The sequence below is a fragment of the Burkholderia sp. RF7-non_BP4 genome (assembly GCF_001521935.1).
In the GTDB taxonomy this organism is placed as follows: domain Bacteria; phylum Pseudomonadota; class Gammaproteobacteria; order Burkholderiales; family Burkholderiaceae; genus Burkholderia; species Burkholderia diffusa.
The window spans coordinates 1-55,840 of sequence record NZ_LOTA01000057.1 but is presented as its reverse complement, the minus strand read 5'-3'; the positions used below and the strand labels follow the sequence as shown (position 1 = coordinate 55,840).

Annotated in this window: 54 protein-coding genes and 1 pseudogene (1 of these 55 cut by a window edge); 23 read left to right on the top strand and 32 right to left on the bottom strand. The window is 66.7% G+C overall.

The features are described 5' to 3' along the window. Both tssM and WS49_RS20745 read right to left on the bottom strand, forming a co-directional pair. On the bottom strand, positions 1–15 hold the 5' portion of the coding sequence (gene tssM, locus WS49_RS20750) for a type VI secretion system membrane subunit TssM (protein ID WP_059532782.1). The gene continues 3,945 nt to the left of window position 1, outside the view; only the first 15 of its 3,960 coding nucleotides appear in the window; the start codon lies at positions 13–15; its stop codon lies off the left edge, out of view. Between the two features lie 301 nt (positions 16–316). Further along, complete coding sequence (locus tag WS49_RS20745) at positions 317–1,162, bottom strand: M15 family metallopeptidase (RefSeq protein ID WP_059532780.1); 846 nt, start codon at positions 1,160–1,162, stop codon at positions 317–319. Positions 1,163–1,283: 121 nt separating this feature from the next. Between WS49_RS20745 and WS49_RS20740 the strand changes: the two genes are divergently transcribed. Beyond that, positions 1,284–2,249, top strand: coding sequence for a hypothetical protein (locus WS49_RS20740; RefSeq protein ID WP_059532777.1), 966 nt, complete (start codon positions 1,284–1,286; stop codon positions 2,247–2,249). Positions 2,250–2,463: 214 nt separating this feature from the next. Next, positions 2,464–3,492: a transporter gene (locus WS49_RS20735; RefSeq protein ID WP_059532842.1), complete on the top strand. Its 1,029-nt coding sequence runs from the start codon at positions 2,464–2,466 to the stop codon at positions 3,490–3,492. A gap of 109 nt (positions 3,493–3,601) precedes the next feature. Here the strand turns inward: WS49_RS20735 and WS49_RS20730 are convergent, their stop codons facing one another. After that, positions 3,602–5,770: a M1 family metallopeptidase gene (locus WS49_RS20730; protein WP_059532774.1), complete on the bottom strand. Its 2,169-nt coding sequence runs from the start codon at positions 5,768–5,770 to the stop codon at positions 3,602–3,604. A 644-nt stretch (positions 5,771–6,414) separates the two neighbouring features. Here WS49_RS20730 and WS49_RS20725 point away from each other — a divergent pair. The 3 genes and pseudogenes from WS49_RS20725 to WS49_RS20715 all read left to right on the top strand — a co-directional run bounded on the left by WS49_RS20725 (position 6,415) and on the right by WS49_RS20715 (position 9,148). After that, positions 6,415–6,909, top strand: coding sequence for an LEA type 2 family protein (locus tag WS49_RS20725; protein ID WP_059532770.1), 495 nt, complete (start codon positions 6,415–6,417; stop codon positions 6,907–6,909). A gap of 125 nt (positions 6,910–7,034) precedes the next feature. Beyond that, positions 7,035–8,168: pseudogene (locus tag WS49_RS20720) on the top strand (methyltransferase). Between the two features lie 89 nt (positions 8,169–8,257). Continuing rightward, positions 8,258–9,148 (top strand): class I SAM-dependent methyltransferase, encoded by an 891-nt coding sequence (locus tag WS49_RS20715; RefSeq protein WP_059532767.1) that lies wholly within the window; start codon positions 8,258–8,260, stop codon positions 9,146–9,148. A 55-nt stretch (positions 9,149–9,203) separates the two neighbouring features. Here WS49_RS20715 and WS49_RS20710 read toward each other — a convergent pair whose 3' ends face one another. Then, entirely contained in the window at positions 9,204–9,776 is a 573-nt protein-coding gene (locus WS49_RS20710) for a DUF1415 domain-containing protein (RefSeq protein WP_059532764.1), read from the bottom strand. 81 nt (positions 9,777–9,857) lie between these two features. Continuing rightward, positions 9,858–10,481, bottom strand: coding sequence for a TetR/AcrR family transcriptional regulator (locus tag WS49_RS20705; protein WP_059532763.1), 624 nt, complete (start codon positions 10,479–10,481; stop codon positions 9,858–9,860). A gap of 216 nt (positions 10,482–10,697) precedes the next feature. Between WS49_RS20705 and WS49_RS20700 the strand changes: the two genes are divergently transcribed. The 3 genes from WS49_RS20700 to WS49_RS20690 all read left to right on the top strand — a co-directional run bounded on the left by WS49_RS20700 (position 10,698) and on the right by WS49_RS20690 (position 14,252). Beyond that, positions 10,698–11,981 carry an MFS transporter gene (locus WS49_RS20700; RefSeq protein WP_059532761.1) on the top strand — a complete coding sequence of 428 codons (1,284 nt, stop codon included), beginning with the start codon at positions 10,698–10,700 and terminating at the stop codon, positions 11,979–11,981. A 158-nt stretch (positions 11,982–12,139) separates the two neighbouring features. After that, a complete protein-coding gene (locus WS49_RS20695; RefSeq protein ID WP_059532759.1) occupies positions 12,140–12,745 on the top strand; it encodes a nitroreductase family protein in 606 nt (201 codons plus the stop codon). Positions 12,746–13,001: 256 nt separating this feature from the next. After that, the gene (locus WS49_RS20690; RefSeq protein WP_059532757.1) at positions 13,002–14,252 is read left to right on the top strand and encodes an Hsp70 family protein; all 1,251 of its coding nucleotides are present in this window, start codon (positions 13,002–13,004) and stop codon (positions 14,250–14,252) included. Positions 14,253–14,354: 102 nt separating this feature from the next. On the opposite strand, the gene WS49_RS20685 is transcribed toward WS49_RS20690, so the two are convergent. Next, a complete protein-coding gene (locus WS49_RS20685; protein ID WP_006477070.1) occupies positions 14,355–14,558 on the bottom strand; it encodes a cold-shock protein in 204 nt (67 codons plus the stop codon). A gap of 420 nt (positions 14,559–14,978) precedes the next feature. Between WS49_RS20685 and WS49_RS20680 the strand changes: the two genes are divergently transcribed. Further along, entirely contained in the window at positions 14,979–16,577 is a 1,599-nt protein-coding gene (locus WS49_RS20680) for an APC family permease (RefSeq protein WP_059532754.1), read from the top strand. 108 nt (positions 16,578–16,685) lie between these two features. On the opposite strand, the gene WS49_RS20675 is transcribed toward WS49_RS20680, so the two are convergent. The 7 genes from WS49_RS20675 to WS49_RS20645 form a co-directional block, all read right to left on the bottom strand. Beyond that, the gene (locus tag WS49_RS20675; protein WP_059532752.1) at positions 16,686–17,477 is read right to left on the bottom strand and encodes a DODA-type extradiol aromatic ring-opening family dioxygenase; all 792 of its coding nucleotides are present in this window, start codon (positions 17,475–17,477) and stop codon (positions 16,686–16,688) included. Positions 17,478–17,697: 220 nt separating this feature from the next. Beyond that, positions 17,698–18,294: a UbiX family flavin prenyltransferase gene (locus WS49_RS20670; protein WP_059532749.1), complete on the bottom strand. Its 597-nt coding sequence runs from the start codon at positions 18,292–18,294 to the stop codon at positions 17,698–17,700. 13 nt (positions 18,295–18,307) lie between these two features. Beyond that, complete coding sequence (grxD, locus tag WS49_RS20665; protein ID WP_011883132.1) at positions 18,308–18,619, bottom strand: Grx4 family monothiol glutaredoxin; 312 nt, start codon at positions 18,617–18,619, stop codon at positions 18,308–18,310. A gap of 67 nt (positions 18,620–18,686) precedes the next feature. After that, positions 18,687–19,529, bottom strand: a complete 843-nt coding sequence (gene prmC, locus WS49_RS20660; protein WP_059532746.1) for a peptide chain release factor N(5)-glutamine methyltransferase — start codon at positions 19,527–19,529, stop codon at positions 18,687–18,689. Between the two features lie 7 nt (positions 19,530–19,536). Next, the gene (gene prfA / locus WS49_RS20655) at positions 19,537–20,619 is read right to left on the bottom strand and encodes a peptide chain release factor 1 (protein ID WP_059532743.1); all 1,083 of its coding nucleotides are present in this window, start codon (positions 20,617–20,619) and stop codon (positions 19,537–19,539) included. Between the two features lie 81 nt (positions 20,620–20,700). After that, positions 20,701–21,999, bottom strand: a complete 1,299-nt coding sequence (hemA, locus tag WS49_RS20650; protein ID WP_059465273.1) for a glutamyl-tRNA reductase — start codon at positions 21,997–21,999, stop codon at positions 20,701–20,703. A 26-nt stretch (positions 22,000–22,025) separates the two neighbouring features. Then, positions 22,026–22,787: a response regulator transcription factor gene (locus WS49_RS20645; protein ID WP_059465274.1), complete on the bottom strand. Its 762-nt coding sequence runs from the start codon at positions 22,785–22,787 to the stop codon at positions 22,026–22,028. A gap of 170 nt (positions 22,788–22,957) precedes the next feature. Here WS49_RS20645 and WS49_RS20640 point away from each other — a divergent pair, with 170 nt between their 5' ends. The 4 genes from WS49_RS20640 (at position 22,958) to WS49_RS20625 (ending at position 26,279) form a co-directional block, all read left to right on the top strand. Then, entirely contained in the window at positions 22,958–23,212 is a 255-nt protein-coding gene (locus tag WS49_RS20640; protein ID WP_059532740.1) for a hypothetical protein, read from the top strand. A gap of 18 nt (positions 23,213–23,230) precedes the next feature. After that, a complete protein-coding gene (locus WS49_RS20635; protein ID WP_059532737.1) occupies positions 23,231–25,045 on the top strand; it encodes an aminopeptidase P family protein in 1,815 nt (604 codons plus the stop codon). Positions 25,046–25,107: 62 nt separating this feature from the next. Then, positions 25,108–25,659 (top strand): cysteine hydrolase family protein, encoded by a 552-nt coding sequence (locus WS49_RS20630; protein ID WP_059532735.1) that lies wholly within the window; start codon positions 25,108–25,110, stop codon positions 25,657–25,659. Next, a complete protein-coding gene (locus tag WS49_RS20625) occupies positions 25,656–26,279 on the top strand; it encodes an HAD family hydrolase (protein WP_059532732.1) in 624 nt (207 codons plus the stop codon). The genes WS49_RS20630 and WS49_RS20625 overlap by 4 nt, the downstream gene beginning before the upstream one ends. A gap of 137 nt (positions 26,280–26,416) precedes the next feature. Here WS49_RS20625 and ettA read toward each other — a convergent pair whose 3' ends face one another. From ettA to gcvA, 3 genes are all read right to left on the bottom strand, one after another. Further along, a complete protein-coding gene (gene ettA / locus WS49_RS20620; RefSeq protein WP_059532730.1) occupies positions 26,417–28,084 on the bottom strand; it encodes an energy-dependent translational throttle protein EttA in 1,668 nt (555 codons plus the stop codon). Positions 28,085–28,273: 189 nt separating this feature from the next. Beyond that, entirely contained in the window at positions 28,274–28,582 is a 309-nt protein-coding gene (locus tag WS49_RS20615; protein WP_059532727.1) for a DUF3761 domain-containing protein, read from the bottom strand. Positions 28,583–28,671: 89 nt separating this feature from the next. After that, complete coding sequence (gcvA, locus tag WS49_RS20610; RefSeq protein WP_059532725.1) at positions 28,672–29,589, bottom strand: transcriptional regulator GcvA; 918 nt, start codon at positions 29,587–29,589, stop codon at positions 28,672–28,674. 193 nt (positions 29,590–29,782) lie between these two features. On the opposite strand from gcvA, the gene WS49_RS20605 reads away from it, so the two are divergent. The 3 genes from WS49_RS20605 (at position 29,783) to gabP (ending at position 33,354) form a co-directional block, all read left to right on the top strand. Further along, positions 29,783–31,045, top strand: coding sequence for an MFS transporter (locus tag WS49_RS20605; protein WP_059532722.1), 1,263 nt, complete (start codon positions 29,783–29,785; stop codon positions 31,043–31,045). Between the two features lie 104 nt (positions 31,046–31,149). Continuing rightward, positions 31,150–31,494, top strand: coding sequence for an MmcQ/YjbR family DNA-binding protein (locus WS49_RS20600; protein WP_059532839.1), 345 nt, complete (start codon positions 31,150–31,152; stop codon positions 31,492–31,494). A gap of 468 nt (positions 31,495–31,962) precedes the next feature. After that, positions 31,963–33,354 (top strand): GABA permease, encoded by a 1,392-nt coding sequence (gene gabP / locus WS49_RS20595; RefSeq protein WP_059532719.1) that lies wholly within the window; start codon positions 31,963–31,965, stop codon positions 33,352–33,354. A gap of 166 nt (positions 33,355–33,520) precedes the next feature. Here the strand turns inward: gabP and ychF are convergent, their stop codons facing one another. After that, complete coding sequence (gene ychF / locus WS49_RS20590) at positions 33,521–34,615, bottom strand: redox-regulated ATPase YchF (RefSeq protein WP_059532716.1); 1,095 nt, start codon at positions 34,613–34,615, stop codon at positions 33,521–33,523. A 247-nt stretch (positions 34,616–34,862) separates the two neighbouring features. Here ychF and WS49_RS20585 point away from each other — a divergent pair, with 247 nt between their 5' ends. From WS49_RS20585 to WS49_RS20570, 4 genes are all read left to right on the top strand, one after another. Beyond that, positions 34,863–36,041: a UbiH/UbiF family hydroxylase gene (locus WS49_RS20585; protein WP_059532713.1), complete on the top strand. Its 1,179-nt coding sequence runs from the start codon at positions 34,863–34,865 to the stop codon at positions 36,039–36,041. A 90-nt stretch (positions 36,042–36,131) separates the two neighbouring features. Continuing rightward, on the top strand, positions 36,132–36,860 hold the full coding sequence (locus tag WS49_RS20580; protein WP_059532711.1) for a DsbC family protein: 729 nt from the start codon (positions 36,132–36,134) through the stop codon (positions 36,858–36,860). A 115-nt stretch (positions 36,861–36,975) separates the two neighbouring features. Next, positions 36,976–38,775 carry a M61 family metallopeptidase gene (locus WS49_RS20575; RefSeq protein WP_059532709.1) on the top strand — a complete coding sequence of 600 codons (1,800 nt, stop codon included), beginning with the start codon at positions 36,976–36,978 and terminating at the stop codon, positions 38,773–38,775. Between the two features lie 147 nt (positions 38,776–38,922). Beyond that, the gene (locus tag WS49_RS20570; RefSeq protein WP_059532707.1) at positions 38,923–39,519 is read left to right on the top strand and encodes an FMN-dependent NADH-azoreductase; all 597 of its coding nucleotides are present in this window, start codon (positions 38,923–38,925) and stop codon (positions 39,517–39,519) included. Between the two features lie 117 nt (positions 39,520–39,636). Here WS49_RS20570 and WS49_RS20565 read toward each other — a convergent pair whose 3' ends face one another. The 8 genes from WS49_RS20565 to rpe all read right to left on the bottom strand — a co-directional run bounded on the left by WS49_RS20565 (position 39,637) and on the right by rpe (position 46,953). Continuing rightward, on the bottom strand, positions 39,637–40,542 hold the full coding sequence (locus WS49_RS20565) for a uracil-DNA glycosylase (RefSeq protein WP_059532705.1): 906 nt from the start codon (positions 40,540–40,542) through the stop codon (positions 39,637–39,639). Positions 40,543–40,555: 13 nt separating this feature from the next. Beyond that, on the bottom strand, positions 40,556–41,182 hold the full coding sequence (locus WS49_RS20560; protein WP_059532704.1) for a CYTH domain-containing protein: 627 nt from the start codon (positions 41,180–41,182) through the stop codon (positions 40,556–40,558). After that, entirely contained in the window at positions 41,182–41,967 is a 786-nt protein-coding gene (trpC, locus tag WS49_RS20555; protein ID WP_059532701.1) for an indole-3-glycerol phosphate synthase TrpC, read from the bottom strand. Before trpC ends, WS49_RS20560 begins: the two co-directional genes overlap by 1 nt. A 29-nt stretch (positions 41,968–41,996) precedes the next feature. Beyond that, entirely contained in the window at positions 41,997–43,028 is a 1,032-nt protein-coding gene (gene trpD / locus WS49_RS20550; protein WP_059532698.1) for an anthranilate phosphoribosyltransferase, read from the bottom strand. Positions 43,029–43,041: 13 nt separating this feature from the next. Then, positions 43,042–43,641 carry an aminodeoxychorismate/anthranilate synthase component II gene (locus WS49_RS20545; RefSeq protein WP_059532695.1) on the bottom strand — a complete coding sequence of 200 codons (600 nt, stop codon included), beginning with the start codon at positions 43,639–43,641 and terminating at the stop codon, positions 43,042–43,044. A gap of 13 nt (positions 43,642–43,654) precedes the next feature. Continuing rightward, positions 43,655–45,148, bottom strand: a complete 1,494-nt coding sequence (gene trpE / locus WS49_RS20540; RefSeq protein ID WP_059532692.1) for an anthranilate synthase component I — start codon at positions 45,146–45,148, stop codon at positions 43,655–43,657. A 358-nt stretch (positions 45,149–45,506) separates the two neighbouring features. Then, positions 45,507–46,262 carry a phosphoglycolate phosphatase gene (locus WS49_RS20535; protein ID WP_059532689.1) on the bottom strand — a complete coding sequence of 252 codons (756 nt, stop codon included), beginning with the start codon at positions 46,260–46,262 and terminating at the stop codon, positions 45,507–45,509. Between the two features lie 4 nt (positions 46,263–46,266). Then, positions 46,267–46,953: a ribulose-phosphate 3-epimerase gene (gene rpe, locus WS49_RS20530; RefSeq protein ID WP_006482066.1), complete on the bottom strand. Its 687-nt coding sequence runs from the start codon at positions 46,951–46,953 to the stop codon at positions 46,267–46,269. Positions 46,954–47,130: 177 nt separating this feature from the next. On the opposite strand from rpe, the gene apaG reads away from it, so the two are divergent. After that, positions 47,131–47,505 carry a Co2+/Mg2+ efflux protein ApaG gene (gene apaG, locus WS49_RS20525; protein ID WP_057924835.1) on the top strand — a complete coding sequence of 125 codons (375 nt, stop codon included), beginning with the start codon at positions 47,131–47,133 and terminating at the stop codon, positions 47,503–47,505. A gap of 14 nt (positions 47,506–47,519) precedes the next feature. Here apaG and WS49_RS36145 read toward each other — a convergent pair whose 3' ends face one another. Continuing rightward, positions 47,520–47,663 carry a hypothetical protein gene (locus tag WS49_RS36145; protein ID WP_006758475.1) on the bottom strand — a complete coding sequence of 48 codons (144 nt, stop codon included), beginning with the start codon at positions 47,661–47,663 and terminating at the stop codon, positions 47,520–47,522. Positions 47,664–47,691: 28 nt separating this feature from the next. Between WS49_RS36145 and mltA the strand changes: the two genes are divergently transcribed. Further along, entirely contained in the window at positions 47,692–48,816 is a 1,125-nt protein-coding gene (gene mltA / locus WS49_RS20520; protein ID WP_244135304.1) for a murein transglycosylase A, read from the top strand. A 138-nt stretch (positions 48,817–48,954) separates the two neighbouring features. On the opposite strand, the gene paaK is transcribed toward mltA, so the two are convergent. The 5 genes from paaK to paaN all read right to left on the bottom strand — a co-directional run bounded on the left by paaK (position 48,955) and on the right by paaN (position 54,579). Further along, positions 48,955–50,253 (bottom strand): phenylacetate--CoA ligase PaaK, encoded by a 1,299-nt coding sequence (paaK, locus tag WS49_RS20515; protein ID WP_059532686.1) that lies wholly within the window; start codon positions 50,251–50,253, stop codon positions 48,955–48,957. Positions 50,254–50,291: 38 nt separating this feature from the next. After that, entirely contained in the window at positions 50,292–50,744 is a 453-nt protein-coding gene (paaI, locus tag WS49_RS20510; RefSeq protein ID WP_059532683.1) for a hydroxyphenylacetyl-CoA thioesterase PaaI, read from the bottom strand. A gap of 1 nt (position 50,745) precedes the next feature. Then, complete coding sequence (paaG, locus tag WS49_RS20505) at positions 50,746–51,537, bottom strand: 2-(1,2-epoxy-1,2-dihydrophenyl)acetyl-CoA isomerase PaaG (protein WP_059532681.1); 792 nt, start codon at positions 51,535–51,537, stop codon at positions 50,746–50,748. A 45-nt stretch (positions 51,538–51,582) separates the two neighbouring features. Next, entirely contained in the window at positions 51,583–52,785 is a 1,203-nt protein-coding gene (pcaF, locus tag WS49_RS20500) for a 3-oxoadipyl-CoA thiolase (RefSeq protein ID WP_059532679.1), read from the bottom strand. A gap of 87 nt (positions 52,786–52,872) precedes the next feature. Beyond that, positions 52,873–54,579 (bottom strand): phenylacetic acid degradation protein PaaN, encoded by a 1,707-nt coding sequence (gene paaN / locus WS49_RS20495; protein ID WP_059532677.1) that lies wholly within the window; start codon positions 54,577–54,579, stop codon positions 52,873–52,875. A gap of 129 nt (positions 54,580–54,708) precedes the next feature. On the opposite strand from paaN, the gene WS49_RS20490 reads away from it, so the two are divergent. Then, on the top strand, positions 54,709–55,485 hold the full coding sequence (locus WS49_RS20490) for an enoyl-CoA hydratase (protein ID WP_059532675.1): 777 nt from the start codon (positions 54,709–54,711) through the stop codon (positions 55,483–55,485). A gap of 159 nt (positions 55,486–55,644) precedes the next feature. On the opposite strand, the gene WS49_RS35870 is transcribed toward WS49_RS20490, so the two are convergent. Beyond that, on the bottom strand, positions 55,645–55,840 hold a 196-nt coding region (locus WS49_RS35870; protein ID WP_059532672.1), incomplete at its 5' end, for a hypothetical protein.

Here is a 55,840-nt window from a genome sequence, read left to right as displayed (position 1 = left end):
GAGGATGCGTTGCATAGGACGTTCAGGTTCCGGTGCGATTCGGTGAGGCGACGCAGGCGCGCCGAGCGGCAAGCGTGGCGCCGCGGTGTGTCGCCATGCTGTCAAACGGGATGAAAGGGGCTGGCATCAATGCGCCCGCGGCATCGGAGAAGGCGCGCGCAATAATGAAAGGACGCTGTGAGAATTAAAACGGAAGCGGCGATCGGAAAAAATCGTGCAACGGAATGCCCGATCGATTGCGCCGCTCAAATCGTTTCCTGCCGGATGATTAAAAAGCCCCATGCCGCCCTCATTATTTCTTGTCCGGCAGCCCTGACTAGCTGCCGCGTCCCAGTTTAAAACCGGGTTTATGGTATTCCACGTGCCCGAGATCCATCATTTTCCATCGGCCCCCCCAGGTCAGGCCGACCTGCTCGGCAACCTGTCCGTACAACTGGTAGCCGCGCATCGCCCAGGGATCTTTCTCGGAAATGACCAGCTTGCCGTCGCGCAGAAACGCGTTGTCGGCCGCGAGCCCGAATTGGTGATAACTCTGGAAGGCCGCCGCATTGGTCACGTTGGTGCCCATCTGCGCGAGCCGATTCTGTCGTTCCGGGCTCCGATAACCTTCCAGCAGCGCCATCTCGTAACCATATTGTTCGTGCATGATCTTGTAGACCAGCAACAAACGCGTACGGAAATCGGGATCCAGCAGGTTCCAGTCGCGGCTTGCATCCTTCAGTGCCGGCCGCACCTGTTCGACTTCCTTCGTGGCAAAGACTTCCGGCGGCAACGGCGGGGGCGGCACGAGTTGTTCGCCCTGCAGCAGCGCGGCGATCTTTTCGTCGGGCACGCGCGCCGTGTCGTCGTACTGAAACAATTGCCGACCGCGTAACGCAATGGCCACCAATGGCGGCGTCGCAAGAATACCTGCCGATACCATAATCATCAAGCGCCGCCGAATCAGTAAATTTTGCACATCGCTTAATGCGCCGCGCGTAACGGTTGCCGATTTAACAATTTGACTTCGCGTGCGTGCGGCGCGAGCGTTCGCACGGCGTGTCAGGCGGCCGTGAAACTGGGCGACGGATTCGAAAACCGCCGTGCGGATACCCGGTAAAAGCAACAGTGCCGCGACCGCGACGGCAAGGGCGAAATAGGCGACGAGTGCGACGGCAATCAACGAAATCCCCGGAAATTGGAATTGATTGTGTTTTGCAATGCTTGCTCTTAGAATCAGGCTGCTTTGAGAGGCCGGGCTATATTATCGCGGTGAATTAAACCAGGATTCAATGAGACGCTGAATGAGTGCGCCGGAAAATTCAAATTCGAAAACCCCGCCGAGCCTGCTGTCCGATACCAAACCGGCAGGCGAGGGCGGACCGCAGCAGTCGCGCATTCTCGCGAATCTGGAAGGACGTGTCACGCCGCCGGCCGAAGCGCCGCGCCGCTCGCTGAAAGGGCCGATCGCGGCCGTCGTCGCGCTCGTGGTCGCCGTCGGCGGCTGGGGGGCATGGCGCTGGCAGCAGCAATCCGGCGAGCAGGCCGTCGTGGCCGCCGCGCCCGCACAGGCAGCGGCAAAGGCCGAGGCGGCCAGCGGCGCCGCCGTGCAGGTCGCGCAGAATGCCGCGTCGGCCGCTCCCGCCGCGCAACCGGCCACGATCGTCAATGACGATGCGGCGTCCCAGACCGTTGCGTCCGCATCGGGCGCATCGGGCGCGGACAACAGCCGCTTGTCGCGCGCGCTCGCGAACGGCGCCGACGACGCCTCGGGCGCGGCCACGGCAGGCGCCGTCGCCGCGACGGCCGCCGCCGCCGCTGCGACGACGAAATCGGCGAAGGCCGAAGCCGCGCAGAGCGGCAAGGTCGCCGCACGCGGCAAGGCCGATGGGAAGGCAGACACGAAGGCGGAGGCCCGCAAGCACCACAAGGAACAGCAGGCGGAGCTCGCGCAGGCGAAGAAGCGTCATGACGCGACGACCCGTACCGCGAGCGCGAAGGCCGCCGGGAAGGACGACCCGGATGCGGACCTGCTCGCCGCGCTCGTCGCACGCACGAAGCCGGCCGACAAGAAGGTCGCCGCGCAGAAGGGGCAGGCCGTGCCGACCAAGACGGCCGCCACGACGGGCGGTTCGCTCGCGGCGCGCGTGAAGGAGTGCTCGGAGCGCGGCTTCTTCGAGGATCAGCTGTGCCGCTGGCGCGTCTGCGACGGCCACTGGGGCAAGGATCCGGCCTGCCCGACCGCCGCGCAGTCGGAGACGCGGCAGTAACCACGCGTCACGCCGGCCTGCTCACCCGCACATGCGCCGCCCAATGGGCGGCGCGTTGTTTTTGGGGCCGCCGGACACCCGACACCGGACGTCCGTATGCGACGCCGTCACGAAAATGTCGCATGCGTCGGGCATACGTTTCCTTTCAATTTCCCGGCGTGGCGCCGCAATGCGCGATGCGCGGCGCGATGCGCGCCGCACCACCTTCGACACGATGGACCTGATCGTACAGACTTACGGCGCCGATACGTCCGGCATGGTGTGCGGATTCCGCTTCGTCCCGGGCGGCTCGGGTGCGATGCTCGACGCCGACGCGGCCGCTGGATGGCTGCGCACGTGCCGCGAGCGCGATGCGGCCGCCTCGGACGATTTCGTCTGGCTGCACTTCAATCTCGCGCACGGCGCAAGCGAGCGCTGGATGCGCACGCACCTCGGATTGCCCGACAGCTTCTTCGCATTCCTTCACGAAGGATCGCGCTCGACGCGCATCGAGCAGGAGGACGGCGCGCTGCGCGCGATCGTCAACGACGTGATGTTCAACCTCGAGCTGACGCCGTCGGAAATCGCGACGCTGTTCGTCCACGTCGAGCGGCGCATCATGGTCACCGCGCGGCTCAAGCCGCTGCGCTCGGTCGACACGCTGCGCGCCTGCGTGCGCGACGGCGAGCGGTTCCGCTCGCCGGCCGAACTGCTCGTGCACCTGCTGCGCGACCAGGCCGACCTGCTGATCCAGATCATGCGGCGCACGAGCATCGACGTCGACCGCATCGAGGATCGCTTCCTGTCGCAACGGCTCACGTCGAATCGCGTCGAACTCGGCGCGATGCGCCGGACGCTCACGCGGCTGCAGCGCATGCTCGCGCCGGAGCCGGGGTCGATCTTCCGGCTGCTCGCGAAGCCGCCCGCGTGGCTGCATGCCGAAGACGTGCAGGAGCTGCGCGAGTCGACCGAGGAGTTCTCGCTGGTGCTCGCCGATCTGTCGGGGCTCAACGAGCGGATCAAGCTGTTGCAGGAAGAGATCGGTTCGCGGCTCGACGAGCAGAACAACCGGACGCTGTTCACGCTGACGCTGGTGACCGTGATCGCGCTGCCGATCAACATCGTCGCGGGCTTCTTCGGGATGAACGTCGGCGGCGTGCCGTTCTCGGAGAACAAGCACGGGTTCTGGCTGATGGTGCTGCTGGTCGCGGGCTTTACCGCGCTCGCCGCGTGGTGGGCGTTTCGCCGGCGCGACGATCGCTAGCGGCGGTCACGAAAAAAACAGGCCCCGTATCCGGGGCCTGCCAAAGGACGTGAAAGATCGAACGCCGGCCGGCGCCGCGAACGGCGCGGCACCGGTCGGCCGGACGACGTTACTGAACCAGCGTCTTGCGCGGCTTGAACATGCCCTGGTAGCGCAGCGACGGACGTTCCTTCACCGTCGGCGCGATGCCGCCGAAGCTCGGCGTCTGGCGCAGCTTCATCGCGGCCGGCGAGGCGACCGAGCCGATCGACGTCGAACGCGAAGCCGGCGCGAGGTTGTTCGCGACCAGCAGCGCGGCCTCGCTCTTCAGGTTCGCGAGCAGCACCGGATCGGTCGAGCCGTTGACCTGCGTGAGCAGGCCGCTCCACGCGGCGTCGCTGTAGTTTACGACGTAGTAGTCGAGACCGCTCGGATCCGCGACCACGCCCGTGCAGCCGTCGATCCGCGTTTGCGTCTGCGTATCCTTCAGCGCGAGCGTCGTGTGTTTCGCGAGACCCTGGCCGTACGCGAGCGTGATCGGTACCGTCCACTGCAGGCCCGGATACGCGTTCTTGTTCGGGAACGGCTGCTGTTTCAGCGTGACGATCGTCTGGTTCTTCGTCATGTCGCACTGCGTATCGAGCGAGATCAGCGGCACGCCCGTCTGGCGCACGTAGCTGTCGCCGATCGGGCCGACCGGCTGGCCGCTCGCCTTCGACAGCGCATCCCACAGGCGCTTCGGCGTGCCGTTGCCGAACGAGTAGTCGACCAGGTATTGCTGCAGGCCCTTGCGCAAGGTTTGCTCGCCGAGATAGTTCTCGAGCGTCTTCAGCACGTGGCCGCCCTTGTCGTACGTGAACGCGCTCGCGCTCAGCACGAAGTCGTTCGACGCCCAGTCGTTGAAGTTCGGCGCGACCGGGAACGCGTTCGGGCCGATGTCGCGATTGATCACGCGATACTTGTTCTTCACCTGATCGAGCCAGCTGAACTCGTCGGGGAAGAACTGGATCGTCGTCTTCGTCTCGAAGAACGTCGCGAACGATTCATTGAGCCAGACGTTGTCCCACCAGTCGGTCGTGACGAGGTCGCCGAACCACTGGTGCGCGACCTCGTGCGTCAGCACCTCGTTACCGTAGCGCGACATCGGCTGGCCCGGCTGCGGCAGGATGTCGTCGGCGAACTCGAGGATCGACCCCCAGTTCTCCATCCCGCCGAAGTTCAGGTCCTTCTGCTCCTTGAACGCGTCGTTCGCGGCGACCGTGTCGAACTTCGTCAGCGGCAGCGGGATGCCCGTGTAGCGGTAGTAGAAGTCGAGCGCCTGCTTGGTGCGGTCCATCGCCGGCTTCGCCCAGTCGCTCATGCCCGGCGGCGTGAACACGCGCAGGTGCAGACCGCCCTTGCCGCCCGGCAGCGGGCTCGAGAAATCGTCCTCGTAGGTGTCGAACATGCCGCCGCCGAAGAACAGCAGGTACGACGGCATCGGCGGCGTCTTCTCGAACTGCACGAGCTTGTAGCCGCCGCCGACGTTGGTCGACGGCTTCTCGGCCGCGTTCGATACGACGCGCCAGTTCTGCGGCACTTCGGCCGTCACCTCATAAGTCGGCCGGAATGCCGGCTCGTCCCAGCCCGGGAACCACTGGCGCGACAGGTTGGTTTCGCCCTGCGTGAGGATCGCGCCGCTCGTCGTGCCGTCGGTGCTCTTCAGGTCGACACGGAACACGCCTTCCGCGGCCGAGCAGCCCGGATACGGATCGTCGCCGCAGCTGCCGCCCGTCTGCGTGGCCGGATCGTCGTACGACTTGAAGTTGATGATGCCCGACCACTCCATGTGCAGCGAATAGTTGCCCGGCGCGATGGTGCCGGCGACGGGGCGCAGCTGGTAGAAGTCGCCCTTGTCCTGCGGCGTCGCGATCAGCTGGATGTTGCCCGGCTGCAGCGTGATGCGGCCGTTCGTGAACTTGATGCGGTGACCGGCGATCACGATGTTGTTGACCGGCTTCAGCACCTTGATCTCGACATCGGCGCGCCCGTCGAACGCGTTCAGCGCTTCGTTCGGGCGGAACCACAGCCGGTAGTTGACGGGTACCACGGTGTCCGGCAGCTCGACAGGCGACACGCTCTTGTCGACGTTGGACGCGCTCGGCGGCGTGTTGGCCGCGGGCGACGAGCTCGAGTGCGGCGCGCCGGCGGAGCTGAGCGCGGAAGCCGAGCCGACGCCGCTGTCGTCGCCGCCGCACCCGGCGAGCGCGAGCGCGGCGACCAGCGGCAGGTAACGCATCTTGTGAATGTTGATCGACATGACTGAAACCTCGATTGTTGAAAGAATCGTTCAGTGCTGCGAAAACGCCGGCAAAAGAAATCCCTCGCCGTTAATCAACGGCGACGAGAAATTCCAATGACGGATTATTCGAAAAGACGGCGGCCGACTACGTGAAGGTAATCATGGTTTACTGCCCCCTCTGTGTTTCCGGATGTCGGTTAACTTGCCGGTTCAAAATGGCCGGGCGCGTGTTGTACTGAATTGATTTCGCGCGCACGACACGGGGCCGCCCGCCCTGCACGGGGCGTGCATTCCCTTTGAACCGACAGCCCACGGGGCTGGCCGTACCAGGCCGCAGGACGGAAGGACGGCATGTCGCCGTTCCGTAAAATCGCCGTCATGCGGCTTGAAGGTTTGTCGGCCTGCTCGAAGGATGCGTAAATATACTTGATGGTTTTGGGTAAAGGAAACGAAAAAATTAGAAAGTGCTTCGATTGAATTTTTTGCGCGCCATTGAATGCTGGGAGGCATTAATTCGCTCTCCGTTCGACTGCTTGTTTCCGTAGTTTTAATCTATTAACGATCTCGGCGGCGCGCGAAAACTACGAATCAGGGCGGAGCGTGGCGTGCTCGGTACAATGCAGCGACGATCCGTCAATCGATTGCCGCAAGGAGGCCTGCCCATGCCACGAGCCCTGTTCCGTATCGCGCCGCTGCGCGCCATGCTGCTGCTGTTCGCCGCCGTCTTCGTGCTCGGCGGTTGCGCGGGCCTGACGCGCGAGCCGGTGAGCGTGACCGTCGCCGGGCTCGATCCGCTGGTCGGACAGGGCCTCGAGATGCGCTTCAGCCTGAAACTGCGCGTGCAGAACCCGAACGACACGCCGATCGAATACGACGGCATTTCGGTCGCGCTCGAACTGAACGGCACGCCGTTCGCGAGCGGCGTCAGCGATCGCTCGGGCGTCGTGCCGCGCTTCGGCGAGGCCGTGATCGACGTGCCCGTTTCGGTGTCGGCGTTCGCCGCCGCGCGCCAGGCGTGGAACCTGCCCGGCGCGGCGGCCAACGGCGAGTTGCCGTACGCGCTGCGCGGCCGGCTCGCGGGCGGCGTGCTCGGCACCGTGCGCTTCAGCGATGCGGGCACGTTGCGCATGCCGGCGATGCCGGGGTGGGGCGGGTAGGCTGCCTGCGCGATGCCAGTGCGGTCGCGCGCGCTTTGCCGCGCGGGCAAAGCGCGGTATGGTGTGGTCCGCGCGGCGCGCTCCTGTAGCGCCGCCTGTCTGAAGCCAACCGTAGCCGAGCTCGCGTGACCGATTTTCCCGTTTTCCACTGGACCGACGCCGACGGCGCCGAACATGCCGTGCGCTGGCGCTCCGAAGCCGGCGTGCAGCCGCCCAGGCGCGCCGTGCCCGCCGACGACCGCCTCACCGCCGACGTCGCGTACCGCCTCGCGTGCGAGGGCACGGCGCTCGTCTGGCAGGGCGACTTCCAGAACGCGCGCCAGCTCGTGCAGGCGATGGCGCGCCGCGTCGAACGCAAGCCGAAGAAGGCGAAGGCCGCGGTGGGCGTCGACGCGTTCAACCTGCACCGCCTCGCGCAATCGCAGCGCGCCCGCACGCTCGGGATGCTGCTGATCCCGCTCGACGCCGACTACACGATCCCGCTGCGCCGCGCGCCCGACGTGCGTGCCGCGTGCGAGGAAGCATACGGCCCGGGCGGCGCGCCGTCGGTCGTGTCGCTGCGCGAGCTGCTCGGCCTCGTCGGCGCGCACGAATGGCGCAAGAAGGGCGTGCCGATTCCGGCGCTCGGCGGCGCGCCGATCCATCCGCATTACGGTGTGTTTTCGCCGGTGCGCGGCGAATACGTCGAACTCGTCGCGCGCACGCCGCTGCCCGCGACGTCGCTCGCGTTCGACATCGGCACGGGCACCGGCGTGCTCGCGGCCGTGCTCGCGTCGCGCGGCGTCGAACGCATCGTCGCGACGGATCAGGATCCGCGCGCGCTCGCGTGCGCCCGCTAGAACGTCGCGCGGCTCGGTCATGCCGAGCGCGTCGAGGTCGTCGAAGCCGACCTGTTTCCGGCCGGCCGCGCGCCGCTCGTCGTCTGCAATCCGCCGTGGGTGCCGGCCCGTCCGAGCGCGCCGATCGAATATGCGGTCTACGATCCCGACAGCCGCATGCTGCGCGGTTTCCTCGCGGGGCTCGCCGACCATCTCGAACCGGGCGGCGAAGGCTGGCTGATCCTGTCCGATTTTGCCGAGCATCTCGGCCTGCGGCCGCGCGACACGCTGCTGCAATGGATCGACGAAGCCGGTCTCGTCGTGCTCGGCCGCGAAGACATCCGCCCCGCGCACCCGAAGTCCGCCGACACGGACGACCCGCTGCACGCGGCACGCCGCGCCGAGGTTACGTCGCTCTGGCGGCTCGGCGCGCGGGCCTGATCGCGTATTTTCGGTAAACTGTCGCCATTCCTCACGAATTCCCGCCGCCGGGCCGTGGTCGACCGACCGTGGCCCGGCGCCGCTTCACGATGTCGAACAAGACCTACGAAATCCGTCCGGAGCAGTCCGTCGAGCTGCTGAAGGAACTGCACATCCTCACCCGCGACGGCAAGCTGAACCAGGACAGCCGCCGCAAGCTGAAGCAGGTCTATCACCTGTTCCAGTTCATCGAGCCGCTGCTCGCGAGCGTGCAGGCCGACAAGGGCGGCGTGACGCTCGTCGATCACGGCGCCGGCAAGTCGTATCTCGGCTTCATCCTGTACGACCTGTTCTTCAAGCAGCAGCCGGGGCACGGCACGCCGGCGTTCGCGTCGCACGTGTACGGGATCGAGACGCGCGAGGAGCTCGTCACGCGCTCCACCGAACTCGCCGCGCGACTCGGGTTCGGCGGCATGTCGTTCCTGAACCTGTCGGTCGCCGATTCGATCACGTCGCCGACGCTGCCCGAAACGGTCGATGTCGTCACCGCGCTGCATGCATGCGACACGGCGACCGACGACGCGATCCGTTTCGCCCTCGCGAAACGCGCGCAGCACATCGTGCTGGTGCCGTGCTGCCAGGCGGAAGTCGCGGGCGTGCTGCGCAGGAACAAGGGCAAGTCGCTCGCGAACGCGCTGACGGAAGTGTGGCGGCATCCGCTGCATACGCGCGAATTCGGCAGCCAGATCACCAACGTGCTGCGCTGCCTGCAGCTCGAGGCGCACGGATACCAGGTCAGCGTGACCGAGCTGGTCGGCTGGGAACATTCGATGAAGAACGAGCTGATCATCGCGCAGTACAAGAACCTGCCGCGCCGCAAGCCCGCCGAGCGGCTGAACGAGATCCTCGGCATGTTCGGGCTCGCCGAACTGAACGAGCGCTTCTTCGCGCCGGCGCCCGCGGCGGCGGCGGGCGAGGCCGCCGAGCCGGCTTCGGACTGACGCCGGCCGACGCGCAGCCCGTTTGCCGCGCGGCAGCCGGCCGTCGCGCGACGCGTCAGACGTCGTCGCCCGGCCGGCGCATCCATTCGCGCCAGCCGTCGTGGCCGAGGCGGCGCAGCGTTTCCTGGTTTTTCTCGTAGATCGCGGACGCGTCCGGGAACGCGTCGACCGCGCGCGCGATGCTGTCCTCGCGCAGCAGGTGCAGCATCGGATACGGCGCGCGGTTCGTGTAGTTCTCGATGTCGTCGGCTTCGCTGCCTTCGAACCGGTACTCGGGATGGAAGCTCGCGATCTGCAGCACGCCGTCGAGCCGCAGTTGCCGCACGAGCCGGTCGGCGAAGAACAGCGCATCGTTGTAGTCGACGAAATCCGCGAACGCGCGCGGATAGATCACGAGCGTCGTGTCGACCTGCTGCGGATCCGCCGCTTCGAGCGCGCGCAACTCGGTTTCGAGGTCGGCGAGCGCGTCCTCGAGCGTCGTCGCTTCGCTGATCGCATAGCGCACCTGCTCCTTCACGTAGACGCTCTTCGCGAACGGGCACAGATTGAGCCCGATCACCGCGCGCGCGAGCCAGTGCCGCGTGGCGGCGAGGATGTCGTCGTGCGAATCGGGGCGGGTATCGGTCATGGCGAGGGCAGTCGGGTCAGGCGGCAGCGAGGGCCGCATTGTAGCGGAGCGGGCACGCGAGATTTGCGCATGCACCGCCCGTCACGCGCAGGCGGCTTCGATCAATTGAGTGACCAGCGCGGGCGCGGTGCCGATCGGCGTTTCGCCGTGCCGGTAGGTCTGGCTGGCCGCGTAGATGCCCTCGACCACGAGCGCGAGCGCGTCGGCGAGCGCTTGCGGCTGCCGGGCGCCTGCGCCTTCGCATAGCTCGACGAGCCGCTTCATCAACTGCTCCTTGTTCTGCGCGACGCGCTCGCGCGCCGGATGCGACGCATCGGGGAATTCGGCCGCGACGTTGACGAACGGGCAGCCGCGATAGTCCTTCTGCGTCGCGCGCTCCGCGAGATCGACGAAATACTGGATCAACTGCGCCTTCGGCTGGCCCGGATGCTTCGCGACGCTCGAATCGAAGCGCTCGAAGAAGCACGCATCCATCCGTTCGAGATACGCGAGGATCAGCTCGTCCTTCGACGAGAACTGGCGGTACAGGCTCATCTTGTTGACGCCCGCGCGTTCCACGACCGCCTCGACGCCGACCGCGCGCACCCCTTCCTTGTAAAACAGCTCCTCCGCGGCGCGCAGCAGGTGTTCGTGCGCGGCGGCCGCGGCGATCGGCTGGCGCGTGCGGCGTGCCGGCGGCTTGTTGGCGGCTTCGATGCCCGACATGATGACCCTCGACTGCGTGGTGAATTGCTTGACATGTTACCGACTGGTAACTACGATCGCAACACACTTGTGACCGATCGGTAACAATGCCGACGGATCGACAGACGAATGCCAGGTATCGGCCCGGGTCAGCCGATGCAGCGTGCGGCGGAGGTGGCCTGGTGGTGAGGCGGGGCAGGCGCGCGGGCGCCGGGCCGCCAACTGGAGAGCGATGACATGAACTGGGCAGTGACACGAATCGGCGGGCGTTTCCATTACGGATGGCTCGCGGCGGCGGTGGTTTTCCTGATCCTGCTGGCCGCGGCCGGCACGCGCGCGACACCGAGCGTGCTGATGGTGCCGCTCGAGCGCGAACTCGGCTGGAGCCGCGCGGCGATTTCGCTGGCGATTTCGGTGAACATCGCGCTGTACGGCCTGACGGGCCCGTTCGCGGCGGCGGCGATGCAGCGCTTCGGGCTGCGGCCGACGATCCTGACCGCGCTGGTGACCATGAGCGCGGGCGTCGCGCTGTCGTCGATGATGACGCAGAGCTGGCAGATGGTCGTGATCTGGGGGCTGATGGTCGGCTGCTCGACGGGTGTCGTCGCGCTGACGCTGTCGGCGACCTTCGTCACGCGCTGGTTCCATGCGCGGCGCGGCCTGGTGATGGGCATCCTGACGGCGAGCACGGCCACCGGCCAGCTCGTGTTCCTGCCGATGCTCGCGGCGATCGCGCAGCGACACGGCTGGCGGCCGGTCGTGCTGGTCGTCGCGGTGGCGGCCGCGATCGTGATTCCGCTGGTCGCGTTCCTGCTGCCCGAGCGGCCGGCCGACGTGAAGCTGCGCCCGTACGGCGAGCCGGCCGACGCGCCGGCCGCGCCCGACGCGACGAAGGAGAACCCGCTCGCGGTCGCGTTCCGCACGCTGCTGACGGCGAGCCGCTCGCGCGACTTCTGGCTCCTGTTCTTCAGCTTCTTCATTTGCGGTGCGAGCACCAACGGCTATGTCGGCACGCACCTGATCGCGATGTGCAGCGACTACGGGATGACCGAAGTGCAGGGCGCATCGCTGCTCGCGGCGATGGGCGTGTTCGACCTGTTCGGCACGACGCTGTCGGGCTGGCTGTCCGACCGCTACGACAACCGCGTGCTGCTGTTCTGGTACTACGGGCTGCGCGGATTGTCGCTGATCTACCTGCCGCATGCGTTCGGCATCGATTTCTTCGGGCTGCCGCTGTTCGCGATGTTCTACGGGCTCGACTGGATCGCGACCGTGCCGCCGACGGTACGGCTCGCCACCGACGTGTTCGGCAAGGCCGCGGCGCCGGTCGTGTTCGGCTGGATCGTCGCGGGCCACCAGCTCGGCGCGGCATTCGCGGCGCTCGGCGCGGGGCTGCTGCGTGCCAGCCTCGGCACCTATACGATCGCGTCGATGATTTCGGGCGGGCTCTGCATCGTCGGCGCGCTGATCGTGCTGCGGATCAACCGCGGCCCGTCCCGCGCGGCCGCGCAGGCCGCCTGAGCGCGGCGCTCCGGCCGGCCCGTGCGCGGGCGCGGCCGGTCAATGCGGAATCGGTGATTTGCATTGCGCGGGATGACCGGGCGCGTGACGCCTCAAGCGGTTATGCTTGCGGTTCGCCAGGCGTTCGCGCCCCTTCATCGATGTCAGCGAGGAACCGCATGTCCGTCAAACCTGCACCCACCACTGTTTCGATTCACGACCTGATCGCGGGCCGCTGGAGCCCGCGCGCGTATTCGGACGAGCCGATCAGCGGCGCCGATCTGCATGCGGTGCTCGAAGCCGCGCGCTGGGCGCCGTCCGCGTACAACGCGCAACCGTGGCGCTTCATCGTGTTCGACCGCACGCAGGACGAAGCGGCGTTCAAGCGCGCATTCGCGACGCTGGTGCCGTTCAACCAGGGCTGGAACGCGCCGGCGCCGGTGCTGATCGCCGTGACCGCGCACACGCTCACGCCGAAGGGCGAGCCGGCGCCGACCGCGCTGTACGACGCGGGCGCCGCCGCGATGTCGCTGGTGCTGCAGGCGCATGCGCTGGGTCTCGCCGCACACCAGATGAGCGGCTTCGACGCGAAGGCGTTCCGCGACGCATTCGAGATTCCGGCCGACGTCGCGGTTCCGGCGATCATCTCGCTCGGCCACTACGGCAACGTCGACAAGCTCGATCCGGTGCTGCGCGATCGCGAAAAGGCGCCGCGCACGCGTCACGCGATCGGCGAAGTCGTCTATGCGGGCGCATGGAAGAAGGGTTTCGACGCCGCAGCCTGATCCGCAAGCCGGCAGCGTTCGTCGAGCACCCGGTCCGCGTCAGTTGCCGGCGCGCCGCAAGCGGGCGGCGCAGAGGCGTGGCGCAGGATCGATCCCCTGTCCGCACCCGTCGACGGCGCGCCGCGGGTGCGCCCGATCGCGGCCCCCGGGCCGGTTGCACCGGCATCGGTGGGCGATCCGGTTGTGATCCGGCGGGCTTCATGTTAAAAAGCCCGTCCTTTCCGTTTTCGCGCCGGCCATGCTGCGGCACCTTCCCATGACTTACTGCGCGATCGATTTCGGCACGTCCAATTCCGCCGTGGCACTGCCCGACTGCGACGGCATGCGCCTCGCGCCCGTCGAGGGCGACCACCTGACGCTGCCCACCGCGATCTTCTTCAACAACGACGAGCAGACGGTCGAATACGGCCGTGCGGCGCTCGCATCCTATATCGACGGTTTCGACGGTCGCCTGATGCGCTCGATGAAGAGCATCCTCGGCTCGCCGCTCGCGGAAACCACGACCGATCTCGGCGACGGCAGCGCGATGGCGTACACGGAGATCATCGCGCGCTTCCTGACGCACCTGAAGCGCAAGGCCGAAGCGCGCGCCGGCGCGCCGATCGGGCGCGCGGTGCTCGGCCGGCCGGTGTTCTTCGTCGACGACGATCCGCGCGCCGACCGCCTCGCGCAGGACCAGCTCGAAGCCGCCGCGCGGTCGGTCGGTTTCACGGACGTGCATTTCCAGTACGAACCGATCGCGGCCGCTTTCGACTACGAGTCGCGCCAGCAGGCCGAGCGGCTCGTGCTGGTCGCCGACATCGGCGGCGGCACGTCGGACTTCTCGCTGGTGCGCGTCGGGCCGGAGCGCATGGCGCGCCTCGAGCGCAAGGATGACGTGCTCGCGCACCACGGCGTGCACGTCGCGGGTACCGATTACGACCGTCGCGTCGAGCTGGCGGCGATCCTGCCGGCGTTCGGCTACCGCTCGCTCGATCCCGAGGGGCGCGAGCTGCCGAACCGGATATATTTCGACCTGGCGACCTGGCATCTGATCAACACGGTCTATACGCCGAAGCGGCTGGGCGAGCTGAAGCTGATGAAGCATCTGTACCAGGACGTACGACAGTACGACCGGCTCACGCGCGTGGTCGAGCAACGGCTCGGGCATGCGCTGATGGCGCGCGCGGAAGAAGCGAAGATCGGCGTGGCGGCGGGCGGGGAGACGATGATCGACCTGAACGACGTGGAAGAGGATCTGCAGATCGCGTTCGACGCCGAACGCCTCGTCGATGCGAGCGTCGACGACACCGCGCGCATCGTGGATGCCGCGCGCGAAACGGTGCGGCTTGCGGGCGTTGCGCCGCGCGACGTCGGCGCGCTGTATTTCACCGGCGGCTCGACCGGGCTCGCGTTCCTGTCGGGTGCACTTGCCGGCGCGTTCCCGGACGCGCAGCCGGTGTTCGGCGATCGCCTCGCGAGCGTCGCGACCGGGCTCGGCATTCACGCGCAGCGGCTGTTCGGCTGACCGAACGCCATTCGGATCGGCGGCGGCCCGAAGGCTGCCCGCGCCGGAAAACAAAAAGCCCCGCCGAAGCGGGGCTTTTTTACACGAAATATCGCGCCGAACTTAGACCGGACGGATGTTCGCAGCTTGCAGACCCTTCGGGCCCGTCTTCACTTCGAATTCAACCTTCTGGTTTTCTTGCAGCGTCTTGAAGCCTTCGACGCGGATTTCCGAGAAGTGCGCGAACAGATCGTCGCCGCCGCCTTCCGGGGTGATGAAGCCGAAGCCCTTTGCGTCATTGAACCACTTGACGGTACCGGTTGCCATGTTACTTGTTCCTAAAAAGATAAAACGGGGCCGAGGCCCATGGGTGCGGAAAATCAAGGAAGGGGGTAATGGGACCAACCGGAGTACCGTTGATGGGCGAACTACGAAAGAACCAATTCACTCGCCGCTTGAAATCCTGCAACGTTGTTTATACGGCTATTCGGGCGCGCGGTCAACCGTATTTCCATGCACTCAGGGTTATTGCGGAGTTAAGGTTTACAAACCTTGCAAACGACGCGAATTTTTTGTAGGGGCCGAACGATTTTGGCGCCAACTTGGAGGTGCAACCGTTAAACTACGCGCCGCGTGGAAGGGTTGCCCCGATCGGGTGATCCTTCCCCCCAAAATTGCATGCGCGGTGCTATCCGAGCCGATCCCGGACAGCGTGCCGACCATGCTTTTTGAGACATAGGAGAGGATGTGAAGAGTTCTATTCAACGGAACATCGGCCCGTTTGCACTCATGCTGACGGGACTGGGTTCGATTATCGGCTCGGGCTGGCTGTTCGGCGCCTGGAAGGCTGCGAAGATTGCCGGTCCGGCGGCGATTTGCGCATGGGTCATCGGCGCGGTCGTGATTCTCGCGATTGCGCTGACGTATGCCGAACTGGGCGCGATGTTCCCCGAGTCGGGCGGCATGGTGCGCTACGCGCGCTACTCGCACGGTTCGCTGGTGGGCTTCATCAGCGCATGGGCGAACTGGATCGCGATCGTATCGGTGATTCCGATCGAGGCGGAAGCATCGATCCAGTACATGAGCACGTGGCAGTACCCGTGGGCGCACGCATTGTTCGTGAACGGCGAGCTGACGACACCCGGCCTGCTGCTGTCGGCCGTGCTGGTCGTCATCTATTTCATGCTGAACTACTGGGGCGTCAAGGCCTTCGCGCGTGCGAACACCGCGATCACGATCTTCAAGTTCCTGATCCCCGGCCTCACGATCCTCGGCCTGATGATGTCGAGCTTCCATTCGGAAAACCTCGGCACCGCGTCGAATGCAAGCTTCGCGCCGTACGGCTGGTCGGCCGTGCTGACCGCGGTCGCGACGAGCGGCATCGTGTTCGCGTTCAACGGCTTCCAGAGCCCGGTGAACCTGGCCGGTGAAGCGCGCAATCCGTCGCGCAGCGTGCCGTTCGCGGTGATCACGTCGATCCTGATCGCACTCGTGATCTACGTGCTGCTGCAGATGGCGTACATCGGCTCGGTGAACCCGGCCGACGTCGCGAAGGGCTGGGCGCACTTCAACTTCTCGTCGCCGTTCGCGGAACTCGCGATCGCGCTGAACCTGAACTGGCTCGCGATCCTGCTGTATGTCGACGCGTTCATCAGCCCGAGCGGCACCGGTACGACCTACATGGCGACGACCACCCGCATGATCTACGCGATGGAACGCAACAACACGATGCCGAAGATGTTCGGCAACGTGCACCCGATCTACGGCGTGCCGCGCCAGGCGATGTGGTTCAACCTGCTCGTGTCGTTCATCTTCCTGTTCTTCTTCCGCGGCTGGAGCTCGCTCGCGGCGGTGATTTCGGTCGCGACGGTGATCTCGTACCTGACCGGCCCGATCAGCCTGATGGCGCTGCGCCGCGCGGCGACCGACATCGAGCGTCCGCTGTCGATCCCGCTGATGAAGCTGATCGCACCGTTCGCGTTTGTCTGCGCGTCGCTGATCCTGTACTGGGCGAAGTGGCCGCTGACCGGCGAAATCATCCTGCTGATGATCGTCGCGCTGCCGGTGTATTTCTACTTCCAGGCGAAGTCGGGCTGGACCGGCTGGGGCGCCGACCTGAAGGCCGCGTGGTGGCTGGTCGCGTACCTGCCGACGATGGCCGTGCTGTCGCTGATCGGCAGCAAGGAGTTCGGCGGTTACGGTGTGCTGCCGTACGGCTGGGACATGCTGATCGTCGCGGCCATCTCGCTGGTGTTCTACTTCTGGGGCGTGAACACGGGCTACCGGACCCAGTATCTCGACGAGCGTGAGTCGCACGACGAGATCCTCGAAGGGGTCGGTGCCTGACGCCTGACCCGCCACCGGAATCGGCGGTGGCGGAAAGCGTTGAAAAAGCCCGTCCGAGCGCTGCTCGGGCGGGCTTTTTGTTTGCTGCCGCCGGCCGTGTCGCCGGATTCAGGCGGCCGCGCTTCCGAACACGTAGTTCGTCATCGCGAGCACGCGTTGATACGTGCCGAGCGACTGGATGCCGAGCTGGTAGTCGTCGTCGGCCGCGCCGAGCGCGGTGAACACCGGCAGCAGGTGCTCGTCGGTCGGATGCATCAGCGCCGCATGCGGCGCCTGCCGGCGATAGTCGAGCAGCGCGTCGACATCGCGCGCGGCGAGCTTCGCCTCGAACCAGTCGGTGAATTCCGCGACGCGCGGGTCCGCATCCTCGGGCGCCGCGCCGAAATCGGCCGCGCGCAGGTTGTGCGTGATCTGGCCCGAGCCGATCACCATCACGCCTTCGTCGCGCAGCGGCCGCAGCGCGCGGCCGAGCGCGAAGTGATGGGCGGCGTCCGCGCGCGGCTGGATCGACAACTGCGCGACGGGCACGTCGGCCTCCGGGAACATCAGCAGCATCGGCACCCACGCGCCGTGGTCAAGGCCGTGCTCGGTCGTCGCGGTCGGGATGCCGGCTGCATTCAGCAGCGCGGCCGCCCGTTCGGCGACCTCGGGCGCGCCTGGCGCCGGGTACTGGATTTCGTACAGCGCGCGCGGGAAGCCGTAGAAGTCGTGAATCGTTTCAGGATGCGCGGCCACGCTCGCGACCGGCTGTTGCGTGCCCCAGTGCGCGGACAGCATCAGCACCGCGCGCGGACGCGGCAATTCGGCGCCGAGGTGCGTGAACGCACCGGAGGGGAGTGTCGGGTCGATCGGCAGCGTCGGGGCGCCGTGGGACAGATAAAGCGAGGGCAAGCGGTTCATGGTGGGGAGCCTGCAAAAGGGATTTGCCTGTGACTATAGGCGCACACCAATCATTGATAAATCGGCTAAATGGAATTTGATTGAATCTTGCTTGTTTATAATTGGGCGACTTCGGGCCTTCGATGGCAGGTTGAGGCTTGAGATTGCCGGATCGAGCGGGAAGGCGGCTGAATCGGCGAAGATGCGTGAAGAACGGCGCCGAAGCGCCGTGTCGAGCGGCTTACCCTGCTGGCCGGATGCCAGCCCACGGTGTCGTCATCGGTGCACTGAGTGCGAACAGATCCAGGACGCGGGTGACGGTCTGGTCGACGAGTTCCTCGATCGTCTTCGGCATCGCGTAGAACGCGGGCAGCGGGGGAAACACGATGCCGCCCATTTCGGTCACGGCGGTCATGTTGCGCAAATGCGCGAGGTTGAACGGCGTTTCGCGCACCATCAGCACGAGGCGGCGGCGTTCCTTCAGCGTGACGTCGGCCGCGCGCGTGATCAGGTTGTCCGACAGGCCATGCGCGACGCTCGCGAGCGTCTTCATCGAGCAGGGCGCGATCACCATCCCGTCGGTCGCGAACGAACCGGATGCGATCGTCGCGCCGACATCGCGCACCGAATGCACGACATCCGCCCGGCTTTCGACCTCGGCCTTCGACAGCTTCAGTTCATGCTGGATATTGAGCCAGCCGGCGTTCGAAACCAGCAGATGCGTTTCGACGCCGCCGGCGGCGCGCAGCAGTTCGAGCAGCCGCACGCCATAGACCGCGCCGGTGGCGCCGGTGATCGCGACGATCAGCCGGCGTGGCGGCGCGCTGGGAGATGCCATCGGGAAGGGGGCGTTACGCGGCGGCGAACAGTTGCTGCAGTTCGCCGGACTGGTACATCTCCATCATGATGTCCGAGCCGCCGATGAATTCGCCCTTCACGTACAGCTGGGGAATGGTCGGCCAGTTCGAGAATTCCTTGATGCCCTGGCGGATTTCGTCGTCTTCCAGCACGTTGACCGTCTTGAACTGGTCGACGCCGCAGGCCTTCAGCACCTGCACGGCGCGGCCCGAGAAGCCGCACATCGGGAATTGTGCGTTGCCCTTCATGAAGAGCACGACTTGGTTTTCGTCGACGATTTGCTTGATACGTTGTTGGGTGTCCATGACTGACCTTGCGTTTGCGGGGCGTTAGAACGAAATGATAGCGGATTTCAACCGGGCGGGCCGGCCATCAGCCGGGCCGGCGGCCGCCCGTCGTGCGTTCGATCGCGGCCAGATCGGCGAGCGATTCGACCGCGATGAAGCCGCGTGACAGGAGCAATGCGCGCACGGCTTCGGCCTGGTCGTAGCCGTGCTCGATCCATAGCGTGCCGCCGGGCTTCAGATAGGCGCCGGCGCCGGCGACGATCGTGCGGATCGCGCTGAGACCGTCGGCATCGTCGGTGAGCGCGCCGCGCGGCTCGAACCGCAGGTCGCCCTGCGCGAGGTGCGGATCGTGCTGCGCGATGTACGGCGGGTTGCTGACGATCGCGTCGAACGCGAGCAGCGGATCGAGCGCGGCGTACCAGTTGCTCTGCAGCCAGTGCAGCGGGCCGCCGGGGCGGCGCGCGTCGAGCAGCTTGCTCGCGTTGCGTTGCGCGACTTCGAGCGCGGCCGGCGAACGGTCGAGCGCCCACACGCGCGCATCGGGCCGTTCGGCGGCGATCGACACGGCGATCGCGCCGCTGCCGGTGCCCAGATCGAGCACCGCCGGATGCGGCCGTCCGTCGATCGCGTCGAGCGCGGCTTCGACGAGCAGTTCGGTTTCCGGGCGCGGGATCAGCACATCGGGCGTCACGTCGAACGGACGGCCGAAGAATTCGCGCATCCCGACGAGCTGCGCGACCGGCTCGCCGGCCGCGCGGCGCGCTTCGAGCGCTTGGTAGCGTGCGATCGCGGCCGGCTCGAGCGGGGCGTCGCCGCGCGTGATCAACTGCGTGCGGGTCCAGCCGAGCGCGTATGCGAGCAGCACGCGCGCATCGACCGGGTCGAGCGGCGACGCGCGCAGCAGTTCGTCGGCGGTGGTGTCGGGCATCGCGACCTCAGTCGGTGTCGCCGAGCGACGCGAGCAGTTCGGCCTGGTGTTCGGTGACGAGCGCGCCGATCAGTTCGTCGAGATCGCCGTCCATCAGCGCCTCGAGCCGGTACAGCGTCAGGTTGATCCGGTGATCGGTCATCCGGCCCTGCGGGAAGTTGTACGTGCGGATCCGTTCCGAGCGGTCGCCGGAGCCGATCAGGCTCTTGCGCGTCGCCGCTTCTTTCGCGTGCTGCTCGTGATACTGCTTGTCCTTGATGCGTGCGGCGAGCACTTTCAGCGCGCGATCCTTGTTCTTGTGCTGGGAACGGTCGTCCTGGCACTCGACGACGATCCCGGTCGGGATGTGCGTGACGCGCACGGCCGAATCGGTCTTGTTGATGTGCTGGCCGCCCGCGCCCGACGCGCGGAACGTGTCGATCCGCAGGTCGGCCGGATTGATCTCGACCTCGCCGATCTCGTCGGCTTCCGGCATCACCGCGACCGTGCAGGCGGACGTGTGGATGCGCCCCTGCGTCTCGGTTGCCGGCACGCGTTGCACACGATGGCCGCCCGATTCGAACTTCAGGCGCGAGTACGCGCCCTGGCCCGCGATCCGCACGATCACTTCCTTGTAGCCGCCGAGGTCCGACGGGCTCTCCGACATCATCTCGACCTGCCAGCGCTGACGTTCCGCGAAGCGCAGGTACATGCGCAGCAGGTCGCCCGCGAACAGCGCCGATTCGTCGCCGCCGGTGCCGGCGCGGATTTCGAGGAAGATGTTGCGGTCGTCGTTCGGGTCCTTGGGCAGCAGCATCTTCTGCAATTCGCCTTCGAGGCGAACCATGCGTTCGCGCGCGCTGCGAATTTCCTCTTCGGCGAAATCGCGCATCGACGCATCGGCGAGCAGTTCCTGCGCGGCCGTCTCGTCGCTGCGCGACTGGCGCCACAGCGCGTACTGCTCGACGACCGGGCCGAGTTCCGCGTGTTCGCGCGTCAGCTTGCGGTACTGGTCGAGGTCGGCCGTGACGTTTTCGCGGCTCAGCAGGTCGTTCAGTTCGGCCAGCCGGATAGACAGCTGGTCGAGCTTGCGTTGCATGCTCGTCTTCATGGTGTGGAGCGGCGCTCCCGGGCAAGGGTATTCGAAAAGGATAGGCCGGCTCGCGGCCGGCGGCAGGGCAACCGGCCGGCGCTAGTGGCCGGACTGGTCGTTCGAGCGCGGCGCGTGCTGGTAGAAGCCGCGCATCAGGTCGATCAGCGAATCGCGGTCGGCGCCGTTCACGCGGTTGAGCGCGCTCGTCGGGCCGTGGATCAGCTTGTTGGTGAGCGCCTGCGACAGCGCTTCGAGGACTGCCGCCGGATCGTCGCCGCGCGCGAGCAGCTTTTGCGCCTTCTCGACTTCCGCGCGGCGCAGCGCGTCGGCCTGCGTATGCATGTGACGAATCACCGGCACGACGCTACGCGTGTCGAGCCACTGCATGAAATTCTGCACGCGCGTCTCGATGATCGTCTCAGCTTGCGCAACCGCGGCCTGGCGCGATGCGTTGCCTTCGCGCACGATCGCGCCGAGATCGTCGACGGTGTAGAGGAACACGTCCTTCAGCTTGCCGACTTCCGGCTCGATGTCGCGCGGTACCGCGAGGTCGACCATGAAGATCGGCCGATGGCGGCGTGCCTTCACCGCGCGTTCGACCGCGCCGAGGCCGATGATCGGCAGCGTCGACGCGGTGCACGACACGATGATGTCGAATTCGTGCATGCGGGCGGGCAGATCCGACAGCGGCATCGCGCGGCCGTTGAAGCGTTCGGCGAGCCGCTGGCCGCGTTCGGCCGTGCGGTTCGCGACGACGAGCTCGCGCGGGCTCTGCGCGGCGAAGTGCGTCGCGCACAGCTCGATCATCTCGCCGGCGCCGATGAACAGCACGCGCTGATCCGAAACCTTTTCGAAGATGCGCTGCGCGAGGCGGACGGCGGCGGCGGCCATCGACACCGACTGCGCGCCGATCTCGGTCGTGCCGCGCACTTCCTTCGCGACGGCGAACGTGCGCTGGAACAGCTGGTTCAGGTAGGTGCCGAGCGCGCCGGCTTCCGTCGCGGTGCGCACCGCGTCCTTCATCTGGCCCAGAATCTGCGTTTCACCGAGCACCATCGAGTCGAGGCCCGACGCGACGCGGAATGCGTGCCGGACCGCTTCCGACTGCGGCAGCGCGTAGACGTGCGGCGCGAGCTCGTCGACCGGAATCCGGTGGTACTCCGACAGCCAGCGAATCGCCCCCTCGCGTGCGGCCCGATCATCGGTGGCGCAATAGAGTTCGGTGCGGTTGCAGGTGGAGAGGATCGCCGCTTCGGGCGCGTTGGGCGCCTGGGGGCCCAGGAACACGTTCTTGAACGTGACGAGAGCCGGCTTGATTTGCTCGAGCGGAAACGCCACGCGTTCGCGCAGGGCGACAGGCGCAGTGTGGTGGTTGATTCCGATCGTGAGGAGTTGCATATCGAGGGCTATCGTTTAGCCGCATATTATAGCGTTTCGGTGATTTCCTCACTCGCGGCATACCGGGCATCAGCGTGGCGTGGCCTCGAATTTGGGGGCTCGATCGGCACGCGGTCGAGCTGATAGCCGTAGCCGTAGAGCGGCAGAAGGCGGTAGCCATGCTCCGGAAGCAACTGCAGCTTGCTGCGCAGCCGGGACGCGTGCGTGTCGAGCGTGCGCGACTTCATGTCGCGGCGGCGGGCCCACACGGTTTCGAGGATATGGGCGCGCGACACGGGCCGGGAGAGGTTCGCGAACAGCAGTTGCGCGAAGCGGAACTCCTTCGGCGTGAGCGCGACGACCACGTCGCCGAAGCGCACGAGGCCGTGGGTCGCATCGAAGGCGTATTCGCCATACATTTCGCGCGACCGATTCGGCGGCCGCCGGACGCCGGCGCGCCGGCTCAGCGCATTCACCCGTGCGAGCAGCTCGGGCCCGCTCACCGGGCGCACGAGGCAGTCGTCGGCGCCCGCGTGCAGGCATGACACGACTTCGCTTTCGCGCGGCAGTTGCATCACGGCGATGGCCGGCAGGCCGGGCAGGATCGCTTGCGCACGCGGAATGACTTCCTCGGCCGGCTGATCGCCGGCCCAGTTGCCGGTGATCAGCATGTCGCAGGTATCGGTGGCGAGCCACTCGAAGAACGCGGCGCTGGACGGAAACGCGTGGCACACGTGACCGCCGGCGAAGAGCAGGCGGTTCAGGAGCGCAGCATGACGTGCCTCCGGATCGATCAGGGCGATTCGCATGAGGATTTCTTCAATACGGCTGCCGGTGCGCGCTTGCCATAACGTCGGGTCGGCCCCTACACTCGAATGTTCGCGGCGCCCGGCTGGTCTCGGGTTCATGGATGAATCGATGCTAGTCGCTGGCAACGTTCACGCCTATGGGACGAATCTGAATTTATAGAAGGCGTCGAATGAACTGGTTTGGAATCCTTGTCCTGGGAGCGGCCGTCGGGCTGTTCGGCCGGTGGCTGCATCCGATGCGGCGCACGGGCCGGCCGGCATGGTGGATCGCGGTGCTCGTCGGCATCGCAGGCGCCGCCGCCGCGCGCATGGCCGGCAATCTCTCTGGACTGTTTTACGATGGCGAAACGCTCGAATGGCCGATCTGCACCGGTGTCGCGTTCCTCGCCGTAGCCGTGACGGTCGCGGTGTCTGCCCGTCGCTGAAAGCTCTCAGGTGAAATCATGAATGCCCGTCTCCCCGAAGTCTCGTCGGTGCCGGCTCGCCTCGCGCTGCTGCGCGGCGCGATGGTCCGCGAGGACCTGGCCGCCTATCTCGTGCCGTCCGCCGATCCTCACCTGTCCGAGTACCTGCCCGAACGCTGGCAGGCGCGCCGCTGGCTGTCCGGTTTCACGGGCTCGGTCGGCACGCTGGTCGTGACCGCGGATTTCGCGGGCTTGTGGGTCGACAGCCGTTACTGGGTGCAGGCCGAGGCGGAACTCGCCGGCACGGGCGTCCAGCTGATGAAGATGACGGGCGGGCAGCAAAGCGCGCCGCATGTCGACTGGCTCGCGCAGAACGTGCCGGCCGGTGCGACGGTCGGCGTCGACGGTGCCGTGCTCGGCGTCGCGGCGGCACGCGCGCTGACGGCCGCGCTGAGCGCGCGCGGCATCGCGCTGCGCACCGATCTCGACCTGCTCGACGCGATCTGGCCTGAGCGCCCGGGGCTGCCGGGCGACGCGGTGTTCGAGCACGTGGCGCCGCAGGCCGACACGACGCGCGCAAGCAAGCTCGCCGAAGTGCGGCGCGCGATGCACGCGCAGGGCGCGCAATGGCATTTCGTGTCGACGCTCGACGATCTCGCGTGGCTGTTCAATCTGCGCGGCGCCGACGTCAACTTCAACCCCGTGTTCGTCGCGCACGCGATGATCGGCGCCGACCGCGCGACGCTGTTCGTCGCCGACGGCAAGGTGTCGCCGGCGCTGGCCGCGTCGCTCGCGCGGGACGGCGTCGAGGTCCGCGCGTATGACGCCGCGCGCGCGGCGCTCGCGGCGCTGCCCGACGGCGCGACGCTGCTGATCGACCCGCGCCGCGTGACGTTCGGCACGCTCGAGGCCGTGCCGGCCGGCGTGAAGCTGGTCGAGGCCGTGAACCCGTCGACGTTCGCGAAGTCGCGCAAGACGTCCGCCGAGATCGAGCACGTGCGCGTGACGATGGAGCACGACGGCGCCGCGCTCGCCGAATTCTTCGCGTGGTTCGAGCAGGCGGTGAACCGCGAGAAGATCACCGAGCTGACGATCGACGAGCAGCTCACGGCCGCGCGCGCGCGGCGCCCCGGCTACGTGTCGCCGAGCTTCGCGACGATCGCCGGCTTCAACGCGAACGGCGCGATGCCGCACTATCGCGCGACCCCCGAGTCGCACGCGACGATCGCCGGCGACGGCCTGCTGCTCGTCGATTCGGGCGGCCAGTACACGACCGGCACGACCGACATCACGCGCGTCGTGCCGGTCGGCACGGTCAGCGACCTGCAGCGCCGCGATTTCACGATCGTGCTGAAGTCGATGATGGCGCTGTCGCGTGCACGTTTCCCGCGCGGCATTCGCTCGCCGATGCTCGACGCGATCGCGCGCGCGCCGATGTGGGCGGCTGGGCTCGACTACGGCCACGGCACCGGCCACGGCGTCGGCTACTTCCTGAACGTGCACGAGGGCCCGCAGGTCATCTCGCACTACGCGCCGGCCGAGCCGTACACCGCGATGGAAGAGGGGATGATCACGTCGATCGAGCCGGGCGTGTACCGGCCCGGCAAATGGGGCATCCGGATCGAGAACCTGGTCGTGAACCGCGCGGGCGGGCAGACCGAGTTCGGCGACTTCCTCGCGTTCGAGACGCTGACGCTGTGTCCGATCGACACGCGCTGCGTGCTGGTCGAGATGCTCCATGAAGAAGAGCGCGCGTGGCTGAACACGTATCACGCGACCGTGCGCGAGCGCGTCGGCCGGCACGTGAGCGGCGACGCGAAGGCGTGGCTCGACGCGCGCACGCAGCCGATCTGACGCGACGCGCAACGAGCGACAACGGCCGCGCGACGGCCGGACCATGATCGAGAGGGCAACCGATGGCAGACACCGCAGTGATCGTGATCGACATGCAGCGCGGACTGGTGCAGCGGGCGCGGCCCGCGTACCGGCTCGACGACGTCGTGTCGGGCATCAACCGGCTGACGGCGGCGGCGCGCGCGGCGAACGCGCCCGTGTGCTTCGTGCAGCACGACGGCGACGCGGACGACGATATCGTGCCCGGCACGCCAGGCTGGGCGCTGCATGAGGAACTGATCGTCGGGCGTGCCGATTGGCGCATCCGCAAGCAGATGAGCGATTCGTTCCACGACACGCCGCTCGCCGCGCAGCTCGACGGCCACGGCATCCGCTCGGTGCTGATCTGCGGTTATGCGACCGAGTTCTGCGTCGATTCGGCCGCGCGCCGCGCGGCACTGCTCGGTTACCGGACGACCGTCGTGTCCGACCTGCACACGACGAACGAGCGCACGCACCTGTCGGCCGCGCAGATCGTCGCGCATCACCACTTCGTGTGGGAAAACAATACGCTGTCGGGCAATTCGGTGACGCCGCGTCCGCTTGCCGACGTGCTCGCCACGGAGTTCGCATGACGATCAAGGCGGTGGTGTTCGATTTCGGCGGCGTGCTGATCGACTGGAGCCCCGAGTATCTGTACCGGCAACTGATTCCGGACGAAGCCGAGCGCCGCTGGTTCCTCACGCACGTGTGCGCGATGGACTGGGTGATCCGCCAGGACGGCGGGCAGACCATCGACGAAGGGACGAGCGAACTCGTCGCGAAGTTTCCGGCGCACGAGGCGCTGATCCGCGCGTTCTACGCGCGCTGGCACGAGATGATCGGCGGCGTGCTCGACGAAGGCGCCGCGCTGGTCGACCGGCTCGATGCGCAGGGCATGCCGCTCTTCGGGCTGACCAACTGGTCCGCGCAGACGTTTCCGTATGCGTGGGACAACTTCCCGGTGCTGCGGCGCTTCAAGGACATCGTCGTGTCCGGCCGCGTGAAGCTCGTGAAACCCGATCCGGCGATCTACCGCGAAATGCATGCGCGGATCGATCCGTTCCTGCCGGGAATCGCGCCGCACGAACTCGTGTTCATCGACGACAACGCGAAGAACGCGGCGGCCGCGACGGCGCTCGGCTGGCACGGCATTCATCACACGAGCGCGGCCGCGACCGAGGCGCGTTTGCGCGAGCTGGGCGCGCTCGCGTAGTCTCCCGGCAGACTGCGTCAGACGGATGCAAAAAAAGCGGGCCATGAGCCCGCTTTCTTGTTTTGCCGAGCCGGCAGCGGCCGCTTTCCGCATCCGGCTCCGCGTTGCCGCGCTGCCGGGTGCACGGGCCGCGCCGTTCAGCGGCTGATCGGCTTGTAGCGCAGACGCTTCGGCTTCGCGGCTTCCTCGCCGAGGCGCGCACGCTTGTCGGCTTCGTATTCCTGGTAGTTGCCGTCGAAGAACGTGACCTGCGAATCGCCTTCGAACGCGAGGATGTGCGTCGCGATCCGGTCGAGGAACCAGCGATCGTGCGAGATCACCATCACCGAGCCAGCGAATTCGAGCAGCGCGTCTTCCAGCGCGCGCAGCGTTTCGACGTCGAGGTCGTTCGACGGTTCGTCGAGCAGCAGCACGTTGCCGCCGGAGATCAGCGTCTTCGCGAGGTGCAGGCGGCCGCGTTCGCCGCCGGACAGGTTGCCGACGATCTTCTGTTGATCGCCGCCCTTGAAGTTGAAGCGGCCGATGTATGCCCGCGACGGCGTTTCGTACTTGCCGACCGTCAGCACGTCGGCGCCGCCCGAGATTTCCTCGAACACCGTCTTCGAGCCGTCGAGCGCGTCGCGGCTCTGGTCGACGTACGCGAGCTTCACGGTCGGGCCCATCACGACTTCGCCCGAATCCGGTTGTTCCTTGCCGGTCAGCATCTTGAACAGCGTCGACTTGCCGGCGCCGTTCGGGCCGATGATGCCGACGATCGCGCCGGCCGGAATCTTGAAGTTCAGGTTGTCGATCAGCAGGCGGTCGCCGAACGACTTGCTGACGTTCTTGAACTCGATCACTTCATTGCCGAGGCGGTCGCCGACCGGAATGAAGATTTCCTGCGTTTCGTTGCGCTTCTGGTATTCCTGGCTGTTCAGCTCCTCAAAGCGCGCGATACGCGCCTTCGACTTCGCCTGGCGGCCCTTCGGGTTCTGGCGCACCCACTCCAGCTCCTTCTTGATCGCCTTCTGGCGCGCCGATTCAGACGCTTCTTCCTGCTTCAGGCGCTCTTCCTTCTGGTCGAGCCAGCTGCTGTAGTTGCCCTTCCACGGAATGCCGTGGCCGCGATCGAGTTCGAGAATCCACTCGGCCGCGTTGTCGAGGAAGTAGCGATCGTGGGTGACGGCGACGACCGTGCCCGGGAAACGCACCAGGAACTGCTCGAGCCAGTCGACCGATTCGGCGTCGAGGTGGTTGGTCGGTTCGTCGAGCAGCAGCATGTCGGGCTTCTCGAGCAGCAGCTTGCACAGCGCGACGCGGCGCTTTTCGCCGCCCGACAGGTGCTCGATCTTCGCGTCCCACGCCGGCAGGCGCAGCGCGTCGGCGGCCACTTCGAGCTGCTGCTCGGGGCTGCCGCCGTCGCTCGACGCGAGGATCGCTTCGTACTTCGCCTGCTCGGCCGCGAGTGCGTCGAAGTCGGCGTCCGGTTCCGCGTATGCGGCGTAGATTTCCTCGAGCTTCTTGTTCGCCTGGAACAGGTCGCCGAGGCCTTCCTCGACGGCTTCGCGCACGGTTTTCGTCGGGTCGAGCTGCGGTTCCTGCGGCAGGTAGCCGATGTTCAGGTTCGGCATCGGCGTCGCTTCGCCTTCGATTTCGTTGTCGACGCCCGCCATGATGCGGATCAGCGTCGACTTGCCCGAGCCGTTCAGGCCGAGCACGCCGATCTTCGCGCCGGGAAAGAACGACAGCGAGATGTCCTTCAGGATCTGGCGCTTGGGCGGCACGATCTTGCCGACCCGGTTCATCGTGAAAACGTATTGGGCCATTTGGGTGTGAAAGTCAGAAAGGGTTGAGACTGCCGCGCAGCGCGCGGGCGTGCGTGGCGTCGGGTGATTCGGTACGGAGCGTGCCGCGCGGGGCGCGGCGGTGTCGCCGCAGGTTGGCGGCGCGAACGCGTATTGTACTTCGCCGCCGGCTGCCGCTGGCACCGTGCAGGCCATCCGGCCGACCCGCGTTCACAGCCACGCGGCGACGCCGCCGTGCCCCGAGCAGGTGCCGCGCCGATGGCGGCTGAAGCTGTACGTGCCGTCGCGGCAGCGCGCGCTCGCGCCCTCGGGCACGCGGCCCGATTTCGAGTGGGCCGGCGCATGGACGGTGTCGCCGTCGCGATTGCGGTACGTGTCGTGCCGGTCGAGGTCGGCCTCGTTGGCGTAGCCGGGCGACGCGCGATACGCATGCGCCGCGGGCGGCAGGGCGGCGCACGCGACGAACAGCGCGGCCGACAGGGTCGCGATGCGCGTCATGCGGCGAAGCAGGGCAGGCATGGTCGCTCTCCGGATGTCGTTGTCGGTTGCGGGCCGCATGTTAGCCGATCGGCCGACGATCGTCGTCGCCGCCCTGCGGGGCAGCGACGCTACGCCGCGCCGGTCATCGACGCCGCTCCGTCGGCCAGTGCGGCCTCGAGAATCCATCGGCGGAACGCGGCGACTTTTGCGCGTTCCGCATGATGCGGCGGATAGACGAGGTAGTACGCGAAATCGTCGAGCCACGCGACGTCGGCAAGCTGCACGAGCCGGCCGCTCGCGAGCTCGTTGCGCACCATCGCCGCCGGCAGCAGGCCGGCGCCCTGGCCGGCGAGGATCGCCTGCAGCAACAGGCCGGAATCGTCGAATGCGGGGCCGCGCGGCGGGCCGAAGTCGGCGATTCGCTGCGCGTCGAACCAGATGTGCCAGCCCTTGCGCTCGGCGTCATGCAGATGCGGCCATCCGGCCAGGTCGGCGGGTGTCGCCGGCATGCCCAGCCGCGCGACGAGTGCCGGTGCCGCGAGCGCGACGATCTCCACGGTCAGCAGCCGTTCGCTGCAGAGGCCGATGTAGCGGCCGAGACCGTGACGGATCGCGACGTCGACGCCGTCGCGCGAGAAATCGGCGAGCGCGTGGCTCGTGACGATCTGCAGGTCGACGCCCGGGCACGCGTCGCGGAACTGCGCGAGGCGCGGCACCAGCCACGCGGACGCAAAAAAGGGTGTGACGCTCACCGTCAGCACGCTGCTGTCGGCGGCACCCGACACGCGCTGCGACGCGTCGGCGATCTGCCGGAACGCGTTGCGTACGGGCGGCAAGTAGTCGCGACCCGCCGCGGTCAGCAGGATGCCGCGATTCACGCGCTCGAACAGCTGTACGCCGAGGTGCGCCTCGAGCGTGCGGATCATCTGGCTCACCGCACCCGGCGTGACCGACAACTCCTCGGCCGCCGATTTCACCGACAGGTGGCGGGCGGCCGCCTCGAACGCACGCAACGCGTTGAGCGGTGGCAGGCGGGAACGGATCATTGAGTTTTTCTAAATCGAAAGACCGACGAAATATCGTTTGAGGCGTCGAGCATGCACGAGTACCGTTGTTGCATTGGATCGTATCGTCGTGAGCGGGTTTTGCGCTGTCGATGCGATCAACATAGTTCAACTATATCCATGAGGCAATCCGGGCGCCGTGCGGCGTCCGGCGGAACCTGAGAGGAGGATCGTCATGAACGGCCTGCGCGCATCGCGCGTCTTCTACGGCTGGTATGTGGTGGCGGCGGCGTTCGCCGTCACGTTCGTCGGCTTCGGCAGTGCATACACGTTCAGCGCGTTCGTCGAATCGCTGCAGCATGATTTCGCGGCATCGCGCGGGCAGATCTCGCTCGTGTTCTCGCTGGCCGGCTTCCTGTATTTCGGCTTCGGCATCGTCAGCGGCCCGCTTGCCGATCGCTTCGGCTCCCGGCGGCTCGCCGTCGCCGGCATGTTGCTGACGGCCGCCGGTCTCGCGGCGGCCGGTGGCGCGCATACGCTGCTGCAGGTCTATGTCGCGTACGGGCTCGGTGTCGGCCTCGGCGTCGGCTGCGCGTACGTGCCGGCCGTCGGCGCCGTGCAACGCTGGTTCGTGCGGCGGCGCGGCTTCGCGTCGGGGCTCGCGGTCGCGGGGATCGGCGTCGGCACGCTCGTGATGCCGCCGCTCGCATCCGCGCTGATCGCGCACGTCGGCTGGCGCGGCGCGTACGTCACCCTCGCGGCGATTGCGGTGGTGGTGGGCGCGGGCATGTCGCTGCTGATCGAGAACGATCCGCGCGGGCGCGGATTGCTGCCCGACGGCGATGCGGCCCGTGTGCAATCGGGCGACGGGCTGCCCGGTGCCGCTTCATCCGCGCCCGCCGGCGCGACCGTGCGCGAAGCCGTCACGTCGCGGCCGTTCGCGAGCCTGTATGCGGCATGCCTCGTCTGCTCGTTCGGCGTGTTCGTGCCGTTCGTGCATCTCGTGCCGTACGCGCTCGATCATGGCGTCGCGCCGTCGACGGCCGTGCTGCTGCTCGGCGCGATCGGTGTCGGCAGCACGGCAGGGCGCTTCTTCCTCGGCGGCGTCGCCGACCGCTTCGGCCGCCGCGCGTCGCTGCTCGCGATGTTCGCAGGCATGGCGGCCGCGCTCGTCGCGTGGGCCGGCGCCGGGAGCGTCGCGACGCTGGCCGCGTTCGCACTCGTGTTCGGCGTGTTCTACGGCGGCTGGGTCGCCGTGCTGCCGGCCGTCGTGATGGATTACTTCGGCGGCCGCAACGTGAGCGCGATCATCGGCATGCTGTACACGAGCGTCGCGTTCGGCACGCTGATCGGGCCTGCTGCCGCCGGTTTCATCTACGATGCGGGCGGCGGCTATCTCGTGCCGATCCTCGCCAGCGCGGCCGCGAATGCGATCGCGTTCGCGATCGTTGCGGCCACCGGTCGCGCGCCGGTGGCGGCGCACGCGGCCGGCCGCTAGACGCGCGTCGCCGGGCGCGCGGCGGGACGCCGCTTGGCTAGGCGTCCACCACGATTTCCGCTACGTTGTCCGGGACGTCGATCACCAACGGGCGGAGGCGCATCGTGACATTCGATGAAGTTCGGCGGATCGCGCTGGCATGGCGGGGTGTCGAGGAGGGCACGTCATACGGCACGCCCGCACGCAGGGTGAAGGGCAAGATGCTCGCGCGCCTGCGCGAGGACGGCGACACGCTCGTCGTGAAGGGCGTCGGCCCCGACGAGCGCGCATGGCTGATCGACTCGGAGCCCGACGTGTATTACGTAACCGACCACTATGCGGGCTGGCCGATCGTGCTGGTGCGCCTGTCGGCCGCGCATCCCGACGCCGTAAAAAACCTGCTCCTGCGAGAATGGCACGCGATCGTGCCCGCCAAATGGCGGGACGCTGTGCCGGGCGGCGCGACCTGAGCATTCGGCGCAGCGCCTGCGCGGCACGCAATCCTCGTTGACGGAATGCGTTCGTTGCGATGTCGCGCGGGCGTGTCTCACCGCACATTTCCCCATCCGGCGCCGCACAAGCGGACGCCGAACCGGACCAAGCGTTGCATCGGTTCGCGTCGATGCAACAAGTGGTTCCATCGAAATTCTTCAATTGGTTCTTAGTCAAGAACCGTTTGATGCTTACACTCCTTCGCTTCGAAGGCGGCTGACCGACAGCCGACAGAAAGGGCGCACGCGATGCGCCGGCGCCCCGTGTGCCGCATCGCACCCGCAGCTTCGCAGACTGCGTCGCGCACCGACCGGAACAGGCTCGATCCGGCTCCCTGCCCGCGTGCCGCGCATGCGCGGCGGGCTGCCGGATTCAACAACGACAAATCCCGCGCCGCCTTCACGCGACACCCGGTCATATCGGAACCGTTTTTTGGAGAGAGACACATGAGTGGAAGCAACACAGGCCTCGGCACGGGTCTGAAGCAGCGTCACGTGACGATGATGTCGATTGCTGGCGTCATCGGCGCCGGCTTGTTCGTCGGCTCCGGCCACGCGATCGCGGAAGCCGGCCCGGCTTCGATCCTCGCGTATGCGATCGCGGGCGTCCTGGTCGTGCTGGTGATGCGCATGCTCGGCGAGATGGCCGTCGCGCATCCGGACAGCGGTTCGTTCTCGACCTATGCCGATCGCGCGATCGGTCACTGGGCCGGCTTCACCATCGGCTGGCTGTACTGGTGGTTCTGGGTGCTCGTGATCCCGATCGAGGCGACGGCCGCCGCGACCATTCTCAATGCGTGGTTCCCCGGCGTCGCGACCTGGATCTTCGCGCTCGGCATCACGTTGCTGCTGACGATCACCAACCTCTTCTCGGTCAAGAACTACGGCGAATTCGAATTCTGGTTCGCGCTGATCAAGGTCGTCGCGATCATCGTGTTCCTGTGCATCGGCGGCGCGGCGATCGTCGGTATTGTGCCCGCGCCGGCCGTATCGGGCGTGTCGAACCTCTTCGCGCACCAGGGCTTCATGCCCAACGGCGCTGGCGCGGTGCTCGCGGCGATGCTGACGACGATGTTCTCGTTCCTCGGCACCGAGATCGTGACGATCGCGGCCGCCGAGTCGGACAACCCGCAACGCCAGATCGTGCGTGCGACGAACTCCGTCATCTGGCGTATCACGCTGTTTTATCTCGGCTCGATCCTCGTCGTCGCGGCCATCGTGCCGTGGAACGATCCGCTGCTGCCGAAGCACGGCTCGTATCAGCGCGCGATGGAGCTGATCGGCGTTCCGAACGCGAAGGCGATCATCGACGTGATCGTGCTCGTGTCGGTCGCGAGCTGCCTGAATTCCGCGCTGTACACCGCGTCGCGGATGCTGTTCTCGCTGTCCAAGCGCAAGGACGCGCCCGCGTTCCTGCACAGCACCGATTCGACCGGCACGCCGCGTGCGGCCGTGCTCGCATCGACCGCATTCGGTTTCCTGACCGTGATCGCGAACTACCTGATGCCGGAGCAGGTATTCGGCTTCCTGCTGGCGACGTCGGGCGCGATTGCGCTGCTCGTGTATCTCGTGATCGCGATCTCGCAGCTGCGGATGCGCAAGACGCTCGAATCGGGCGGCGCCGACCTGACGCTGCGGATGTGGCTGTTCCCGTGGCTCACGTGGGCGGTGATCCTGTTCATCTGCGGCACGTTGACCGTGATGTTCGTCAGCGAGGAACACCGGATGGAAGTCGGTGCGACGGCCGTGCTCGCGCTGCTCGTGCTGTTTGCTTCGTGGTTGAACAAGCGCGGTCGCGATGCGCGCGCAGGAGCGGGGCGGCGGGTGTCGGCGACGTGATGACGTGACGATCCGAAGGCGGGCCGGGTGCTTGTCTTTGGCCGACGGGCAAGTCCGTGAATGAAAAATGGGCCGATTGGCATTTGCCGATCGGCCCATTTGCTTTTCGTGCCGGATGCGCGTCGCGCGATGCCGCGCGTATCGCACGGCATCGGCATTGCACGTATCAGACGTTGAACAGGAAGTTCATCACATCGCCGTCGTGCACGACGTATTCCTTCCCTTCCGCGCGCATCTTGCCGGCTTCCTTCGCACCCTGTTCGCCCTTGTACGCGACGAAATCGTCGAATGCGATCGTCTGCGCGCGAATGAAGCCGCGCTCGAAATCGGTGTGGATCACGCCGGCCGCTTGCGGCGCGGTATCGCCGATGTGGATCGTCCACGCGCGCACTTCCTTCACGCCCGCGGTGAAGTAGGTCTGCAGGCCGAGCAGCTTGAAGCCCGCGCGGATCACGCGGTCGAGGCCCGGCTCTTCCATGCCCATATCGGCGAGGAACGCTTCCTTGTCCGCATCGTCGAGATCGGCGATTTCCGCTTCGATCGCCGCGCACACCGCGACCACCGGCGAATTCTCGCTTTCCGCGTACTTGCGCACCGCTTCGAGGTGCGGGTTGTTCTCGAAGCCGTCGTCCTTCACGTTCGCAACGTACATGGCCGGCTTCGCGGTGATCAGGCAGAACGGCTTGAGCAGCGCCTGCTCGTCGTCCGACAGGTCGAGGCCGCGCACGGCCTTGCCCTGGTCGAGATGCGCGCGAACCTTTTCCAGCACCGCGGCGAGCTTCACCGCTTCCTTGTCGTTGCCCGACTTCGCGGCCTTCGAGTAGCGCGTGAGCGCCTTCTCGACGGTGCCGAGGTCGGCGAGCGCGAGTTCGGTGTTGATCACTTCGATGTCGTCGATCGGGCTGACCTTGCCGGCGACGTGGATGACGTTGTCGTCCTCGAAGCAACGCACGACGTGCGTGATCGCGTCGGTCTCGCGGATGTTCGCGAGGAACTGGTTGCCGAGGCCTTCACCCTTGCTCGCGCCCGCGACGAGGCCCGCGATGTCGACGAATTCGACGACGGCCGGCACGATGCGCTCGGGGTTGATGATCTCGGCGAGCGCCTTCAGGCGCGTGTCCGGCACCTCGACGATGCCGACGTTCGGTTCGATCGTGCAGAACGGGTAGTTCTCGGCGGCGATGCCGGCCTTGGTCAGCGCATTGAACAGGGTGGACTTGCCGACGTTGGGCAAGCCGACGATGCCGCATTTGAGACTCATGGAATCCTTCGGACGGGTAAGGCGGCGCGGCCGGACAGGGCACGGCGGCGCGGGAAAATAGGGACGGCCGGCGCGTGGGGCGCGGCGGGCCGACGTTCAAAGGCGCTATTGTACCGTGCCGACGCCCCGGTTTCCGGCCTTCCCCCGAATGCCCGATGCGACGGGCCGCCGCGCTGCCGGGCCGGCCCGCGATTATGCTGATTTCCCGCAAAGTCCGGCCGCGTAAGGGATTGGCCCCGCAGCTATAATGCCCGCCATGACTGCCCACCACACCTTCGACGTCGCCGTGGTCGGCGGCGGGCTCGTCGGCAAGACAGCCGCGCTCGCGCTGACCCAGTCCGGCTACAAGACCGCCTTGCTCGCCCAGCCGGCCACGCCGCGCCCCGCCGATCTCGCGTTCGACACGCGCATCTACGCGCTGTCGTCCAGCTCGCAGGCATTGCTGGAGCGGCTGCGGGTCTGGCAGGCGCTCGACCATGGCCGGCTCGCGCCGGTCTACGACATGCGCGTATACGGCGATGCGCACGCGGAACTGCATTTCTCCGCGTACCAGGCTTCCGTGCCGCAACTGGCCTGGATCGCCGAATCGTCGCTGATCGAGACGTCGCTCGACGCCGCGCTGCGGTTCCAGCCGAACCTCACGTGGTTCGATGCGCGCGCGCAGGGCTTCGACGTGCGCGACGACGCGGCGGTGCTCACGCTGTCGTCGGGCCAGGTGCTCGAAGCGGACCTCGTGGTCGGCGCGGACGGCGCGCATTCGTGGGTGCGCTCCCAAATGGGGGCCAAGGTCGAGCGGCGCGATTACCGGCAGACGGGCGTCGTCGCGAACTTCAAGGCGTCGCTGCCGCACCGCGAGACGGCCTGCCAGTGGTTTCACGAAGGCGAGATCATCGCGTTGCTGCCGCTGCCGGACGGTCACGTATCGCTCGTGTGGTCCGCGCACACCGCGCACGCGGACGAACTGCTCACGCTCGATCCCGCGCAGCTCGCGGCCGAAGTCGAGCGCGTGTCGCACGGCCAGCTCGGCGCGCTCGAATGCGTGACGCCGGCGGCCGGCTTCCCGCTCGCGCTGCAGACCGTCGACAAGCTGATCGCCCCGCGTGTCGCGCTCGTCGGCGATGCCGCGCACCTGATCCACCCGCTCGCGGGGCAGGGGATGAACCTCGGGCTGCGCGACGTCGCGGCGCTCGCCGATGCGATCGCGAACAAGGAGAGCTTCCGCAACCTGGGCGACACGGTGCTGCTGCGCCGCTACGAGCGTTCGCGCCGCGAGGACATCCGCGCGCTGATGGTCGCGACCGACGGGCTGCAGCGGCTGTTCGCGGTGCCTGGCGCCCTTGCGAAGGCGGTGCGCAACGCGGGCATGGCGTTCGTCGGTGCGCAACCGCTCGTGAAGCGCTGGCTCGTGTCGGCCGCGCTCGGCTGATCGAACCTTCGCGCCTTCGGCCTGTCGGACAGGGTTCCGTTACGGCGTACACTGTGACGTGCACTCCGATTGAGCTGAAGGAACTACAGGATGAAAAAAACGATCCGCATCGCATCGCTGGCGCTGGCCGTCACGATGGCGACGCTCGGCTGCACCGCGCAGGCCGACCAGACCACCGACAAGCTGAAAGCCACGCTGCAAGCGCGACTCGGCAACGACGCACCGATCAAGAGCGTGTCGAAATCGCCGGTCGCGGGCCTGTACGAAGTGAACCTCGGCACGCAGATCATCTATAGCGATGCCGCCGGCGACTACGTGCTGCTCGGCGATCTCGTCGACACCAAGACGCACAAGAACCTGACCGACGCGCGCCTGTCCGACCTCAACAAGATCGACTTCGCGAGCCTGCCGTTCGCGAACGCGATCAAGGTCGTCAAGGGCAACGGCGCACGCAAGATCGCGGTGTTCTCCGATCCGAACTGCCCGTACTGCAAGCGCCTCGAGACGACGCTGCAGTCGATCGACAACGTGACCGTCTACACGTTCCTGTACCCGGTTCTGTCGCCCGATTCGACCGCGAAGTCGAAGGCGATCTGGTGCGCGACCGACCGTGCGAAATCCTGGGAAGGCTGGATGCTCGACCATCGCGTGCCGACCGGCGCCGGCACTTGCGATACGACCGCGCTCGACAAGAACCTCGCGCTCGGCCGCGGGATGAACGTCACCGGCACGCCGACGATCTTCCTGCCCGACGGCCGCCGCCTGCCGGGCGCGGTGTCGGCCGATCAGCTGAACCAGGCGCTCGCGTCGAGCAAGTAACCGACCGACACGCCGGGCCGCACGGCCCGGCCAGCGAGGGGCGCCCGCGACATCAGCCGGCGCCTCTCTTCGTTTCCGCCGCCGTATTCCGTCCGATTTTCGTCCGAATCCCACGATGACCCAGCCGATCCGTTATTCGATTGCCCCGAAAGATCTTGCCGCGCACCTGTTCGAAGTGTCGGTGACGGTCGCCGATCCCGATCCCGAAGGCCAGCGCTTCTCGCTGCCGGTGTGGATTCCGGGCAGCTACCTCGTGCGCGAATTCGCGCGCAACATCGTGACGCTCGCCGCGTTCAACGACGCGGGCCGCAAGGTGCGGATCGCGAAAACCGACAAGAACACGTGGCAGGCCGCGCCGGTGAACGGCGCGCTGACGCTTCGCTACGACGTGTACGCGTGGGACCTGTCGGTCCGCTCCGCGTATCTCGACGAATCGGGCGGCTTCTTCAATGCCACGGCCGTGTTCCTGAGCGTTGCCGGCCGCGAGGATGCGCCGTGCGAGGTCGACATCGCGAAACCGGCGGGCCCGGCGTTCCGCGCGTGGCGCGTCGGTACGTCGCTGCCCGAGGCGCGCGGCACCCGGCGCTACGGGTTCGGCGCGTACCGCGCGTCGAACTACGACGAACTGACCGACCATCCGGTGACGATCGGCGAATTCGCGCTGGCGACGTTCGATGCGCACGGCGTGCCGCACGACATCGTGATCGCCGGGCGCGTGACGCAGCTCGACATGGAGCGGCTGCGCGCCGACCTGAAGCGCGTGTGCGAGGCGCAGATCGCGCTGTTCGAGCCGAAATCGAAGAAGGCGCCGATGGACCGCTACGTGTTCATGACGCTCGCGGTCAGCGACGGCTACGGCGGCCTCGAGCACCGTGCGTCGACCGCGCTGATCTGCAACCGCACCGATCTGCCGGTGAAGGGCCGGCCGGAAACGACGGAAGGCTATCGCACGTACCTCGGCCTGTGCAGCCACGAGTATTTCCATACGTGGAACGTGAAGCGCATCAAGCCGGCTGCGTTCGTGCCGTACGACCTCGCGCGCGAAAACTACACGTCGCTGTTGTGGCTGTTCGAGGGCTTCACGTCGTATTACGACGATCTGATGCTCGTGCGCAGCGGGCTGATGTCGCAGGACGAATATTTCGCGGCGCTCGGCCGTACCGTCGGCGGCGTGCTGCGCGGCACGGGGCGGCTGAAGCAGAGCGTCGCGGAAAGCTCGTTCGACGCGTGGATCAAGTACTACCGTCAGGACGAGAACGCGACCAACGCGATCGTCAGCTACTACACGAAGGGTTCGCTCGTCGCGCTCGCGTTCGATCTCGCGATCCGCGCGCAGACGCGCAATCGCAAGTCGCTCGACGACGTGATGCGCTTGCTGTGGCAACGCTACGGACGCGAGTTCTATCGCGGCAAGCAGGCGGGCGTCGAGGAAAACGAGGTCGAGACGCTGATCGAGGAAGCGACGGGCGTCGTGCTCGGCCGGCTGTTCGCCGACGCCGTGCACGGCACGCGCGACCTGCCGCTCGCCGACCTGTTCACGCCGTTCGGCGTGACGCTCGCGCCCGAAGTCGCGCCTGGCGCGGCTGCGAAGCCGACGATCGGCGCGCGCCTGCGCGGCGGCGCGGACTGCACGCTGGCGGCGGTTTACGAAGGCGGCGGTGCGCATCGCGCGGGGCTGTCGGCCGGCGACACGCTGATCGCGCTCGACGGGCTGCGCGTCACCGGCACGAACCTCGATACGCTGCTCGCACGCTACCGTCCGGGCGACAAGATCGAGGTGCACGCATTCCGCCGCGACGAGCTGCGGACCGCGAAGCTGAAGCTCGACGGCCCGGAAGTCGCGCGCTACCGGCTGACGGCGGCCGCCAAGCCGGCTGCCGCGCACAAGGCCCGGGAAGCCTGGCTGAAGGGCTGAGCATGCGCGAGCGGGTTTCGGGGCGCGATCAGTGATTGTTCTGCTGTTGCAACAATCCGTCGCCTTGAGCCCGCTTTTTCGCGACCATGCGGCCACGCACAATGGCGTCACTCGCGCTACCGAAGCGCAACCAAACCGGAGCCTGACATGACGACCATTCTGCAAATCAATTCCGCGGCGCGCTCGCAAGGTGCGCAATCCACGCTGCTGGCCAACGAACTGACGGCAAAGCTGCAACAATCGAACCCGGGCGCGAACGTCGTGGTTCGCGACCTGCTGGCCGACGCGCTGCCGCACCTCGACGAATCGGTGCTCGGCGCATTCTTCACGCCGGCTGACCAGCGCAGCGCGGAACAGAATGCGATCGTCGCGAAGAGCGATGCACTGATCGCCGAACTGCAGGCTGCCGACATCATCGTGATCGGCGCACCGATGTACAACTTCGGTGTCTCGTCGCAACTGAAGACGTATTTCGACTGGATCGCCCGCGCAGGCGTCACGTTCCGCTACACCGAGAACGGCCCGGAAGGCCTGATCAAGGGCAAGAAGGTTCACGTGGTGACGGCGCGCGGCGGCAAGTACCTGGGTACGCCGAACGACAGTCAGACGCCGTTCCTGCGCACGTTCCTCGGCTTCATCGGCTTGACCGACGTGAGCTTCATCCACGCGGAAGGTCTGAATCTCGGGCCGGATGCGCAAAGCGCCGCGCTTGCCGGCGCCCGCGAAGCGATCGCTGCCGCGTAAGGTCGATGCGGGTGCGTTGCACCCGCTGCGTCGCCAGATAAAAAAACGCCGCGTCCCGAAAGGGGCGCGGCGTTTTCGCATGATGCAGACGAAAGCGGGAAGCTGAACGCGGAACGGCTACGCGAGCGTTTCGGCCACCTCCGGCAGGCGCCAGTCGATCGGCTCGCGACCCGCTTCGACCAGATAGTCGTTCGCGAGCGCGAAGTGGCGGCAACCGAGGAAGCCGCGGTGCGCGGACAGCGGCGACGGATGCGGCGCCTCGAGCACGCAATGCGCGCTCGCATCGAATAGCGCGCGCTTCGCCTGCGCATGCGCGCCCCACAGCATGAACACGAGGCCGCGATGGCGGCTGGCGAGTTCGCGGATCAGCGTGTCCGTGCATTGCTCCCAGCCGCGCCTCGCGTGGCTCGCGGCCGCGCCACGCTCGACCGTCAGCACGGTGTTGAGCAGCAGCACGCCCTGGCGCGCCCAGGTATCGAGGCAGCCGTGACGCGGTGTGTCGTGGCCGAAATTCGCGGCGATTTCCTTGAAGATGTTGCGCAGCGACGGCGGCGTGCGCACGGCCGGCGGCACCGAGAAAGCCAGGCCATGCGCCTGCGGCGTGCCGCGGTCGTCGCCGTGGTACGGATCCTGGCCGAGGATCACGATCTTCACGTCGTCCGGGCTCGTCAGGCGCAGCGCGCGAAACACGTCGGTCGGGTAGACGGTCTTGCCGGCCGCGCGTTCGTCGTCGACGAAGCGGCACAGCGGTGCATACGCGTCGCTGTCGGTGAAGGGTTTCAGCACGTCGCGCCAGACGGCCGGCAGTGCGTCGAACTGCGCGGCGAGGTGTGGGACGTGCGCGGCAGCGGGCTGCGGCGCCGCGGCAGCCGGGGCGGTTGCCGCGGCCTTCCTTGCGGGCTTGCGCCCGGCCGCGGCGGGCGCGGGTGCCGGGGCGGAAACATCGTCCTGCGCCGTTTCCGGCACGGGATCGTCGAACAGCGACGCCTGTTGCGGCGTCCGGAGAGTCTTGCGGGTTGCCATGCGTGATGCGGGTTTATTGCGCGCGCAGCCGGTAGCCGCGCTGCGCCTTGCTGATGTTTTCGGGGGCGAGGCCCGGCAGCGCTTGCTGCAGTTCGGCGGCGAGCGTCGCGAGCGCCGCTTCCGGGCCGTCGATCAGTTCGAGTTCGATTTCGCTGATCGGTTCGCGGCGCGTATCGTTTTCCGCCTGGACGACGATCTCGCCGACGTCCACCGCGGCCTCGACGGTTGCGCCGCCGATTGCGATGCGCCACAGCGTACGCGAAAAATCCGTCCGGAACAGCGCGTGCAGCGCCGGCGCGGCGTCGCGCAGCGCGGCGGCAGCGTTCGGCACGTCGCACGCGGCGACGAGCGCATCGATTTCGAGCGCATCGCCGGCGACGGGCAACTCCCATTCATGGCGGCGATGCAGGCCGGCTTCCGCGCTGCCGACCGTCTTGAACGTCTGCAGCCAGCCATGCGGCGTGCGGCGCACGCGCACCGCGCTCTTCGAACGGGCCAGCGCGAGATCGGGCGTGTCGTAGTAGACGTTCGCGAGCGCGATGACATCGCCGGCTTCGCCGGTCAGCGTCTCGAAAAAGCGCCGCGCCGCATCGGCCTCGCCGGCCGGCAGCGCGAGCTTGATTTCCTTTTCGATCGCCATCAGAAGAACATCCGCGCGAGTTCCTCGCCCGGCTGATCGGCGCGCATGAACGCCTCGCCGACGAGGAACGCATTCACGTTCGCCGCGCGCATCGTGTCGACGTCGGTGCGCGACAGGATGCCCGACTCGGTCACGACCATGCGGTCCGCCGGAATCATGTCGAGCATGTCGAGCGTGGTCTGGATCGTCGTCTCGAACGTGCGCAGGTTGCGGTTGTTGATGCCGAGCAGCGGTGTCTTCAGCGTCAGCGCCTGTTCCATCTCGTCGCGGTCGTGAACTTCGACCAGCACCGCGAGGCCGAGCGAGTGCGCATACGCCTCGAGGTCCTGCATCAGCGGCGTGTCGAGTGCGGCGGCGATCAGCAGGATCGCGTCGGCGCCCATCGCGCGCGCTTCGAGGATCTGGTACGCATCGACGATGAAGTCCTTGCGCAGCACCGGCAGCGTGCAGGCGGCGCGCGCTTCCTCGAGATAGCGGACGCTGCCCTGGAAGAATTGCTCGTCGGTCAGCACCGACAGGCACGCGGCGCCGTGAGCCGCATACGAGCGCGCGATGTCGGCCGGCACGAAATGCTCGCGCAGCACGCCCTTCGACGGGCTCGCCTTCTTCACTTCGGCGATCACCGCCGCGTTGCCGGCCGCCTGCTTCGCGCGCAGCGCGCCGACGAAGTCGCGCAGGTCGCGCGTCGATGCGTCCAGTTTCAGTGCCTCGAGCGGCGTGCTGCGCATGGCCGCCGCGACTTCGTCGCGCTTGACGGCGATGATTCGGTCGAGAATGTCGCTCATGTGGGTTCCTGCTTGATTCGTAAAGGGAGTCAGCGCTTGAACTGCTGCGTGAAACGCACGAGTTCGTCGACTTTCGCGCGCGCCTTGCCGCTCGCGATCGCTTCGCGGGCGAGCTGGATGCCGTCCGCGATCGATTCGGCGATATTGGCCGCATAGAGCGCGGTGCCCGCGTTCAGCGTGACGATCTCGCGTGCGACGCCCGGCTGGTTTTCCAGTGCGCCGAGCAGCATCGTGCGCGATTCCTCGGCATTTTCCACCTTCAGCGTGCGGTTCGACACCATCTGCAGTCCGAAGTCCTCCGGATGGATCTCGTATTCGTGCACCTCGCCGTCGCGCAATTCGCCGACGAGCGTCGCGGCGCCGAGCGACACTTCATCCATCCCGTCCTTGCCGTACACGACCAGCACGTGCTGCGCGCCGAGGCGCTGCATCACGCGCACCTGGATGCCGACCAGGTCGGGGTGGAACACGCCCATCAGCTGGTTCGGCGCGCCGGCCGGATTGGTCAGCGGGCCGAGAATGTTGAAGATCGTCCGCACGCCGAGCTCGCGGCGCACGGCCGCGATGTTCTTCATCGCCGGATGATGGTTCGGCGCGAACATGAAGCCCATGCCGGTTTCGGCGATCGACGCGGCAACCTGGTCGGGCTGCAGGTCGATGTTCACGCCGAGCGCTTCGAGCACGTCGGCGCTGCCGGACTTGCTCGACACGCCGCGGTTGCCGTGCTTCGCGACCTTCGCGCCGGCCGCGGCCGTGATGAACATCGACGCGGTCGAGATGTTGAACGTGTGTGCGCCGTCGCCGCCCGTGCCGACGATGTCGACGAAGTTCGAGTTGTCCTGCACTTCGACGTGGTTCGCGAATTCGCGCATCACGGTCGCGGCGGCGGCGATCTCGCCGATCGTCTCCTTCTTCACGCGCAGTCCGGTGATGATCGCGGCCGCCATCACGGGCGACATGTCGCCGCGCATGATGAGCCGCATCAGATGCAGCATCTCGTCGTGGAAGATCTCGCGGTGTTCGATCGTGCGTTGCAGCGCTTCCTGCGGGGTAATCGTCATCGTGTGTCTCCCGTCAGGCTGCCGGCGCGGTCGCGCGGGCCGTTGCGCGATTCTGCTTCAGGAAATTCTCGAGCAGCGCGTGGCCGTGCTCGGAGAGGATCGATTCCGGGTGGAACTGCACGCCTTCGATCGGCAGCGTCTTGTGACGCACGCCCATGATCTCGCCGTCGTCGGTCCACGCGGACACCTCGAGGCAGTCGGGCAGCGATTCGCGTTCGATCGCGAGCGAATGGTAGCGGGTGACGTCGAAATGCTTCGGCAGATCGGCGAACACGCCGCGGCAGTCGGTTTCGATCCGGCTCACCTTGCCGTGCATGATGGTCTTCGCGCGCACGACGCGGCCGCCGAAGGCTTCGCCGATCGCCTGATGGCCGAGGCAGACGCCGAGGATCGGCTTCTTGCCCGCGAATTCGCGCAGCACGTCGAGCGTGATGCCCGCGTGCTGCGGGTTGCTCGGGCCGGGCGACAGGCAGATGGTGTCGGGGTTCAGGCGCGCGATCTCGTCGAGCGTGATTTCGTCGTTGCGATACGTGCGCACGTCCTCGCCCAGTTCGCCGAAGTACTGGACCAGGTTGTAGGTGAACGAGTCGTAGTTGTCGATCATGAGCAGCATGGTCAGTCTCCGGTCAGAAGTCGCTATCGAGGCCGTCCTGGACCTGTTCGGCCGCACGCAGCACCGCGCGCGCCTTGTTTTCGGTCTCTTGCCATTCGGATTCGGGCACCGAGTCCGCGACGACGCCGGCCGCCGCTTGCACGTACAGGTTGCCGTTGTGGATCAGGCCCGTGCGGATCGCGATCGCGAGATCCATCTCGCCCGAGAACGACAGGTAGCCGACGGCGCCGCCGTACAGCCCGCGCTTGATCGGCTCGAGCTCGTCGATCAGTTCCATCGCGCGCACCTTCGGCGCGCCGGACAGCGTGCCGGCCGGGAACGTCGCGCGCAGCACGTCGTAGTTCGTCATGCCGGGCTTCAGCTTGCCTTCGACCGAGCTGACGATGTGCTGCACGTGCGAGTACTTCTCGATCACCATCTTGTCGGTCACCTGCACCGAGCCGATCTCCGCGATGCGGCCGACGTCGTTGCGCGCGAGGTCGATCAGCATCACGTGCTCGGCGATTTCCTTCGGATCGTTCAGCAGTTCGGTCGCGAGTTCCGCGTCGCGCTCGGGCGTGTTGCCGCGCGGACGCGTGCCGGCCAGCGGACGGATCGTGACGATCTGGTCGTCGCCGCGCTTTTCCTGGCGCACCAGGATTTCCGGCGACGCGCCGACCACGTGGAAATCGCCGAAGTTGTAGTAATACATGTACGGCGACGGATTCAGCGAACGCAGCGCGCGATACAGCGACAGCGGATTGTCGCGGTACGGCTTCGTCAGCCGCTGGCCGACCTGGATCTGCATCAGTTCGCCGGCCGCGATGTATTCCTTCGCCTGGCGCACGGCGGCCAGATAGTCTTCCTTCTTGAACTCGCGGAACGTCTCGGTGCGCACGCTCGCCGACGTCACCGGCGGCTGCACGGTCGTGCGCAGGCGCTGCTTCAGTTCGCGCAGGCGCTGCTTTGCTTTCGTATAAGCCTCGGGCTGGGCCGGATCCGCATAGATGATCAGGTAGAGCTTGCCGGCGAGGTTGTCGATCACCGCGACTTCCTCGGTGAGCAGCAGCTGGATGTCGGGCAGGCCGAGATCGTCGCGCGGCGCGGTGTTCGCGAGCTTCTTCTCGATGTAGCGCACCGCGTCGTAGCCGAAATAGCCGGCGAGGCCGCCGCAGAAGCGCGGCAGGCCCGGGCGCTGCGCGACCTTGAAACGCGCCTGGAACGATTCGATGAATTCGAACGGGTCGCCGTCGTGCGTCTCGACGACCTGGCCGTCGCGCACCACTTCGGACACGCCGTTGCGGGTGCGCACCAGCGTGCGAGCGGGCAGGCCGATGAACGAATAGCGGCCGAAGCGTTCGCCGCCGACCACCGACTCGAGCAGGAACGAGTTGGCGCCCGCGCGTTCAGGCTGGGCCAGCTTCAGGTAGAGGGACAGCGGCGTTTCGAGGTCGGCGAGCGCTTCCGCGATCAGCGGGATGCGGTTGTAGCCTTCGTTCGCCAGCGATTGGAATTCGAGTTCGGTCATGTTCCGGTCCTGTTCGGGACGAGCGGCGGAGTGCGCCAGGGATCACTTGACGCTGCGCGGGCTGCCGTCGGCGAAAGGGCGGTCGATCGAGAAGTGCCTGTTGCCGGCCGGCACTCCGGGCGTGAACGTCGCGAGCCTGCGGCCGGTCCTGAACGCAAGCGTTCGGACGCGGTAGAACTCGAGGTGGTGCGACGATCGGCGCGCGGATGCGCAGCGAGATAAAAAACGGCGCTGAAGACGTGCCTCAGCGTACCTCATCGAAGAGGTTAGCGCGACCAGCGACGCCAGGGCCAGGCTCCCCGGTCGATGCTGCTCAGACTCCGTTTTTTATTCAGAAACATGCGGATGGAAGAAATAATCAGATGGTTGGCCGGCCGGCGTTGTGCGCGGTAATCGCGCGGGCCGCGACCAGCAACGAATCGACTATACCATCCGAATTTATCGTTTGTATAGCTTTGCCGTGGTTGTAGCCGTACGGCACCGTCAGCGTCGCCATCCCCGCCGCGCGGCCCGCCAGCGCGTCGTTTTCCGAGTCGCCGATCGCGACGGCGGCGTCCGGCGCGACGCCGAGCGCGTCGCATGCCGTCAGCATCGGTAGCGGATCGGGTTTCTTGCGCGCGACGCTATCACCGCCGAGCACGACGCCGAAGCGATCGATCAGCCCGTATTGCTCGAGCAGCTCGACCGCGAAGCGGTGCGGCTTGTTCGTCACGCACGCGAGCCGGATGCCGGCTGCGCGCAGCGCGTCGAGGCCGGTTGCGACGTCCGGATAGAGGCGCGTGTGGCGGCCGTTGATCTTCGCGTATTCGGTCTGGTAGATCGCGAGCGCGTCGTCGAAGCGCGCGTGCGCCTCGTCGGGCGCGAAGCGCGGCTTCAGCACGCTCTGGATCAGGTGCTCGGAGCCCTTGCCGACGTAGCCGATCACCTCGTCGCGCGACGTGGCCGGCGCACCGAGCTGCGCGAGCATCCCGTTCAGCCCGGCCGTGAAATCGTCGGCCGTGTCGACCATCGTGCCGTCGAGGTCGATCAGCGCCGCGTCGATGCGCGGCCTCGCGAAACGGATCGTGCCGTCGGCTGCGGCCGGTGCCTGACCGGCCAGCGAGGAATCGGCCACGGCGTCAGCTCCGCTCGACGGTGGCGAGCGCGGCGCGCATCTCGTCGATCACCTTGCGGTAGTCGGGCTTGCCGAAGATCGCCGAACCCGCGACGAAGGTGTCCGCGCCGGCCGCCGCGATTTCCGCGATGTTGTCGGCCTTCACGCCGCCGTCCACCTCGAGCAGGATCTCGCGGCCGGTGCGCTCGGTGTATGCGTCGATGCGGGCGCGCGCTTCGCGCAGCTTGTTCAGCGTTTCCGGAATGAACGACTGGCCGCCGAAGCCCGGGTTCACCGACATCAGCAGCACGAAGTCGAGGCGATCCATCACGTGATCGAGATAGTTCAGCGGCGTCGCCGGGTTGAACACGAGGCCGGCCTTGCAGCCGTGATCGCGGATCAGCGACAGCGTGCGGTCGATGTGGTCGGAGCCTTCCGGGTGGAAGCTGATCAGGTTCGCGCCGGCTTTCGCGAAATCGGGCACGATCCGGTCGACCGGGCGCACCATCAGATGCACGTCGATCGGCACCTGCACGTGCGGGCGGATCGCCTCGCAGACGAGCGGGCCGATCGTGAGGTTCGGCACATAATGGTTGTCCATCACGTCGAAGTGAATCCAGTCGGCGCCGGCGGCGACCACGTTGCGGACTTCTTCGCCGAGCCGTGCAAAGTCGGCCGACAGGATACTGGGAGCGATGCGGAATTGAGTCATGACAGGGGAGCGGGGACGCTGCGGCGCAAAACCGCCATTCTACCGTCCGGCGACCCGGTGCGCGGCGACGGGCCGTGCGGTTGCGGCCCGATTCCGCATAGAATGCCGAACCAGTGCGGCGCGCCCGCGGCCCCGCCGCTCGAGTCGGCGCGGGCGGTTACCTACAGCGGAAACACCATGAGTCAGTATCAGTTCACCGTTTCGGTGAAAACCAGCTACTTGCCGGAACAATCCGACCCCGATCGACGTCAATACGCATTCGCGTACACGCTGACCATCCGCAATACCGGGCAGGTCGCGGCGCAGCTGATCGCGCGTCACTGGATCATTACGGACAGCGAAAACCACGTGCAGGAAGTGAAGGGGCTCGGCGTCGTCGGGCACCAGCCGCTGCTGCAGCCGGGCGAACAGTTCGAATACACGAGCTGGGCCGTGATCGCGACGCCGGTCGGCACGATGCGTGGCGCGTACTTCTGCGTGGCGGAGGACGGCGAGCGGTTCGACGCGCCGGTCGACGAGTTCGCGCTGCACATGCCGCGCACGCTGCATTGAGCGTGCGGGGCCGGTCAGCGCGGCTGGCGGTCGTTGCCGCGGGCGTGCTTCTTCCTGCCCGACGACGTCCACACGACGATGAAGATCAGCAGGGCAAGCGCTACGAAAGCCTCGAGCGCGAAGATGAGCATCGGATATTGGTCGAGAAAATCTGACATGGCGGTTTCCATCAAGAACGAACATTGTATGTGGTTTGGGCCCCGGGCGGCCGGCTGGGTTGCGGCGGTCGCGACGGCAGCGTTGCTTGCCGCGTGCGGCGGCGCGCCGACGCGGACGTCGGCGCTCAAGCCGCCGACCGGCGCGGCGATCGTGCCGGGACAGGTTGCCGCGAAGCGGCTCACGCCGGTGGCGTGGCAGCAGGTGCCGGGGTGGCAGGACGATTCGCTGATCGGCGCGACGGCCGCGCTGCGGCAGAACTGCGCGCGGCTCGCGCGCCAGCCGGCATGGCAGCGCGCCTGCGCGGCTGCCGATCGCCTCGACGAGCTCGACGTCGGCAGCGCGCGTGCATTCTTCGAAACGTATTTCACGCCGTTTCAGCTGGCGAATACCGACGGCACGCTCGACGGGCTCGTGACCGGCTATTACGAGCCGCTGCTGCACGGCTCCCGCGTGCGTCGCGGCCCTTACCAGTACGCGCTGTACCGCTGGCCGGCCGGCTATCGCGCCGGTGCCGCGCTGCCCGCTCGCGCGCAGCTCGAGCGGGCAGGCATCCTGAACGGCAACGAACTCGTGTGGGTCGACGATCCGATCGAGGCGTTCTTCCTGCAGGTGCAGGGTTCAGGGCGCGTGCTGCTCGACGATGGTTCGGTGATGCGGGTCGGCTTCGGCGGCACCAATAACCAGCCGTATCGCTCGATCGGCAAGTGGCTGCTCGATCGCGGCGAGCTGACGCCCGCACAGGCGACGATGCAGGGCATCAAGGCGTGGGCGAAGGCGAACCCGACTCGCGTGGACGCGTTGCTCGACACGAATCCGCGATTCGTGTTCTTCCGCGACATGCCGACCAAGGAAGATGCACCGCACGGCGGCGCGGACGGCCCGATCGGCGCACTTGGCGTGCCGCTCACGGCGGAGCGGTCGATCGCGGTCGATCCGTCGTCGATCCCGCTCGGCACGCCGGTATTCCTGCAGACCACGCGTCCGCTGACCAATACGCCGATGAACCGGCTCGTGTTCGCACAGGACACGGGTTCCGCGATCAAGGGCGGCGTGCGGGCCGACTATTTCTGGGGGCTGGGCGACGACGCCGGCGACCAGGCAGGACGGATGAAGCAGATCGGCCGGATGTGGCTGCTGTTCCCGAATTCGTGATGCGCGGTGGTGCCGGCGTATATGTGTAGCCGGGCATCGAAGTGAAACAGCCCGATCGGCGTTGGCCGGTCGGGCTGTTTTTTTGCCGCGCGATTGTTGTTGCGGGCGGCGGTCGGGTATGGGGGAGATTGGCGCGTATCAGCCCTTGCGCTTGTCGATCACGCGACGCGCCTTGCCGACCGAACGCTCGATTCCGTTCACGGGCAGCACGTTGATCACGGCGGTCACGCCGATCAGCGACTTGATGTCGTGCGCGAGTGCTTGTCTCGCCGCATGGATTGCCGCCGTGTCGGGGGCAGTGTCCGGGCACGGCTCGACGTTGAGCGTCAGCACGTCGAGCGGACCTTCCTTCGTCAGCACGATCTGATAGTGCGGCGCGAGCGCACGCTGTTTCAGCAGCTGCTCTTCGATTTGCGTCGGGAAGACGTTGACGCCCCGCACGATCATCATGTCGTCCGAGCGCCCGGTGATCTTTTCCATCCGGCGCATCGTGCGGGCGGTGCCGGGCAGCAGACGCGTGAGGTCGCGCGTCCGGTAGCGGATGATCGGCAGCGCTTCCTTCGTCAGCGACGTGAAGACCAGCTCGCCGAGTTCGCCGTCCGGCAACACTTCGCCGGTGTCGGGGTCGATGATTTCCGGATAGAAGTAGTCTTCCCAGATGGTCGGGCCATCCTTGGTCTCGACGCATTCCGATGCGACGCCGGGGCCCATCACTTCGGACAGCCCATAGATGTCGACCGCGTCGATGCCCATCCGCTGCTCGATGGCCGCGCGCATGTCGTTGGTCCACGGCTCAGCGCCGAAGATGCCGATGCGCAGCGAGCTTTGTGCGGGATCGAGGCCCTGGCGTTCGATCTCGTCGGCGATCGACAGCATGTAGCTCGGCGTCACCATGATGATGTCGGGCCGGAAATCCTGGATCAGCTGCACCTGCTTTTCGGTCTGGCCGCCGCCGAACGGGATCACGGTCAGCCCCGCGCGTTCGGCGCCGTAGTGTGCGCCGAGCCCGCCGGTGAACAGGCCGTATCCATAACTGACGTGAACCTTGTCGCCACGCCGCGCACCGGCCGCGCGGATCGAGCGCGCGACGAGATTGGCCCACGTGTCGATGTCGCGCGCCGTATAGCCGACGACGGTCGGCTTGCCGGTCGTGCCCGACGACGCGTGAATGCGCGAGATCTGGTCCTGCGGCACCGCGAACATTCCGAACGGGTAGCTGTCGCGGAGGTCGCTCTTGGTCGTGAACGGGAAGCGCGACAGATCCGTGAGCGTTTTCAGGTCGTCGGGATGCACGCCCGCTTCGTCGAATTTGCGGCGATAGACGGGGGAGTGGTCATACGCATGCCGGAGCGACCACTTCAGGCGTTCGAGCTGCAGTGCGGTCAGTTCGTCGCGTGAGGCGGTCTCGATCGGCTCGAGCGGTAGCGGGGTAGTCATGCCTGTCTCCAGTGATTGTTATGAGCGAGCCGTGGACGTCAATGCTCTTCCGGCAGCACCGTGCCCTTGATCTGGGCCGATTTGCCCCGAAACATCGCGACGGTTTCGCCTGTCTGGTTCGTGACGCGGATGTCGTAGATGCCGTACCGGCCGCTGCGCGTCTGCTCGATCGCTTCGGCCGTCAGCAGGTCGTGACCGTATACGGGACGCAGGTATTCGATCGAGCAGCCAGCCGCAACGGTATTCAGGTTGTACGAATTGCACGCGAACGCGAACGTCGAATCGGCGAGCGTGAAGATGATGCCGCCGTGGCAGGTCTGATGTCCGTTCAGGAATTCCGGCCGTACGCGCATCTGCAGACGAGCGTAGCCGGCGCGCACTTCGGCGATTTCCATGCCGAACGCGCGGCTGCAGGCGTCCGCGTCGTACATGGCCCGTGCCGTCGCGCGGGCGAGTGCGTCGGGGTCGAGCGTGTCGTTGGCGGTGGTCATGTCAACGCCCCTCGAAGCGTGGGGCACGCTTCTCGATGAACGCCTTCACACCTTCCGCGTAGTCGTATGACTGGCCGAGCTTGCGCTGCAGGTCGCGTTCGAGGTCGAGCTGCTGGTCGAGCGTGTTCGTGACGCTGTCGCGCATCGATTGCTTGATCGAGGCAATCGCGAGCGTCGGTTGCTGCGCGAGCTGATTGGCGAGCTGACGGACCGACGCGGCGAGCGCATCGTCGTCGACCGCACGCCAGATCAAGCCCCATTGTTCGGCCTGTTCGGCGCCGAGCTTGTCGCCGGTCAAGGCGAGCCCCAGCGCGCGTGCCATGCCGACGCGTTGCGGCAGGAACCATGTTCCGCCTGAATCGGGCACGAGCCCGATCTTGACGAAGGCCTGGATGAAGCTGCTCGAGCGTGCTGCGAAGACGATGTCGCAGGCGAGCGCGAGATTCGCGCCGGCGCCGGCCGCCGTGCCGTTGACGGCGGCGATTACCGGAACCGGCATGCGTTGCAGGCGACGAATCAGCGGATTGAAATGCTCGTCGATCAGCGTGCCGAGGTCAGTGGACGCGCCGGGCGTGAAGTCGAGATCGGCCAGGTCCTGGCCTGCGCAAAAGCCGCGCCCCGCACCCGTCAGGATCAGCGCTCGTGCGCCGGCCGTTTCGACTTCATCGAGCGCAGACTGCAGTTCGCGGTGCATCGCACGCGTGAAGCTGTTCAGCTTGTCCGGGCGGTTGAGGGTGATCGTGGCCACGCGGGCAGTCTGATCGATATCGAGCTGGATCGCCTCATATGACATGCAGTGTCTCCTTCATGACTTCGTTATAGGCGCGCGGCGCGTCGGTTACACGCGCTCGATGGCGATCGCAATGCCCTGGCCGACGCCGATGCACATCGTACAGAGCGCAAACCGGCCGCCCGTACGCTCGAGTTGGTGAAGCGCCGTGGTCACGAGCCGAGCGCCCGATGCGCCGAGCGGATGGCCGAGCGCGATCGCACCGCCGTTCGGGTTCACGCGCGGATCGTCGTCGGCGACACCGAGCATGCGCAACACCGCGAGACCTTGCGAGGCGAACGCTTCGTTCAGCTCGATTACGTCGAACTGGTCGATCGTCATGCCGAGCTGGCGCAACAGTTTCTGCGTGGCCGGCGCCGGTCCGATCCCCATCACGCGCGGTTCGACGCCGGCGGTTGCCATGCCGACGACGCGTGCACGGCGGCGCAGCCCATATTGATCGGCAGCTTCCGCGTTGGCGAGCAGCAGTGCGCATGCGCCGTCGTTGACACCCGACGCGTTGCCTGCCGTTACCGAGCCGTCCGGTCGCACGACGCCCTTCAGCTTCGCGAGCGCTTCGAGAGACGTTTCGCGCGGATGTTCGTCGCGCGATACAACGAGCGCGTCGCCTTTCTTCTGCGGAATCGTCACCGGGACGATTTCCTCGGCGAGCGTGCCGTCTTGCTGCGCACGTGCGGCCTTTTGCTGGCTGCGCAGCGCGAACAGGTCCTGGTCGGCACGGCTGATGTCGTAGTCGACAGCGACGTTCTCGGCCGTCTCCGGCATCGAATCGACGCCATGCAACTGTTTCATCAGCGGATTGACGAAGCGCCAGCCGATCGTCGTGTCGTAGATGTCGGCCTGGCGCGCGAACGCGCTGGCGGCCTTGCCCATCACGAACGGCGCGCGCGTCATGCTTTCGACACCGCCCGCGATCATCAAGCGGGCCTCGCCCGCCTTGATCGCGCGCGCGGCGGTGCCGACGGCGTCCATTCCCGAGCCGCACAGCCGGTTCAGCGTCGTACCCGGCACGGCGGTCGGCAGGCCCGCGAGCAGCGCGGACATGCGCGCGACGTTGCGGTTGTCCTCGCCGGCCTGGTTTGCGCAGCCGTAGACGACGTCGTCGATTGCCGACCAGTCGACGTTGCGGTTGCGTTCGATGAGCGCCTTGAGCGGCACCGCGCCGAGATCGTCGGCACGAACGTCTTTCAGGGCGCCGCCGTAGCGGCCGATGGGGGTGCGAATCGCGTCGCAGATGTAGGCGTCGGTCATGGGGATGTCGATGTGCAACGAACCCGCCGGTTGGCGGATTCGTTCATGGTAGAGAACGTGATGGCGTTTGCACGTCGGCCATTCGGGTTATGCCGTCTGGCCGGCTTCCGCAGGTACGGCCTTCGGCGCAACATGGACGCGGCTTTGCACCACACGGAACCGGTTGGCGACGAACGCCGGATCGGCGAGCGCCGCGTTGGCGGCCGGGTTCGCGCCGGTGCCGTGGAAGTCGGAGAATGCGGCCGACTGGTTGACGAACACGCCGCCCGTCAGGTTGATCGACAGCGCGACGCCGCCACGCACCGCTGCATCGTGCGCAGCGTCGAGGACCTTGTCGTCGGTGCTGTAGACGGAGAGCGTCAGCGCACCATGTTCCGCGGCGATTTCGCCGGCGAGATCGAGCGACTGCGCGGTCGAGTCGGTCGCGATGACGAACGAGATCGGGCCGAACCACTCCTGCGTGAATTTCGCGCGGTCGGCCACGTCGAGCTGCAGCACGAGCGGCGTACGCACGCGAGCATCGGCGAACGTCGGATGCTGGAGCGTCTGGCTGTCGGCGAGCACACGACCGAGCTTGCGGGCGTCGTCGATGCGTTCGGCCACGCCGTCGTTCTGGATCGCGCCGATCAGTTCGACCGAGCGAGCCGGGTCGCCGGTCAGTTTCTGCACGGAGACGGCGATCGCCTGGGCGACTTCGTCGAAGCTTGCATGGCCGTCCGCCGTCCGGATGCCGTCGCGCGGCACGTAGATGTTCTGCGGTGCCGTGCACATCTGGCCGGAGTACAGCGCCAGCGAGAACGCGATGTTTTTGGCCGCGGCCTTCAGGTCGTCGGTCGAGTCGATCACGATCTGGTTGACACCGGCCTTCTCGGTATACACCTGTGCCTGATGGGCATGGCGTTCGAGCCACGTGCCGTTTTGCGTGCTGCCCGTGAAGTCGATCAGCTTGATTTCAGGACGCAGCGCGAGGTCTTGCACGAGGGTGCCGTCGTTCGGCTCGGTCGCGAGGAGCGTAACGACGTTTGGATCGAAACCGGCTTCGCGCAGCACGTCGCGGGCGATGCGGACCGTGATCGCGAGCGGCAGGATCGCGCCCGGATGAGGTTTGACGATCACCGTGTTGCCGGTCGCCAGGTCGGCGAACAGACCGGGGTAGCCGTTCCAGGTCGGGAACGTGCAGCAGCCGAGCACGAGGCCGGTGCCGCGCGGGACGATCGTATAGCGCTTGTGCATCGCGAGCGGCGGATTCTTGCCTTGCGGCTTCTCCCAGTGTGCATCTGCGGGGATGCGGCGCAACTCGTCCCAGGCGTAGGCGACCGCTTCGAGCGCACGATCCTGCGCGTGCGGGCCGCCGGCCTGGAACGCCATCATGAACGCCTGGCCCGTCGTGTGCATCACACTGTAGGCAATCTCGAAGCTTGCGCGATTCAGCCGTGCGAGGATTTCGAGACTGACGCCGATCCAGGCGCTCGGGCCGGCTTCGCGCCATGCACGCTGGGCATTAGCGGCTGCGGCAATCAGTTCGTCGGGTGTCGATTTCGGATAGCGGATGCCCAGCGCGATCCCGTACGGCGACTGCTCAGCGCCGACGGTTCCAGCGGACGCCGGCTGGTCGAGCACGAACGTGTTGCCGAGGTGTGCCTTGAACGCCGCTTCGCCATCGGCGTTGGCGCTTTCCCCGTACACTTTGGGACTCGGCATTTCCGCGAACGGGCTCCAGTACCCGCGGCTCTCGATGGCGGCGAGGGCGTGTTTCAGCGTGTCTTCGTGCTTCGTGAACAGTGCATGGGTCATGACGGCGGCCTGATGGACGTAGGGAAGGGTTGGATCGATTAATTAACCGACCGGTTGGTCGGAGAATGGTAGCATCAAACTATTCGCATGTGCGAGGCGTTTCTCATTTCATTGATCGAGGAGAAATAGATGTCTTACGAGAACATCCTGGTGGAGACCCGGGGGCGAGTCGGGCTGATCACGCTGAACCGTCCGAAGGCGCTGAATGCGCTGAACGATGCGCTGATGGATGAATTGGGTGCTGCGCTGAAAGCGTTCGACGCAGACGACGCGATCGGCGCGATCGTCGTGACGGGGAGCGAAAAGGCGTTCGCGGCGGGGGCCGACATCGGCATGATGGCGACCTATTCCTATATGGATGTTTATCGCGGCGACTACATCACCCGTAACTGGGAGACCGTCCGCGAGATCCGCAAGCCGATCATTGCTGCCGTGGCGGGCTTTGCGCTTGGCGGCGGTTGCGAGCTCGCGATGATGTGCGACATCATCTTCGCAGCGGATACGGCCAAGTTCGGCCAGCCCGAGATCAAGCTGGGCGTGATGCCGGGCGCAGGCGGCACGCAGCGTCTGCCGCGCGCGGTGTCCAAGGCGAAGGCGATGGACATGTGCCTGACGGCGCGTTTCATGGACGCGGCCGAGGCGGAACGGGCAGGGCTCGTATCGCGCGTGCTGCCGGCCGACAAACTGCTCGACGAAGCGATTGCCGCAGCGACGACGATTGCCGAGTTTTCACTGCCGGCTGTCATGATGGTCAAGGAGTCGGTGAATCGCGCGTACGAGACGACGCTGGCCGAAGGTGTCCACTTCGAGCGTCGACTGTTCCATTCGCTGTTCGCGACCGAAGATCAGAAGGAAGGGATGGCGGCATTCGTCGAGAAGCGGAAGCCGGTATTCAAGAACCGCTGATTTGGCGGCGGCTGGGTGGGGCTGGCGAGCGACGGGTGTCGGTCGCCAGCGTGATCGCCCGGTGCAGTGAACCCGAAGCCCCCGTGCGCGGCAACGCACGGGGGCTTTTTCAAAATATTTTCACAAAGGGGTTGCGGAGACCGGGGCGGGTGCTTAGAATCACGCCTCTTTCGCGCTAACGGAAACGCAGCGCGGAGGAAGAAGGGAAGCGGTGCGGTCGAGGGCGGTGGTAGAGCCCGGGCGCACACGAAGTTGAACCCCGATCGTCGCAACGAAGTAGTTCAGAAAGTTGTTGACGAGCTGAAAAAGACGGTTCATAATCTCGCTTCTCTGCTGCTGAAAACGCAGCGCTGCT

What these genes read in the sequence shown, in the direction of transcription:
- WS49_RS20605 (WP_059532722.1), top strand. Translation starts at nt 29,783, where the DNA reads ATGAACGGCCTGCGCGCATCGCGCGTCTTCTACGGCTGGTATGTGGTG.
- grxD (WP_011883132.1), bottom strand. Translation starts at nt 18,619, where the DNA reads ATGGACACCCAACAACGTATCAAGCAAATCGTCGACGAAAACCAAGTC.
- mltA (WP_244135304.1), top strand. Translation starts at nt 47,692, where the DNA reads ATGTGGTTTGGGCCCCGGGCGGCCGGCTGGGTTGCGGCGGTCGCGACG.
- WS49_RS20700 (WP_059532761.1), top strand. Translation starts at nt 10,698, where the DNA reads ATGAACTGGGCAGTGACACGAATCGGCGGGCGTTTCCATTACGGATGG.
- WS49_RS20570 (WP_059532707.1), top strand. Translation starts at nt 38,923, where the DNA reads ATGACGACCATTCTGCAAATCAATTCCGCGGCGCGCTCGCAAGGTGCG.
- WS49_RS20710 (WP_059532764.1), bottom strand. Translation starts at nt 9,776, where the DNA reads ATGACCGATACCCGCCCCGATTCGCACGACGACATCCTCGCCGCCACG.
- trpC (WP_059532701.1), bottom strand. Translation starts at nt 41,967, where the DNA reads ATGAGCGACATTCTCGACCGAATCATCGCCGTCAAGCGCGACGAAGTC.
- WS49_RS20635 (WP_059532737.1), top strand. Translation starts at nt 23,231, where the DNA reads ATGAATGCCCGTCTCCCCGAAGTCTCGTCGGTGCCGGCTCGCCTCGCG.
- ettA (WP_059532730.1), bottom strand. Translation starts at nt 28,084, where the DNA reads ATGGCCCAATACGTTTTCACGATGAACCGGGTCGGCAAGATCGTGCCG.
- gcvA (WP_059532725.1), bottom strand. Translation starts at nt 29,589, where the DNA reads ATGATCCGTTCCCGCCTGCCACCGCTCAACGCGTTGCGTGCGTTCGAG.
- gabP (WP_059532719.1), top strand. Translation starts at nt 31,963, where the DNA reads ATGAGTGGAAGCAACACAGGCCTCGGCACGGGTCTGAAGCAGCGTCAC.
- WS49_RS20730 (WP_059532774.1), bottom strand. Translation starts at nt 5,770, where the DNA reads ATGTCGATCAACATTCACAAGATGCGTTACCTGCCGCTGGTCGCCGCG.
- trpE (WP_059532692.1), bottom strand. Translation starts at nt 45,148, where the DNA reads ATGACCGAACTCGAATTCCAATCGCTGGCGAACGAAGGCTACAACCGC.
- WS49_RS20630 (WP_059532735.1), top strand. Translation starts at nt 25,108, where the DNA reads ATGGCAGACACCGCAGTGATCGTGATCGACATGCAGCGCGGACTGGTG.
- pcaF (WP_059532679.1), bottom strand. Translation starts at nt 52,785, where the DNA reads ATGACCGACGCCTACATCTGCGACGCGATTCGCACCCCCATCGGCCGC.
- paaG (WP_059532681.1), bottom strand. Translation starts at nt 51,537, where the DNA reads ATGTCATATGAGGCGATCCAGCTCGATATCGATCAGACTGCCCGCGTG.
- WS49_RS20575 (WP_059532709.1), top strand. Translation starts at nt 36,976, where the DNA reads ATGACCCAGCCGATCCGTTATTCGATTGCCCCGAAAGATCTTGCCGCG.
- WS49_RS20690 (WP_059532757.1), top strand. Translation starts at nt 13,002, where the DNA reads ATGACTTACTGCGCGATCGATTTCGGCACGTCCAATTCCGCCGTGGCA.
- WS49_RS20715 (WP_059532767.1), top strand. Translation starts at nt 8,258, where the DNA reads ATGTCGAACAAGACCTACGAAATCCGTCCGGAGCAGTCCGTCGAGCTG.
- WS49_RS20545 (WP_059532695.1), bottom strand. Translation starts at nt 43,641, where the DNA reads ATGCTGCTCATGATCGACAACTACGACTCGTTCACCTACAACCTGGTC.
- WS49_RS20705 (WP_059532763.1), bottom strand. Translation starts at nt 10,481, where the DNA reads ATGTCGGGCATCGAAGCCGCCAACAAGCCGCCGGCACGCCGCACGCGC.
- apaG (WP_057924835.1), top strand. Translation starts at nt 47,131, where the DNA reads ATGAGTCAGTATCAGTTCACCGTTTCGGTGAAAACCAGCTACTTGCCG.
- WS49_RS20640 (WP_059532740.1), top strand. Translation starts at nt 22,958, where the DNA reads ATGAACTGGTTTGGAATCCTTGTCCTGGGAGCGGCCGTCGGGCTGTTC.
- WS49_RS20560 (WP_059532704.1), bottom strand. Translation starts at nt 41,182, where the DNA reads ATGGCGATCGAAAAGGAAATCAAGCTCGCGCTGCCGGCCGGCGAGGCC.
- paaN (WP_059532677.1), bottom strand. Translation starts at nt 54,579, where the DNA reads ATGACCCATGCACTGTTCACGAAGCACGAAGACACGCTGAAACACGCC.
- WS49_RS20625 (WP_059532732.1), top strand. Translation starts at nt 25,656, where the DNA reads ATGACGATCAAGGCGGTGGTGTTCGATTTCGGCGGCGTGCTGATCGAC.
- WS49_RS20735 (WP_059532842.1), top strand. Translation starts at nt 2,464, where the DNA reads ATGGACCTGATCGTACAGACTTACGGCGCCGATACGTCCGGCATGGTG.
- WS49_RS20675 (WP_059532752.1), bottom strand. Translation starts at nt 17,477, where the DNA reads ATGAACCGCTTGCCCTCGCTTTATCTGTCCCACGGCGCCCCGACGCTG.
- WS49_RS20695 (WP_059532759.1), top strand. Translation starts at nt 12,140, where the DNA reads ATGTCCGTCAAACCTGCACCCACCACTGTTTCGATTCACGACCTGATC.
- paaI (WP_059532683.1), bottom strand. Translation starts at nt 50,744, where the DNA reads ATGACCACCGCCAACGACACGCTCGACCCCGACGCACTCGCCCGCGCG.
- rpe (WP_006482066.1), bottom strand. Translation starts at nt 46,953, where the DNA reads ATGACTCAATTCCGCATCGCTCCCAGTATCCTGTCGGCCGACTTTGCA.
- prmC (WP_059532746.1), bottom strand. Translation starts at nt 19,529, where the DNA reads ATGCCCGACACCACCGCCGACGAACTGCTGCGCGCGTCGCCGCTCGAC.
- WS49_RS20565 (WP_059532705.1), bottom strand. Translation starts at nt 40,542, where the DNA reads ATGGCAACCCGCAAGACTCTCCGGACGCCGCAACAGGCGTCGCTGTTC.
- WS49_RS20670 (WP_059532749.1), bottom strand. Translation starts at nt 18,294, where the DNA reads ATGGCATCTCCCAGCGCGCCGCCACGCCGGCTGATCGTCGCGATCACC.
- paaK (WP_059532686.1), bottom strand. Translation starts at nt 50,253, where the DNA reads ATGACTACCCCGCTACCGCTCGAGCCGATCGAGACCGCCTCACGCGAC.
- WS49_RS20490 (WP_059532675.1), top strand. Translation starts at nt 54,709, where the DNA reads ATGTCTTACGAGAACATCCTGGTGGAGACCCGGGGGCGAGTCGGGCTG.
- hemA (WP_059465273.1), bottom strand. Translation starts at nt 21,999, where the DNA reads ATGCAACTCCTCACGATCGGAATCAACCACCACACTGCGCCTGTCGCC.
- prfA (WP_059532743.1), bottom strand. Translation starts at nt 20,619, where the DNA reads ATGAAGACGAGCATGCAACGCAAGCTCGACCAGCTGTCTATCCGGCTG.
- WS49_RS20615 (WP_059532727.1), bottom strand. Translation starts at nt 28,582, where the DNA reads ATGCCTGCCCTGCTTCGCCGCATGACGCGCATCGCGACCCTGTCGGCC.
- WS49_RS20740 (WP_059532777.1), top strand. Translation starts at nt 1,284, where the DNA reads ATGAGTGCGCCGGAAAATTCAAATTCGAAAACCCCGCCGAGCCTGCTG.
- WS49_RS20580 (WP_059532711.1), top strand. Translation starts at nt 36,132, where the DNA reads ATGAAAAAAACGATCCGCATCGCATCGCTGGCGCTGGCCGTCACGATG.
- ychF (WP_059532716.1), bottom strand. Translation starts at nt 34,615, where the DNA reads ATGAGTCTCAAATGCGGCATCGTCGGCTTGCCCAACGTCGGCAAGTCC.
- WS49_RS20725 (WP_059532770.1), top strand. Translation starts at nt 6,415, where the DNA reads ATGCCACGAGCCCTGTTCCGTATCGCGCCGCTGCGCGCCATGCTGCTG.
- trpD (WP_059532698.1), bottom strand. Translation starts at nt 43,028, where the DNA reads ATGACGATTACCCCGCAGGAAGCGCTGCAACGCACGATCGAACACCGC.
- WS49_RS20645 (WP_059465274.1), bottom strand. Translation starts at nt 22,787, where the DNA reads ATGCGAATCGCCCTGATCGATCCGGAGGCACGTCATGCTGCGCTCCTG.
- WS49_RS20685 (WP_006477070.1), bottom strand. Translation starts at nt 14,558, where the DNA reads ATGGCAACCGGTACCGTCAAGTGGTTCAATGACGCAAAGGGCTTCGGC.
- WS49_RS20585 (WP_059532713.1), top strand. Translation starts at nt 34,863, where the DNA reads ATGCCCGCCATGACTGCCCACCACACCTTCGACGTCGCCGTGGTCGGC.
- WS49_RS36145 (WP_006758475.1), bottom strand. Translation starts at nt 47,663, where the DNA reads ATGTCAGATTTTCTCGACCAATATCCGATGCTCATCTTCGCGCTCGAG.